Origin of the sequence: Mycobacterium sp. MS1601, from assembly GCF_001984215.1 — a bacterium.
GTDB lineage: Bacteria > Actinomycetota > Actinomycetes > Mycobacteriales > Mycobacteriaceae > Mycobacterium.
Genome location: NZ_CP019420.1, coordinates 6,266,942 through 6,324,612 on the forward strand (window position 1 = coordinate 6,266,942; position 57,671 = coordinate 6,324,612).

The following is a 57,671-nucleotide window of genomic DNA, read 5'->3' on the forward strand; positions in this document are numbered from 1 at the left end:
ATCCTGATCGCCTCCGAGCACGCCCGCTTCGCCGACACCCACGCCCGTGTCGGCCTGCTGCCCACTTGGGGCCTGTCGGTGCGGCTGCCCCAGAAGGTGGGCGTGGGTTTGGCCCGCCGGATGAGCCTCACCGGCGACTACCTCTGCGCGGACGACGCCCTGCGCGCCGGCTTGGTCACCGAAGTGGTGCCCCACGACCAGCTGCTGCCGGCAGCGCGTGCCGTAGCTGCCTCGATCGTCGGCAACAACCAGCAGGCGGTGCGCGCACTGCTGGACTCCTACCACCGCATCGACGGCGTGCAGACCAACGCGGCACTGTGGGTGGAGGCCGAGTCAGCACGAGCCTGGATGCGGTCGGCCACCGGCGATGACATCGCCGCCAGCCGCGCATCGGTGATGGAACGCGGCCGCAGCCAGATGAGCTGACTTCCCCCGCCGCGTCGACCCCGGTGGCACCACCAGACGTAGGCGTCAGGTGGTGCCGGCCACCAGCCAGCGCCCGGAGACCGTCCGCCAGCCGACGAACACCAGTCGCAACACCATGAACAAGCTCAGGCCCGACCAGATACCGAACAGTCCCCAACCGTAGATCAGGGACAGCCAGATCAACGGCAGAAAACCGATCAGCGCGCTGGCCAGCGTCGCGTTGCGCATGAACTTCGCGTCACCGGCGCCCAGCAGCACTCCGTCCAACGCGAAAACGATTCCCGCCACCGGCAGTTGAGCCACAAGAAACCACCACGGCACTTCCACGGCCGCCAACACCGCGGCGTCATCGGTGAACAGCTTGGGCAACACTGTCGCGCCGAGCGCGAACGCCGCCGCCAGGGTGGCCGCTGCCGCGGTGGAGAACACCGTCACACGCCTGGCCACCGTCTTCGCGTGCGGCAGATGCCCCCCGCCGAGAGCGGCACCCACCAGTGACTGCGCTGCAATGGCCAGCGAATCAAGCACCAGCGCAAGAAAACTCCACAACTGCAGCACCACCTGGTGGGCGGCCACCGAGGCCGCACCGAACCGCGCGGCGACTGCGGCGGCAGAGACGAAGCAGGCCTGGAACGCCAGGCTGCGGATCAGCAGATCACGTCCCATGGCCAACTGCGCGGGCAGCACCGCGACGTCCAGCCGCAGCGATACCCGCTCCACCACCAGCGCCCGGCAGAACAGCAGGGCAGCCAGCCACTGGCCCACCAGGTTGGCCACCGCCGACCCCTCGAGCTCCAGCCGCGGCAGTCCGAACCAGCCGTAGACCAGCAACGGGCACAGGATCGCCGACGCCACAAATCCGGTGATCACGTACCGCAGCGGGCGGACGGTGTCCTGCACACCGCGCATCCAGCCGTTGCCGGCCAGCGAGATCAAGATCGCAGGCGCGCCGAGTATGGCGATCCGCAGCCACGGCAGCGCGGTGTCCGCGATGCCGTCGCTTCCCGCGATCGCCGTGACGATCGGCACCGCCGCAGCCTCGACCACGGCGATGATCAGTAGACCCAGGCCGACCGCCAGCCAGGTGGCCTGCACACCCTCGCGGACGGCAGCGCCGCGATCACCCGCACCGTAGAAGCGGGCGGAGCGCGCCGTGGTTCCGTAGGACAGGAAGGTGCCTTGAGAGGCAACCAGGCCGAGGATCAGGCCGCCGATGGCCAAACCGGCCAGCGACAGCGCCCCGAGGCGGCCCACCACGGCGATGTCGAACAACAGGTAGAGCGGCTCGGCGGCCAGCACCCCGAGCGCGGGCAACGCCAGACCCGCAATGGTGCGACTGGTCGGCGGAGGCGGCTCAGCCAAGGGCGGTGCGCAGTTCGGCGATCACCTTGTCCGCGGAGCCCGACGCCGAGTAGCCCGCAGCCTGCTTGTGCCCGCCGCCGCCGAAACCGATGGCCACCGGGGTGAGGTCAAAAGTCTTGGCGCGCATGGACACCGACCAGTGCTGCGGTTCGATCTCCTTGAACACCGCCGCCACCTCGGCCTGCTGGGTGGTGCGGACGATGTCGACGATGCTCTCGATCTCCTCGGGCCGGGCCGCGGCCCACTCACTGTGCTCGACCACGGTGAAGACCAGGCCACGTCCACCGATCGCCTCGGATACCAGCTGCGCCGATGACAGCACTCGCGACAGCATGGACAGCCAGGCGAACGGGTGGCTGTCCAGCAGGGTGCGGCTGATCCCGGCGTTGTCGACACCGAGTTCCACCAGGCGGGCGGCGAGCCGGTGCGCGCGGGCGCTGGCCCACCGAAAGGACCCGGTATCGGTGGTCAGACCGGCGTACAGACAATGTGCCACCTGGGCGTCGATGGGCCGGGCCCAGGCGTCCAGGATGTCGGCCACCAGCACGGTGGTGGAGTCCGCCGCCGGGTCGACGAAGTTGACCGTGCCGAAGAGCTGGTTGGAGGCATGGTGATCGATCACCAGAACGGGGACGTCGGAATCCGCCAGTACGGCCTGCAACGCGCCGAGGCGGTTCGGGCTGGGGATGTCGACGGTGACCACCAGATCAGGGTGCGGATCCACATCGTCCGGGCTGACCAGCAGATGACCGCCAGGCAGCGTGGCCAGCGAGTCCGGCAGTGTCGCGGGAGCGGCAAAGCTCACCCGGACGTACCTGCCGAGATCGTCGAGAACCTGAGCCAACGCCAGCCCTGCGCCGATGGTGTCGGCATCGGGGAAGACGTGGCACACGATGAGCACCGAATGCGCGTGGGACAGCACCTCGACGGCGCCGCCGGCGTCCACGCGCCGACCAACCAGATCCTGCTCAGTCTTCGGGTCGATTGCGGTCACCGGCGTCCTCGGGATCCTTCTCTAGGTCCGTCTCCAGTCCCCCGCCGTTGTCCTCCGCCCCACTGACACGGTACGGGTCGGGATCCCCGGCCGGCGTCGCACCCTCCCGAACCCTCGCCAGGTCAGCGTCCGCTGCCCGCGCGCGGGCCAGCAGCTCCTCCATGTGCGCAGCCGTCTCGGGCACGGTGTCCAACACGAACGACAACGTCGGCGTGTACCGGACACCGGTTCCAGCACCGACTTTTGTGCGCAGGACACCCTTGGCGCGATCGAGTGCCGCAGCCGCACCCGCCACGTCGGGATCGTCGTCGAGGCTCTGACCGCGCACCGTGTAGTACACGGTGGCGTCGTGTAGATCTCCGGTGACCTTCGTGTCCGTGACAGTCACGAAGGCCAACCGGGGATCCTTGATCTCGTACTCGATCGCCGAGGCGACGATGGTGGAGATGCGCTTGGCCAGGCGCCGTGCGCGTGCTGGATCAGCCACTACGTGCGGGCTTTCTCGACCAGCTCGTACGCCTCGATGACGTCACCTTCCTTGATGTCGGAGTAGGTCAACGTCAGACCGCACTCGTAGCCTTCGCGCACCTCGGTCGCGTCGTCCTTCTCCCGCTTCAGCGACGAGATGGTGACCGTCTCCGCAACCACGGCGTTGTCGCGGAGCAACCGCGCCTTGGCGTTGCGGCGCATGATGCCCGACTGAACGAGGCAGCCGGCGATGTTGCCGACCTTGGACGACCGGAAGATCGCCCGGATCTCGGCGCGGCCGAGTTCCTTCTCCTCGTAGACCGGTTTGAGCATGCCCTTGAGGGCGGCCTGGATCTCGTCGATGGCCTGGTAGATCACGGAGTAGTACCGGATCTCCACACCTTCGCGGTTGGCCAGCTCGGTGGCCTTGCCTTCGGCACGGACATTGAAGCCGATGATGATCGCGTCCGAGGCCGACGCCAGGTTGACGTTGGTCTCGGTGACACCACCGACACCACGGTCGATGACGCGCAGTTCCACCTCGTCGTCGATCTCGATACCCAGCAGGGCCTCCTCCAGCGCCTCGACGGTGCCGGAGTTGTCGCCCTTGAGGATCAGGTTCAGCTGTGAAGTCTCCTTCAATGCCGAATCCAGGTCCTCCAGGCTGATCCGCTTGCGGGTACGCGCGGCCAGCGCGTTGCGCTTGCGCGCGCTGCGGCGATCGGCGATCTGACGGGCAATCCGGTCTTCGTCGACGACAAGCAGGTTGTCGCCGGCACCCGGCACCGACGTGAAGCCGATGACCTGCACCGGACGCGACGGCAGCGCCTCCTCGACGTCTTCGCCGTGCTCGTCGACCATGCGCCGGACACGCCCGTAGGCGTCGCCTGCCACGATCGAATCGCCCACCCGCAGCGTGCCGCGCTGGATGAGCACGGTGGCCACGGGACCACGACCACGGTCCAGGTGCGCTTCGATGGCCACACCCTGGGCCTCCATGTCCGGATTGGCCCGCAGGTCCAACGCGGCATCGGCGGTCAGTAGCACAGCCTCGAGGAGAGCATCGATGTTGGTGCCCTGCTTGGCGGAGATGTCGACGAACATGGTGTCGCCGCCGAAGTCCTCAGCCACCAGGTTGTACTCGGTGAGCTGACCGCGGATCTTGGCCGGGTCGGCACCTTCCTTGTCGATCTTGTTGACCGCCACCACGATCGGCACATCGGCTGCCTGCGCGTGGTTGATGGCCTCCACCGTCTGCGGCATCACACCGTCGTCGGCCGCCACCACCAGGATCGCGATGTCGGTGGCCTTCGCACCACGGGCACGCATGGCGGTGAACGCCTCGTGACCGGGGGTGTCGATGAAGGTGATCGGCCGCTTGTTGCCGTCGTGCTCGACCTCGACCTGGTAAGCGCCGATGTGCTGGGTGATGCCACCGGCCTCGCCCTCACGCACGGTGGCGTTACGGATGGTGTCCAACAGGCGGGTCTTGCCGTGGTCGACGTGACCCATGACGGTGACGACCGGCGGGCGGAACTCGAGATCTTCCTCGCCGCCCTCATCCTCGCCGTAGGTGAGATCGAAGGACTGCAGCAGCTCGCGGTCCTCGTCCTCCGGGGACACGACCTGCACCACGTAGTTCATCTCGCTGCCGAGCAGCTCGAGGGTCGAATCGTCCACCGACTGCGTGGCCGTCACCATCTCACCGAGGTTGAACAACGCCTGCACCAGCGAGGCCGGGTTGGCATTGATCTTGTCGGCGAAGTCCACCAGCGATGCACCGCGGGCCAGCCGGATGGTCTCGCCGTTGCCGTGCGGCAACCGCACCCCACCGACGACCGGGGCCTGCATGTTCTCGTATTCGGCCCTTTTCGCGCGCTTCGACTTGCGACCGCGACGAGGGGCGCCACCGGGACGACCGAAGGCACCTGCGGCACCGCCGCGCTGGCCGGGACGACCACCGCCGCCACCACCGCCACCGGGACGACCGCGGAAGCCACCTGCGGCTCCTGCGCCACCACCGGCACCTGCGCCGGCACCGGCGCCTCCGCCGCGGTAGTTACCGCCGCCGCCACCGCCACCGGGACGACCGCCGCCACCGGCACCACCGGGACGCGGACCGCCACCAGGGCGGGGTCCGGGGCGCGGGCCGCGGGCACCGGGTGCACCGGTCGCGGGCCGAGGCGGCATGTTGCCAGGCGTGGCACGCGTACCACCGCCGGGACGCGGGCCACCGGGGCCGGCACCGGGACGAGGCTGCGGCCGCGGCGCCGGACGATCCACCGGCTGCTGGGACGAGAAGGGGTTGTTACCGACACGCGGCGGGCGGGGGGCGCCCGGCTTGGGGCCACCCTGCGGCTGCGGCCGAGGTCCTGGCGTCGGCGCAGGTCCTGGACGTGCACCGGGTGTCGGAGCGGGGCCGGGTCGGGCGGCGGGAGCCGCGGGACGGGCACTGGCCGCCGGAGTCTGCGGTTGCGGAGCCGACGGACGAGCGGGCGGAGCCGCCGGTGCGGGTGCCGGTGCTGCCGGCGGGCCGGCGGAGCTGCTGCAACCACCGGGGCGGGCGCCGCAGGCTTGGGTGCACCGGGCTTGGGGCCGGGCACGGGCGAGCCGGGGGTTGCGCCACCGCTCGGGGCACCACCTGAAGGACGGCCGTTGGTCGCCGCCGGTCGGGGTGCACTGCTGCGTTCGGGCTTGCCGCCACCGAACGATTCACGAAGACGCCGTGCGACGGGTGCTTCCACCGTCGACGACGCTGATTTGACGAACTCGCCCTGTTCGCTCAGTCGGGCGAGCACCTGCTTACTGGTGACACCGAGTTCCTTGGCCAACTCGTGCACGCGGGCCTTACCTGCCACTACATCTCCTGTCTGGAGGCGACAGCGGTGGGTGGCGCCGCGCCTCGGGTTTAGCTATGACGCATGGTCATCGGGACTTCACGGTGTGCTCATGTTCTTCGCTGCCTGTTCTCTTGCCTTCGGTTACTCCGCTGTGTGCCGGGCACTGAGGTGCTCGGTCACCGCGGAGGTGTCCTGCGGACCGGTGATGCGCAACGCTCGAGCGAATGCTCGCCGCCGAATCGCTGCATCAACACAATCCGGTCTGGGGTGCAGCCACGCACCCCGCCCCGGAAGGTTACCGGTGGTGTCAACGATCACTGCGGTCACATCTGTTCCCGCATCGTTCTTGCTGAACCCCGCCACCACTCGAAGCAGTTCGACGGCCAACTCTCGCTTCCGACATCCGACACACGTGCGCACCGGGCTGTGCTTTCCCGTCAACCGGGATTCCGGTGCCTTTCGAGTGTCGGCGGCAGAGGTTTCGCGCTGGACCACGGCTCAGTCTACCGTCACGCCCCGCTCCCTCTAAATCAGCCGGACGCGCCGGGCGGATCAGCGGTGATGTGGCGCGTCGTGGGATCGCCGGGGCGGCGGTTGACTGTCTCCCGGCTCATCCGGGTTGGGTGCGGCATCACTGCGGATGTCAATCCGCCAGCCCGTCAGCCGGGCCGCCAACCGGGCATTCTGCCCTTCTTTGCCGATGGCCAGCGACAGCTGGAAATCGGGCACCACCACACGTGCGGCGCGGGCGCCGGCGTCGATGACCGTCACCGACACCACCTTCGCCGGCGACAGCGCGTTGGCGACAAACCGCGCGGGGTCCTCGTCGAAGTCGATGATGTCGATCTTCTCGCCCGACAGTTCACTCATCACGTTGCGCACCCGCTGGCCCATCGGGCCGATGCAGGCACCCTTGGCGTTGAGGCCCGGCAGCCGGGAGGCCACGGCGATCTTGGAGCGGTGGCCTGCCTCACGGGCCACCGCCACGATTTCGACCGAACCGTCGGCGATCTCGGGCACCTCGAGCGAGAACAGCTTGCGCACCAGGTTCGGGTGGGTGCGCGAGAGCCGGATCTGGGGTTCTCGCACACCTCGGGTCACTCCGAGCACAAAACAACGCAACCTGTCGCCGTGCTCGTAGCGCTCACCTGGTACCTGTTCGGAGGCCGGGATGACACCTTCGGAGAACTTGGTCTCGCTGCCCATCCGCAGCACCACTTCCCCGCGCGCGTTCGCCCGGGCATCTCGCTGGATGACTCCTGCCACGATGTCGCCTTCACGGGCGGAGAACTCGCCGTAGATCTTCTCGTTCTCGGCGTCGCGGAAGCGCTGCAACATGACCTGCCGCGCCGTGGTCGCCGCAACCCGTCCGAACCCCTCCGGGGTGTCGTCCCACTCGCTGATCACCTGACCATCGCCGTCGTGCTCGCGGGCCATCACCTTGACCTCGCCGGTCTTGCGGTCGATCTCGATGGTGGCGTCCGCGGAGTGCCCCTCGGTGTGTCGATAGGCAGTCAGCAACGCTGATTTGATGGTCTCGAGGAGCTCGCCGGCGGGGATTCCGCGGTCGACCTCGATGGCGTGCAGCGCGGCCATGTCGATGTTCATGCTCCGGCCTCCGTTCCGGCCTGGCCGACCAGATCCAGCTCTCGCTGGCTGGGCGGCGAAAAATCTACTTGCACAACAGCTTTGGTGATGTCACCGAGCTGCACCTCACGAACCGACCATCTGATCGCCCCCTTGCCGCCGGCCGGTACCACCAGCCGGAGAAGACCGGAGTCCACGCCTGCGATCCGTCCGGTGACCTGCTCACCGTCACCGAGGCGCAGTTCCACCCGGCGCCCGTGCGCCCGGCGAAAGTGCTTCTCGGTACTCAGCGGCCGGTCGACTCCCGGCGAACTCACTTCCAGCACGTAGGGACTGGACGCCTCGGTCAGGGTGTCCAATAGCTGTGAGGCGGTGCGCGACAGCTCGGCGACGGCATCGAGATCCAGCGGGGTGTCACCGTCGGCGACGACGACGATCCGGGCCGGGTTCGAGGACGTGTCCACACGAACGTCCTCGATCTCGTAACCGGCACGCATGAATTCACCACCGAGCAGCTCGATCACCTGGGGCGGTGAAGGCAGTCCCCTGGACCGCTCTGTCACGGCGAGCTCCTCATCTTGAGTTGTCCGGTCAGTTCGTCAAGCACCAGTCCGGCAGCAGATGCCGCCGAGCCAGCCATCCACGATACGCCAGGACACCGGTGAACAATCCCAAACGGCCGGGCACGAGCGCGTGCGGCACCGGATGGCAGGATGGTGCGGTGCCCGTCGTGCCACCACGAGTCACCGGACCGCTCCGCAGGCGGGAGGTGCTGGTCGGTGCGCTGGGACTGACAGCGCTGACGCTGACGAGTTGCAGCGCGCCCCCACCCCCCGACGTCGACGAGCTGCGGGCCCAACTGGCCCTGGCCACCTCCGACAGCGAACTGGCCCGAGCGGCGGCAGTGGCGGCTCCCAGGGCCGCCCAGCCGGCCCTGGTGCAGATCGCCGGCGAACGCGCGCGGCATGCCCAGGCATTGGCCGACGAGATCTCCCGCACGCTGGGCACGGTGGTGCCTCCCACCCTGACGTCAACATCGACATCGACGACCACCACCTCGGGAACCCCGCAACCACCCAGCCCGGCCCCCGGCGTCGACGACGTGGCGGCGGCCCTGCGCAGCTCAGCCGGCAGTGCCGCGGACTACGCCGCCAGGGAGTCGGGGTATCGGGCCGGGTTGCTGGGCTCCATCGCCGCGGCGTGCACCGCGGCCTACACCGTGGCCCTGCCGAGGACGTCGACATGACCTCCACCGAACCCACACCCACCGAGACGGCTCGCCCGTCGGACCCGGCGGCCGCCGCCCTGTACGACGCGCTGGCAGCCGAGCACGCGACGATCTACGGGTACGGGATCGTCTCGGCGCATTCCACACCGGACGACAACTGGCTGGTCTCCGAGGCCATCGCCGGGCATCGCGAACAGCGCGAGGCACTGTTGTCGATGCTGGCTGCGCAATCTGTCGAGCCACCGCCGGCCGCGCCGGGTTATCAGCTGCCCATGGTGGTCAACGACCCATCACAAGCCGCCGAGCTGGCCCTGCAGATGGAGAACGACGTCGCCACGGCCTGGCGGGCCGTTCTCGAGCAGTCCAGCAACGAAGCGGACCGAACCTACGCGGTGGGAGCGCTGACCCAGAGCGCCATTCTGGCCGCCCGGTGGCAGAAGATCCTCGGCGAGTGGCCGATCACCACGGCCTTCCCGGGCGGACCCGAGTAGCCAGCGGCTCCCCCTCCCCGGCTACGACACCGCCGCCACGATGTCCACGGCCGCCGAATCGACCGCAATCTCACTGGTCTCACCGCTGAACCTGTTGCGCAGCTCCACCACACCGTTGGCCCAGCCGCGACCGACGACCACCACCCATGGCATGCCGAGCAGCTCGGCGTCCTTGAACTTCACCCCCGGCGAGGCCGTCCTGTCGTCGAGCAGCACGTCGAGGCCGAGCCGGTCCAGCGCCGTGGCCAGTTCGGTGGCCCCGGCACGCGCCTCGGCGTCCTTGTTGGCGATCACCAGGTGTACATCGAAGGGTGATACCGATGCCGGCCACCGCAGCCCGAGGCTGTCGTGCTGCTGCTCGGCGATGACGGCCACCAGCCGGGACACGCCGATGCCGTAGGACCCCATGGTGAGCCGCACCGGCTTGCCGTCCTCGCCGAGGACGTCGACGGTGAAGGCGTCGGTGTACTTGCGACCGAGCTGGAAGATGTGTCCGATCTCGATACCGCGCGCCGACACCAGCGGGCCCGCACCGTCAGGCGACGGGTCGCCGTCGCGGATCTCGGCGGCTTCGATGGTGCCGTCGGCGGTGAAGTCGCGGCCTGCCACCAGGCCCACGACGTGTCTGTTGGGCGCGTCGGCTCCGGTGATCCATGCCGTACCGTCGACCACGCGCGGGTCAACCAGGTAGCGAACCCCGTTGTCCAGCAACGCCTTCGGACCCACATACCCCTTCACCAGGAACGGGTTCTTCGCGAAATCGGCGTCGCCGAGCATGACGTATTCGGCCGGGTCCAGCGCCGCCCCGAGACGTTTTTCGTCAACCTCGCGGTCACCGGGTACGCCGACGGCCAGCAGTTCCCACTCACCACCGGGCTCACGGGTCTTGAGCAGCACGTTCTTCAGCGTGTCCGCCGCGGTCACCGGCCTGTCGAACTGCGGCAGGCCGGCACTGTTGGCCCAGTCGACCAGAGTGGCGATGGTGGGAGTGTCCGGGGTTTCGTAGACCTTCGCCTCGGGCTGTCCGTCAATGGGCAGCGGCTCGGGCACCTTGGTGATCACGGCTTCGACGTTGGCGGCGTAGCCGGACTCCAGACACCGCACGAAGGTGTCCTCACCGACTTCACTCTCGGCCAGAAACTCCTCGGAGGCACTGCCACCCATGGCGCCGGAGACCGCCGAGACGATCACGTACTCCAGTCCCAGCCTGGCGAAGATCTTCTGATAGGCCTCACGGTGAGCGTGGTAGGCATTCTTGAGTCCGTCGTCGTCGACGTCGAAGGAGTAGGAGTCCTTCATCAGGAACTCACGGCCACGCAGGATGCCCGCGCGCGGACGCGCTTCGTCGCGGTACTTGTTCTGGATCTGGTAGAGGATGACCGGGAAGTCTTTGTACGAGCTGTACTCCCCCTTCACCGTCAGCGCGAACATCTCTTCGTGCGTCGGCGCCAGCAGGTAGTCGTTGCGCCGACGATCCTGAAGTCGGAAGAGGTTGGGGCCGTACTCGGTCCAGCGGTTGGTGTTCTCGTAGGGCGTACGCGGCAGCAGGGCGGGAAACAGGATCTCCTGGCCGCCGATGTGGGCCATCTCGTCACGGACGATCGCCTCGATCTTGCGCAGCACCCGTAGGCCCAGCGGCAACCAGCTGTACAGACCGGGCCCCACAGGGCGTACGTAACCGGCGCGGATGAGCAGCTTGTGGCTGGGGACCTCGGCATCGGCCGGGTCGTCACGGAGGGTTCGGAGAAACAGCTCCGACATGCGGGTGATCACAGCGGGCCAGCCTAGCCGGAGTCGATCCCGACGAGCTCGAGGTGCTGCGGTACTGCCGAGGCGGGTCAGAACGCGCTGATGCGCACCGTGCGGGCCACACGGACACCGACCGTGGGTTTTATCCACAGCAGTTGTGCACAGGTGGGGATGAATTACATCCGTGTGGTTTTCCCCGCCAGAGTCATGCCATGCACCTCAGCAGGGGTGCACAAGGGCTGTGCTGAATCGCGTGTACCCACGACAAAACGCACCCAAACCACTCGAGACACTTCTCTTCCCGACGATTCCGCCCGACTTGGCGACTGGCGTTGCCGCGAGATATCCCGGCGACGGGCTGCCCGGCTCAGAGCTCGCCGGCGTCCAATGCGTCCTTGACTTCTTGCGCATGCGCCACCTGCTTGGCGGTGTAGCCGATGAACAACGCGGCGGCGCCCACCAGGACCGCCACGGCAGCCACCCACAACAGGCCGTAGGTGTATCCGGCATCCAGAGCGTTGAGCTGCGCCTCGTTCATGTCCTTGACCGGGCCGGTGGTACCGCCCAGGTAGAGCGTGCGCGAGGTGATGACGGCCTGGATGATCGCGAGCACCACGGGGCCACCGAGGTTCTGCAGCATCAGCGCGATGGCGGAGACGGGACCGATCTGGTCGAAACCGACACCGGCGATGGCCGACACGGTCAACGGGACGACGATCATGCCGATGCCGAAGCCGCCCACCGTGATGGGGATGACGAGATTGGGGAAGTACGGGATGTCGCCGTGCAAGGTGCTGCCGTAGAGCATGGCGGCCAGCACCAGGACGCCACCACCGATGACGAGGACCCGCGGCGGGAACTTCGACACCAGAACCGAGGACAGGCCGAGGCCGATACCCAGGGCGATCACGAACGGGATGAAGCCGATACCGGCCCTCAGGGCGCTGTAGCCCATGATGTCCTGCACGTACAGCCCGATCAGCACGGTCAGCGTGAACATGACGCCGCCGGCGAGGAACACTGCATAGAAGGTGGCCACCCGGTTGCGATCCCGGAACAGGGCGAAGGGCACAACGGGGTTCTCGGCGGTGCGCTCGACGATGACGAACGCCACGAAAGCCACCAGGGCCACGGCACCCGCGGCGAGTGTCATCGGCGTCAGCCAGCCGTTCTCCGGACCCTGGGTGAAACCGAACACCGCCGCCGTGCACCCCAGGGTGGCCAGCAACGCGCCTGCGGCGTCGAGCTTCATCCGCTCCTTGTTGGTCTCGCGAAGCGTGGTGTAGGCCAGGAACAGCATCAGCAGGCCAATCGGCACGTTCACCAGGAACGCCAGGCGCCAGGAGACCTCGGTGAGTGCGCCACCGACAACGAGGCCCATCACCGAACCCACGCCGGTCATGGCGGCGAACACCGCGGTGGCGGCGTTACGGGCCGGGCCCTTGGGGAACGTGGTGGCCACCAGTGCCAGGCCGGTGGGCGAGGCGATGGCCGCGCCGACGCCTTGCAGCAGGCGCGCGACCACCAGAGTGCCTTCACTCCAAGCGATTCCACACAACACCGAGGCGATGGTGAACAGCGCGACACCCACGATGAAGGTGCGCTTGCGGCCGATGGTGTCACCAAGGCGGCCGCCGAGCAGCATCAGGCCGCCGAACGTCAGGACGTATGCGGTGATGACCCAGCTGCGGCCTGCGTCAGACAGACCGAGTTCGTCCTGGATCTGCGGCAGCGCGACGATGGCGATGGTGCTGTCCATGGTGGCCAGCAACTGCATGCCGCCGATCGCGATGACCGCGTAGATGAAACGCCGCGACGGCAACCAACTGGGGAACTTGCCCGTACGCTGCGACTTCTCCACCTTCACCGGCAGCGCGCGGTCCGAGCCGGCAGCACGTGCTTCCGCGTGTGCCCGTTCGGCGTCGTTGAGTGCCGTCATACCGAGCTACCCTACAGTAATCTTAAGAGTTGTTTAAAGCTCGGATTGGTCACGGAACCGCCGAGACGGGCACCGTGTGGCCTAGTCCGCGGACGCTCCCACGTTCACGACATCGCCGATCACGATGATCGCCGGCGGCCGGATACCGTCGGCGCGGATCACCTCGGCCGCATCGGCCAAGGTTGCCCGGACCACCCGCTCGGCGGATGTGGTGCCGTGCTGGACAACCAGTACCGGGGTCTGCGGCGACCGGCCCCCGTCGCGCAGGGCGCGAGCGAACAGTTCGATCCGTTCCACCGCCATGAGCAGCACGATCGTGCCTTTCATGGCGGCCAGAGCCGACCAGTTGACCAGCGATTCGGGGTGGTCGGGAGGTAGGTGACCACTCACCACCACGAACTCGTGGTTGACCGCGCGGTGGGTGACAGGCACCCCGGCTGCGGCCGGCACAGCGATTGCGCTGGTGATTCCGGGCACCACGGTGACCGGGATCCCGGCCTCGGTGCACGCCAGAACTTCCTCGTAACCGCGCGCGAAGACGAACGGATCGCCACCCTTGAGCCGGACGACGAACTGTCCGGACCGCGCCCGGTTTATGAGAACGTCATTAATCGCTTCTTGGGCCATCGCGCGGCCGTAGGGAATCTTGGCGGCGTCGATCACCTCGACATGCGGCGGCAGCTCCGCCAGCAACTGCGCGGGTGCCAACCGGTCGGCCACCACCACGTCGGCCCGTGCCAGCAACCGCCGGCCCCGCACCGTGATGAGCTCGGGGTCACCCGGGCCTCCACCCACCAGAGCCACGCTGCCCCGCAGGTCGTTGGCGGTCTCGGCCAACTCCTCCCTGGTCGAGATCGAGCCCGCCTGCAGCGCCTCGAGGATCGCCGTGCGGATGCCGGCCGAACGGCGGTGCTCTCCACCCGCCAACACGCCCACCGACAGTCCGGCGTAATCCAGGGTGGCAGGTGTCACCGCCGAACCCTCGACGGCGACGTCGGCGCGCACGCAGAAAATGCGCCTGGCATCGGCCTCGTCGACAATCGCGGCGTTGGTGTGCGGTTCGTCGGTGGCGGCGATGGCATACCAGGCGCCCTCGAGATCACCGTCGCGGTAGTCACGCAGCTCCAGGGTGATGCCTGCCATCGCCTCGACGGCCGGGGTGGCGGCGCGGGTGATGACGTGCACATCGGCACCAGAGTCGACGAGCAGGCCGAGGCGGCGCTGGGCCACTGATCCCCCACCGACCACCACGACCTTCTTGCCGGTCAGGCGGACTCCGACGAGGTAGGCGTTCTCGGTCACCCGGCGAGCTTAGTGGGTACGCAGTGTGCGACGAAGCGACGCACGGACTGCGGGGCGGCGGCGGGGTGGGTGTGCACGTAGGAGGCGTGCACGCGGGCGTGTACGGCGCCGTCGCGCCGGCTGGAACCGTCGGGCATCCGGTAGGCCCAGGCCTGCGGGTAGCTGGAGTTGAATTCGACTGTGGTGCGGTGGAATTCGTGGCCGGCAATTCTGGAACCCGCGGTGTGTAGCGACGAGTCGGTGAGTGCCACCGCCTCGCGGTAGCCGAGGGTGAGACGCGCAGTGAAGCGGGCCGAGCCGTCCAGCACGCCGCACATCGGGTGTCCGTCGAGATCGCCCATCAGGTAGGTCAGCCCGGCGCACTCGGCGTGTACCGGCGCCCGCTGCGACAGCACGCGGATCTGTTCGCGCAGCACGGTGTTCCCCGACAGTTCGACCAGGTACTGCTCGGGAAAGCCGCCAGGCAGCACCACCGCGGCGGTGTTGTCGGGCAACGTGTCTTCCAACGGGTCGAAGGTCACCACCTGCGCGCCCGCTGCGGTGAGCAGTTCGCGGTGCTCGGCGTAGCTGAAGCTGAAGGCGCGCCCCGCCGCCACTGCCACCACCGCAGACCCGGGCACGGGTTCCCCCACGACCTCCGGCGACCAGGCGTACACGGGGGCGGTGGCGGCGGCCGCGATCTGCTCCACCGCCTGCAGATCCACATACCGGGCTATCAGCGTGGTCATCGCCTCGACGGCAAGGCCGGCGGCTCTCCCGTGTTCCACCGCGGTGATCAGGCCGAGGTGCCGCGACGGAACCTGAAGGTCATCGTGGCGCGGGATGGCGCCCAGCACCGGTAGTCCCACCGTGTCGCAGGCCGCTCGCAGAATCTGCTCGTGGCGCGCCGATCCGACCCGGTTGAAGATGACCCCGGCCAATCGGGTGCCGCTGTCGTACGTCGAAAAACCGTGCAGCAGTGCCGCGATGCTCTGGCTCTGGCCACGGGCGTCGACCACCAGCACCACGGGCACCCTCAGCAGAGCGGCCACATGCGCGGTGGATCCGGGCGCGGGCACCTGCGCTCCGTCGGTGATGCGTCCATCGAACAGCCCCATCACGCCTTCGATGACTGCGATGTCCGCGCCGGCTCGGCCGTGCGCATAAAGCGAGTCGACGAGTCCCTCACCCACCAACACGGGGTCCAGGTTGCGGCCCGGACGTCCTGTGGCCAAGGCGTGGTAGCCGGGGTCGATGAAGTCGGGCCCCACCTTGAACGGCGCCACCGAACGTCCGGCGGCCCGCAGGGCACCCATCAAACCTGTTGCCACCGTGGTCTTTCCGCTGCCCGAGGTGGGCGCGGCGATGACGACGGCGGGGGCTAGCACGGGCTCACCATGCCCACCCCTCACCATGCCCCCTCACCATTCGATGCCCTTCTGGCCCTTGCGTCCCGCGTCCATCGGGTGTTTGACCTTGGTCATCTCCGTCACCAGGTCGGCGGCCTCGACCAGCGCCGGCGGTGCGTCACGGCCGGTGATCACCACGTGCTGCATGCCGGGGCGCCGCGCCAGGGTGTCGATCACCTCCCCGGTGTCCACCCAACCCCACTTGAGCGGGTAGGTGAACTCGTCGAGTACGTAGAAATCGTGTTGCCCTGAGGCCAACCTGCGGGCGATCTCGGCCCAGCCGTCGGCGGCCGCGGCGGCGTGATCGGCCTCCTCACCGTGTTTGCGGGTCCAGGACCAGCCCGCACCCATCTTGTGCCATTCGACCGCGGCGCCGATGCCATGCTGCTGGTGCAGTTCGCCGAGCTGCCGGAAGGCCGCTTCCTCGCCGACCTTCCACTTGGCGCTCTTGACGAACTGGAACACCGCGACGCTCAGTCCGGAGTTCCATGCGCGCAAGGCCATTCCGAAGGCGGCGGTGGATTTCCCCTTGCCGGGTCCGGTGTGCACGGCGAGCACCGGGGTGTTGCGGCGCGCTCGGGTGGTCAGCCCGTCCTGGGGTACAACTGCGGGAACTCCCTGCGGCATGGCGTGTTTCCTTCCACTCAGGCCACGCTGCGCACGGCCTGGGTGAGGTTCTCGGCGCGCAGCTGTTCCAGGCGAAGCACCGGAGCGTCCAGCTGGACGGCCAGCGTGGCAGCCAATCCGAGCTTGATATAGGAGGTCTCGCAGTCGATCACCACTGCCGCGGCACCCTCGGCGACCAAGCGGGCGGCGGCGGCTCTGGTGCGGCCCAGTGGGTCCGGCCCACCGGTGGCGCGGCCGTCGGTCAACACCACCACCAGAGGTCTGCGCGCGCGGTCGCGCACCCTTTCCCGGGTCACCAGATCACGGGCTGCCAGCAGGCCCTCGGCCAGCGGGGTCTTGCCACCGGTGTCGAACCGGGCCAGCCGCCGCGACGCGATGTAGGCCGACGACGTGGGAGGTAGCAGCACACTGGCCGAACGCTGGCGGAAAGTGATGACGGCGACCTTGTCGCGGCGCTGGTAGGCGTCGCGCAGCAGCGACAGTGCCGCGCCGCTGACCGCCGACATCCGGTCGCGGGCGGCCATCGACCCCGAAGCGTCGACCAGGAAAATCACCAGATTGCCTTCACGGCCTTCGCGTATCGCGGTGCGCAGGTCCTCGACATCCGGGCGCAGCGGACCCGGCCGGTGTGCGGCGGCCAGCACGGTGGCGAACAAGTGCACACCGTGGCCGTCGTCGGAGTCCGCCGTGGCGGCGCCCACCACGGCGCCGGTCCGGTTGCGCGCCCGTGACCGTCGCCCCGGTGCTCCTTCCCCGACACCGGGCACCCGCAGCGCCTTGGTTCGGAACGGCTGCACAGGCGGTGCACTCGGTTTGGACGCAGCGCCCGCGGACGACGAATCACGCTGCTGCTGCGAGTTTTCCGACGGGCGCGCCCCGCCGCCGCCGGACGGATCAGGGTCGGGCTCGGGTTCGGGCTCGGTGGAATCGGACTGCGCCAGAGCTTCGTCCAGCACACCCGGGTCCAGGCCGGGGTCGTCGAACGGATCGCGGCGACGCCGATGCGGTAACGCCAGCTCGGCGGCCACCCTGATGTCGTCCTGTTCGACTGCCTCGGCGCCGCGCCACGCGGCATGTGCCACCGCGGTGCGCGCCACCACGAGATCGGCCCGCATCCCGTCCACGTCGAAGGCCGCACACAGGGCGGCGATACTGCGTAAAGAGTTGTCACTCAACGTCACAGCGGGCACCCGCGACCGCGCGTCGGCGACGCGGCGGGCCACCTCGGCGTCAGCGTCGGCGTAGCGGGCGGCGAAGGCGTCCGGGTCGGCTTCGTAATCCATCCTGGCCCGGATCACCGCGACACGGACGTCGACGTCGCGGGAGGCCCGCACGTCGACGGTGAGCCCGAACCGGTCCAGCAATTGGGGGCGCAACTCCCCCTCTTCGGGGTTCATGGTGCCTATCAAGACGAATCTGGCGTCGTGCGAGTGGGATACGCCGTCACGTTCGATGTGCACTCGCCCCATCGCGGCGGCGTCCAGCAGCACGTCGACCAGGTGGTCGTGCAGCAGGTTCACTTCGTCGACGTAGAGCACCCCACGGTGGGCGCGGGCCAGCAGCCCGGGCGAGAAGGCGTGTTCCCCGTCGTGGAGCACCTTCTGCAGGTCCAACGAGCCCACCACGCGGTCCTCGGTGGCGCCGATGGGCAGTTCCACGAGCCGGCCGTCGTCCACCGCGGTCAGAATGTTCGACAAGGCCCGCACGGCAGTCGATTTGGCGGTGCCTTTCTCGCCGCGGATCAACACCCCACCGATATCGGGGCGCACTGCGCACAGCACGAGAGCCAACCGCAGCTGATCGTGCCCGACGATCGCGCTGAACGGATACGTCACGCCTGATCCTCGGTGCGACTTCCCTGTCGCAGCATCGGCACGTGCGGAATCCCGTCGTCGAGGTACTCGTCGCCGTCACGGACGAAACCGTGGGCCGAGTACATCTCCACCAGGTAGGTCTGCGCGTCGATCCGGCAGCTGTAGTCGCCGACCTCGGCGATCGCTGCCTGCAACAGCCGGGTGGTGTGGCCTTGCCCGCGAGCGGACTGTTTGGTGCACACCCGGCCGATCCGGAAAGACTTCGCTCCCCCGGTGTGCTCCTCCATCAGCCGCAGGGTGGCGATCACCTCACCGTCGGGCAGGTCCAGCCAGAAGTGCCGGGTCTCCGGCAGCAGGTCACGGCCGTCGAGTTCCGGGTAGGCACAGGCCTGTTCGACGACGAACACCTCTACCCGCAGCTTCAGCAGCTCATACAGCGTCGCCGCGCTGAGGTCCTGGGCCCATTTCCTGCGCAGAGCTACCGTCACACCACTCCTGCAGGCTCGGGATCATCGGACTCGGAGGCGGACACCGAGGTGTCGGGACCGGCGGCCAGGGCAGCCGCTCCCGCGTCGGCACCGGCTTCCAGGCCCAGCACCTTGGTGCCCCAGTCCCAGACCTCGGCGAACAGCTCGGGCTCGTGCGAGAGTTCGGTGCCCAGCGACGGGATCATCTCCTTGAGCCTGGGCTGCCAGGCCTGATAACGATCACCGAAGCAGCGCTTCATCACGTCCAGCATGGCCGGGACAGCGGTGGATGCGCCGGGCGAGGCGCCCAACAGGCCCGCGATGCTTCCGTCAGCGGCCGCCAGCACGGTGGTGCCGAATTCGAGGGTGCCGCCCTTGCCCTTGGCCGGCTTGATGACCTGCACACGTTGTCCGGCGATGGTGAGCTCCCAGTCGGAATCGAGTGCACTGGGCGCAAAGACCCGCAGCGCGTCGACACGGTCGCCCTCGGACAGCATCAGCTGACCGATGAGGTACTTCACCAGGCTCATCTGCGACAGGCCGACACCGAGCATCGAGGCCAGGTTGTCCGGCTTGACCGACAGCGGCAGATCGGTGACCTTGCCCTGCTTGAGGAACTTCGGCGACCAGCCGGCGAACGGCCCGAACAGCAGCCAGGGCTTGCCGTTGATGATGCGGGTGTCCAGGTGCGGGGCCGACATGGGCGGGGCACCCAACGGCGGGAAGCCGTAGACCTTGGCCCGGTGGCCGCTGGTGACGGCCGGATTGGAGGCGCGCAGGAACTGCCCACCCACCGGGAAGCCACCGTAGCCCTTGGCCTCCTTGATGCCCGACTTCTGCAGCAGGTGCAGTGCATCACCGCCTGCGCCGACGAAGACGAACTTGGTGTTCAGTGTGCGCTTGGCGCCGGTGCGGCGGTTGACCACCTTGACAGTCCAGCTGCCGTCGGACTGCTGGGAGACGTCACGCACCTCGTGACCGAACATCGCGGTGGTGCCGCTGCGCACCCCGAACCCGATGAGTTGCTTTGCCAGCGATCCGAAGTCGATGTCGGTGCCGTCGGTGGTCCAATTAAGCGCCACCGGCTCGGCGAAGTTGCGCTTGGCCGCCATGAACGGCAGCCGGCGGGCGAACTCGTCGGCGTCGTTGATGAATTCGGTGGTGGCGAACAGCGGGTTGGACGCCAGTGCATCGCGTCGCTTGCGCAGGTACTCCACCCGGTCGGCACCCTCGACGAAGCTGACGTGCGGCACCGGGTTCAAGAAGTTGCGGACGTCGGGCAGGATGCCCTTCTCGACGGCGTGGGCCCAGAACTGCCGGGACACCTGGAACTGCTCGTTGACGGCGACGGCCTTGGTGATGTCGATGGTGCCGTCCGACTTCTCCGGGGTGTAGTTGAGCTCACACAGTGCGGAGTGCCCGGTGCCCGCGTTGTTCCACGGGTCGCTGCTCTCGGCCGCCGCGCCGTCGAGTCGCTCGATCAAGGTGATCGACCAGTTGGGCTCGACGATGCGCAGCAGGGCGCCCAGGGTGGCGCTCATGATTCCGGCGCCGACCAGCACGACGTCCGTCTTGGTGATGTTCGCGTCTGACACCCGTTCGTCCTTCGAGTCGAGCCTGGCTTCTGTTGTGGTGCCAGGTTAGCCCGCGTCGAATTGTGACGGGGCACGCAGTCCGTCGATGAGAATCCGCAGCAGCCGGTCCCGCTGCCGGTCATCGCGGTCAGGTTGTTCGCCGACCCAGGCGATGGCCGCCGCCATGTCCAGGACGTCGCCGATTGCCGCATCGGCGCGCAGCTGCCCCGCCGCCACGGCCTCGGCAATCAGCATTTCCCCCGCTTCGCCGGCGGCCCTGCAGGCCTCCTTGCCGGGGTCGTCGTCCTGGGGCGGCGCCACCAAACTGCGGGCCAACCCATCAAAGAGGCCGGCCTCGGCGATGTAGGCGGTCAGCCAGTGCCCCAGCGCTGTCACCGGGTCCGCGGTACCCGAGAGCTTGCGGGCCAGCACTGCGAGATCCCGTAATCCTGTCTCGATGACCGCCAGCACCAGCTGGTCTCTGGTGGGGAAATGGCGGTACAGGGTTCCCGGTCCCACTCCGGCGGCACGGGCGATGTCGTCGAGTGACGCCGACACACCGGACTTCTGGAACGCCTCGGTGGCGGCATCGAGAATCCGGCGTCGGTTTCGCGCGGCATCAGCCCGCACAGGCCCCTCCTGTCGACAAGCGGAGACTGTCTCCATATATTGAGCGGAGACACTCTCCGAATAGTATCTACCGTGCCAAGGAGCATCACCGTGCGCGTCACTCCCATGTCCCTGCCCAACTCTTCCGACACCCTCACCACGGTGATCAGCTCGGTCATTGCCGCCGACGCCGCGGGGCTCAGTCGAGCCTGGCTGCCCCAGCTGCCGCCGGTACCGGGGCTGGCCCCCTGGGACGCGCTCACGGCGTTGGCACTGGCCGGGCAACAGGCCCGCCGCATCGATCTGGGCACCAGCGTCAATGTCACCTATCACCAGCACCCGTTCACATTGGCCCGCCAGGCGCTGACCACCAACGCCGCCGTCGACGGCCGGCTGACCCTCGGTGTCGGGACCGGGCACCAGCCGATGGTCGAAGCGCTGGGTCATTCCTTCGAGCGACCCGCCCGGTACATGCGGGAATTCCTGGAGATCCTGATCCCCGCCATGGCCGGCGCCGAGCTGGACTACCACGGCAGCCACCTCACGGCCGTGGGGCGCGTGGAACTGGCCGCGCCGGCGCCCCAGGTGGTCATCGCCGCACTGGGCCCGCGCATGCTCGACCTCGCCGCCGAACTGACCGACGGCACGGTCACCACCTGGACGGGCCCCAGAACGCTGGAACAGCACATCATTCCGCGGATCACCAACCGCGCAGCACAGCTTGGCCGGCCCGCACCACAGGTCATCGCCTCGTTGCCGGTGCTCGTCACCCAGGACGTCGACGCCGCGCGACAGTCACTGTCCGAGGCCTTCGGCTACACCGCGGAGATGCCGTCCTACCGAGGCGTACTGGACCGCGAGGGTGTCGCCGGTGTTGGCGACATCGCCGTCGCCGGCGACGAAGAGCAGGTGGTGCAACAGTTGCGCCGGCTCGCCGACATCGGCGTCACCGAGTTCGTCGGATTCCTCTTCGGCGACCCTGAGACGGTGCACCGCACCCGCGCGTTGCTCGCCGGTCTGCAACGGGAGCGTGCGCCGCTACAGTGAACGCGTGACGGCATGGGATCCCGACATCCTGCCCGGATTCGTCCAGACCACGGTCGAACTGGGTGCCGACCCACACGGTGAAGGCGATCTGGTGGCCACCCTGGTGCGCCCGGAGCACGTCAGCCCGACCAGGCACGCCGTTCTGGCGGTACACGGCTACACCGACTACTTCTTCAACACCGAATTGGCCGATCGGTTCGCCGACCACGGTGTCGCCTTCTATGCCCTCGATCTGCACAAGTGCGGCCGGTCGTGGCGGGAAGGCCAGACCCCGCACTTCACCACCGATCTGACCCGATACGACGCCGAGCTGGAACGCGCACTGACGATCATCCGCCAGGAAACCGACGATGCCACCACGTGCGTGTACGGCCACTCCGCCGGCGGGTTGATCGTCACACTGTGGCTGGACCGGGTGCGCCGCCGTGACGCCACCGCCGCACTGGGTATCGGCGGACTGGTGCTCAACAGCCCGTTCTTCGACCTGCGCGGTCCGGCGATCCTGCGCAGTCCACCCACTGGCGCCGCCCTGAGGGGACTGGCCCGACTGCGCAAGCTCCAGGTGGTGCGCAAACCCACCCCCGGCGGGTACGGCACGTCGCTGCACCGCGACTACTCCGGTGAATTCGACTACGACTTGGCACTCAAACCGGTGGGCGGGTTCCCGGTCACCTTCGGCTGGATCAACGCGGTCCGCCGCGGCCACGCCCGGCTGCACCGCGGCCTTGACGTGGGCGTGCCAAATCTGATCCTGCGCTCGGACCACAGTGTGACCGAGACCAACGATCCGCGTGCGCTGCAGACCGGTGACGCGGTGCTCGACGTCTCCCAGATCGCGCGCTGGGCCGGCTGTGTCGGCGGCACGCACACCACAGTGGCACCCGTCGTCGACGCCAAACACGATGTCTTCCTGTCACTTTCAGCTCCGCGTGCTGCTGCCTACCGCGAGCTGCACCGCTGGCTGGACCTCTACCTCAACACCTCCTCCGTCAGCTGAACAGGACTGCGCACATGGAACATTTCGACCTGGCGATCATCGGCACCGGCTCGGGAAACAGCATCCTCGACGAACGGTATGACGGCAAGAAGGTGGCGATCTGCGAGCAGGGCACCTTCGGCGGTACCTGCCTCAACGTCGGCTGCATTCCCACCAAGATGTTCGTCTATGCAGCGGAAGTTGCTGCCACCATTCGCGATTCGGCCCGGTTCGGCATCGACGCCAGCATCGAGAAGGTGCGCTGGAGCGATATCGTCTCACGGGTCTTCGGGCGCATCGACCCGATCGCGATGGGCGGTGAACGCTACCGGCGCTCCTCACCGAACGTCACCGTGTTCGACAGCCACACCCGTTTCGGACCCACCCGTGACGACGGCCGCCATGTGCTGCGCACCGAAGCGGGTGACGAGTTCACCGCCGATCAGGTGGTGATTGCCGCGGGTGCGCGCGCGTCGGTCCCCGAGGCCATCGCAGGATGCGGGGTGCAGTACTACACCAGCGACACCATCATGCGGATCTCCGAGTTGCCCGAGCACCTGATCATCGTCGGCGGCGGTTTTGTCGCCGCCGAGTTCGCGCACGTGTTCTCGGCACTGGGTACCCGCGTGACGATGGTGATCCGCGGATCAGCGCTGCTGACCCACTGCGACGACACGATCTGCGAGCGGTTCACCGATGTGGCCGGCAAGAAATGGGACATCCACAGCCGCCGCAACGTCGTCGGTTCCCGGCCGTGCGAGTCCGGGGTGGAGCTGGAACTCGACGACGGCTCGCTCCTGGCCGGCGACGCGCTCCTGGTGGCGACTGGCCGAATCCCCAACGGCGACTTGCTGTCTGCGGACTCGGCCGGCGTCGAGCTGGACGATGACGGCCTGATCAAGGTCGACGAATACCAGCGCACCACCGCCCGCGGGATCTTCGCCCTCGGCGACGTGAGCTCGCCGTATCAGCTCAAGCACGTCGCCAACCACGAAGCCCGGGTGGTGCGCCACAACCTGCTGACCGACTGGGACGACACCGAGACCCTGGTGGCGTCCGACCACCGTTTTGTGCCGTCCGCGGTGTTCACCGATCCGCAGATCGCGATGGTGGGGCTCACCGAGAACCAGGCCAGAGCTGCCGGGTACCGCGCCATCACCAAGGTGCAGGACTACGGCGACGTCGCCTATGGCTGGGCGATGGAGGACACCACCGGTATCGCCAAGATCGTTGTCGACCAGGACACCGGGAGCATCCTGGGTGCGCACATCATGGGGCATCAGGCGTCGTCGCTGATCCAGCCGTTGATCCAGGCCATGAGCTTCGGACTCGGTGGCCAGGAGATGGCCCGCGGGCAGTACTGGATCCATCCGGCGTTGCCCGAGGTGATCGAGAACGCGTTGCTGGCTCTGTGCGGCGAGCCGTCCTGGCCTCCGCCCAAGCGGCATTAGGGTCTGCCCATGAACGCCGATCGTTTGCCCGACGAGCAGGCCGGCTTGATCGTCGAGGTCTTCCGCATGCTCGCCGACACCACCCGCATCCAGATCCTGTGGGCGCTGACGCACGGGGAACGCTCGGTCAATGACCTGGCCGAGCACGTCGACAAACCCGCGCCGTCGGTGTCCCAGCACCTGGCGAAGCTGCGGATGGCTCGCCTGGTCCGCACCCGCAGGGAGGGCACCCAGGTGATCTACCGCCTGGAGAACGACCACGTGCGCCAGCTGGTGGTGGACGCCGTCCACAACGCCGAACACGCGGGCCCCGGCATCCCGGGCCACCACCGCCACGACAAGCAGGTGCACCCGCTGCCGGGCGAAACCGCCTAGCTCAGCCGGCCGCAGCGTGCGGTGGTCGGCACGGGCACACTGCAGCGATAGCCGAGGCAACCGGTAGACGCACGGCGTGTGCTCTACATGTTGACGGTAGTAAGGGCGCTGCGGCGGGTCATCTGTGTGCTGACGGCCAGCGCGATGAGGATCAGGACGAGTGCGGCCCACGGAGTGGTGAGGATGCCGGCGTTTTCGACAAGCACGCCACCGATCCAGGAGGCGAGTGCGATGCCTGCGTTGAAGGCCGCGATATTGAGTCCGCTGGCAGCTTTTTCGGCTCCTGCACCCCGGTCACTGGCCAAGCTGACTGAGTGGGTTTGCACGGGGGGAGAAATCAGGAATGCGAAGACGCCCCAGATGAATATGGAGATCGCGATACCGAGCGCGCTGTGTGCGGTGAGGTAAACCAGGACGAAGCTCACCGCGAGGCCACCGAGGGCTATGCGAATCACCAATGTGGTGCCGATGCGGTCCGACAGTGCTCCTCCAACGAGATTGCCGATGACGGTGGCAATGCCGAAGAGAAACAAAATCGCGGTGACTCCGCCCGAGGTATAGCCGGCGTGCTCACTCAGGAGCGGCTCTAGGAAGGTGAACACCGCGAAGGTGGCGCCGAACCCGAGTCCGGTGACCACATAGGTGGACACCAGGTGCTTGTCTACCAATAGTGCGAGCTGTTCGGAGATACCGATGGTTTCGCCGGCGCGGGTGGACGGAACCATGGCGGCGATAGCGAGGGCGGCGAAGGCTCCGAGGGCGGCGACGATGGCGAAGGCAATGCGCCATCCAAGTGCGTTGCCGATGATGGTCCCGATCGGCACGCCGACAACCATGGCCACTGTGAGGCCGAGGAACATCAGCGAGATGGCACGGCCGGATTTGTCTTTGGGAACCATGGCGACGGCAGCCGGGGCGCCAAGCGCGAAGACAGTGCCGTGGGCGGCGCCGGCGATCAGACGTCCGGCAACCAGAGCGGGAAAGTTGGCGGCGACGGCCACCAGCAGATTGCCAACGCTGAAAAGCGTCATGAGCGCGACGAGTACCCAACGGGAGTCGTAGCGACTGAGCTGCGAGGTGAGCAGTGGCGACAGCACGGTGATCGCGAGGGCATAGAGCGTCACCAGCAAACCCGCGGTGCCGAGCGAGACATGGATGTCTGCGGCGATGGTGGGCAGCAGGCCGACGAGCACGAACTCGCTGATACCGATGGCGAAGGCGGCGAGGGTGAGGGAGGTCAGGCGGATCACGGCGGTCTCCTCATAAAGTGACGTCGCTGGCGCATCACCTGGTGAGCCAGCGACGTGGCGAGCTGTTTGGCGGGTCAGAAGACTCTGGCGCCGACGCGGGCGAGTTCCTCGTCGGCGTCCACACTGGCGCCGGCCACGCCGAGACCGCCGATAATCTGGTCGCCATCGCGTAGGACGACGCCACCACCGAAACTGATGAGCCCCCCGTTGGTGTGTTCGATCGAGTAGATCGGTCCGCCGGGTTGTGCGTCAGGACCGAGGTCGATGCTGTCGATACCGAACAACGCCGCGGTGCGGGCCTTCTTTTGGGAAACCTCGACCGGCCCGGTGACCGACCCATGCATGCGGCGGAAGGCCTGCAGTACCCCGGAGGCGTCCACCACTGTGATTGCTACGGCAAATCCCCGATCGATTGCCTCGCGGGCCACGGCCTCAACGGCGTGTGCTGCACGCGTCTCAAACGTCATCGTTCCTCCATAGTGAATACTTTTCACGTTGTTATGCCATCTGTTCATCTATACAGAACACTGTGGCCCGGATATTTCAAATTGTCAAACGATGAGAAAGAATCTGTACTATGATTCCACAATATGGAATCGACAAAGGATGCCCTGTGATCCAATCCGTCGAAAGAGCGTTCAACCTGATCGAGCGTGTCGCCGCAAGCCGGGATGGAGCACGGCTCAGCGAGCTCGCCGATGGCGCCGGACTCAATCGCAGTACCGCGCACAACTTGTTGGCGTCGCTGGAGGAGCTCGGCTACATCACCCAGGACGACAAGGGGGCTCCGTACCGGCTGAGCGGCAAACTGGGCCGGCTTCTGCGCCCGAGCGTGGAAGCCGAGCATGCATTGCGGCGCCGCGTCCGCCCGGTCTTGGAAGCAGTTGGGGCGGCCACTGGCGAGACCGCTTACCTGGCATTTGTGGCGGGCGAGGAGTACTTATGCGCCGACGCTGTTCAATCCGACCAACCCTTGCATCTGACAGTCGTCCCCGGTGAACGTGAACCGTTGATCGGCACAGCAATCGGTCACGCACTTCTTGCCGCCGATCCAGATCTGACCCGAGTGGTGCGCGAGCTCTACCCCGACATGTGGCTCCGGCACGCTGAGCCGATCGCCGATGCCGCACGGGACGGGTTTGCGCTCGACCTCGACACTTTCCATCCCGGCGTGTCATGCGTGGCCCTCGCCGTCGCCCCCAATGCGGCGATCGGCGTTGCCGGCCCTACCAGCCGCCTCCCCAAAACACGCCTGGTGACCATCGCCGGGCAGATCCGCAACGAACTGACCGCGCATTGACCATGGCCCGATGGAACGGCAGGACAGCACTGGCGTGGTGCCGGGGAGGACCGAATTCGCTCCGCTACTGGGCGTGACCACGTGGCAGCGCAGGGGCGCGACACCGCAATCAGCGCGCCGGAACCACGAAACCCCAGGGCAATTCGAGGCGGTGGGCGGCCAGCAGCGCGGCATCTCCCAAGACCGAGCGGATGTCGCCGTCGGCCACCACCCTGCCGTGGTCGATGACGACGGCACGCTCACAGAGCTGCGCGGCGTAGGGCAGGTCGTGAGTGACCAACAGCATCGTGGCGGTCTGCTTCTGCAGCGTCTCCGCCAGCTCGCGGCGGGCCACCGGATCCAGGTTGGCCGACGGTTCGTCGAGCACCAGGATCTCGGGCTCACACGCCAATACCGCGGCCAGCGCGGCGCGGCGGCGCTGCCCACCGGACAGATGCGCCGGACTGCGATCAGCCAGCTCCACCAGGTCCACAGCCTCGAGTGCGCTGCGCACCCGCTTCGCCAGCTCCTCGCCCGCCACCCCGAAGTTGGCCGGACCGAAGGCGACGTCCTGGGCCAGCGTGGGCATGAACAGCTGGTCGTCAGGATCCTGGAACACCAGTCCGACGCGTCGGCGGATATCCCGAACAGTATTACGCGACAACGCAATACCCGAGATCTCCACCGCTCCGGAGGTGGCGGTGAGAACACCGTTGAGATGCAACATCAAAGTGGTCTTGCCCGCACCGTTGGGGCCGAGCAGGGCCACCCGCTCCCCCGGCTGCACGGTCAGGTCCACTCCGTCCAGCGCGATGTGCCCGTCGGGATAGACGTAGCGCAGGCCGCTCACCCGAACCGCGGGCGTCATCGCAGCACCCACGCGCTCGCGGCCACTGCGATCCCGGCCACGGCCGGGATCAGGGCGGCCGTCCACTGCCCAGTGGTGGCCTTCGGCACCGCCGCCACTCCGGCCAGTTCCGGCATGTGCCCGTCGAAGCCGCGTGACAGCATGGCGACGTACACCCGCTCACCACGCTCGTAGGACCGCAGGAACAGCGCGCCCACACCCTTGGCGATGGCACCCACCTGATGCAGTGCCCGCGGCGAGTCACCGCGGGACAGGCGGGCCATTCGCATGCGACTCACCTCGGCCGACAACAGGTCGACGTAGCGGATCATCAGCACCAGCACAGAGGTCATCATGGCGGGTACCCCGAGGCGGCTCAGCGCCAGGGGCAACTGCGACGGTGTGGTGGTGGCGGCCACGGTCAGCGACGCCGCCACACCCAGGGTGCCTTTGATGACAATCCCCCACGCCGCCCACAGCCCGGCCACCGACAACTGCAGACCAGCCACCTGCACCCGCTGCCCGCCTTCGGCGAACGGCAACAGCACCGCCAGCACGACGAACGGCGCTTCGATCAGCATCCGCGGCAGGATCCAGCGCAGCGGAATCCTGCCCACCGCCCACACCGCAAGCAGCATCACGGCGAAAAGAGCGTAGGGCCAGAGCATTTCACGGGGGGTGGCGACCACTGCGAGCACGAACACCACCAGGGCCGCGACCTTGACCTCGGCGGGCAGCCGGTGCAGCGGCCCGTGATCGTGCCGGTACAGCGGGTGCGCGTGGCCCGCGCCCACCCCCTCAGCCCTTCGACTTGCGGCTGCGCGCAATCAACCAGAACGCCCCGCCCGCGACGGCGAGGGTGACCACCACACCGATGACTCCGGCAATACCGCCGGTGTTCTCGGCCCCACCGACGGCGTAGTCCGCCAGAGGCGAGTCCGCCATGGTGTGGTCGGTGGCCGACTGTGCGATGCAGCTACCGGTGAGGTGTTCACCATCGGTGGTTTCCACCACCTGGCAGCCCTGCAGCGTCGCCGAGTCGAGGCCGTCGGGGTGTGAGCTGGCGAAGTAGGACACCACACCGGCGATCAGCAGCGTCACGACCGCGAAGGCGATCCAGAAGCCACGGCCCTGTTTCTGTTGGGTGATGCTCATGCGGCAACCTTCTCTTCGACGCGCGCCGACCGCAGCAGATACACCAGGTCCGGCCTGGCCCGGACCACTGCCATGACCGTGAGAGCGGTGATGACACCTTCACCGATGCCGATCAGGACGTGGGTGCCGAACATGTAGGCCGCCACGGTTGCAAGCGAGGCCTGCGCAGCCCCGCCGATCGAGTATTCGAGGACAAAACCCATTGCCGCGCAGACGGTTCCGATGACCGCGGACACGAATGCGATGCCGCCGATCACCGGCACCGATCCGGCGTGACGGCGCTTGGCCAACGAGTACAGCAGTGCGGCCGTGCCGTATCCGGCGGCCACCCCGATCACCGACATGTTGACGATGTTGGTGCCCAGAGCCGTCACCCCACCGTCGGCGAACAACAGTGCCTGCACCACCAGCACGATCGCGATACACAGCGCACCGGTGAACGGGCCGACCAGGATCGCGGCGAGTGCGCCGCCGAGCAGGTGACCGCTGACGCCGGGCAGGATCGGGAAGTTCACCATCTGCACGGCGAAGACGAAAGCGGCAACCAGACCGGCCAGCGGCACGGTGCGTTCGTCCAGCTCGGCGCGGGCGCGCCACGCACACAGCGCGAGAGCGGCGATCGCGATCACGATGAAGACCATGGACACGGGAGCGTTGACGATTCCGTCGCTCATGTGCATGGCCTGATAGGTGATGGTCACCGACCGAGCCTAAGGCCGATCGGGAAAACCTGTCTAGTTGTTCATATGAACAGCGCGTGACCTGTCCGGTCGGGCAGGTCAGCCGTGCGCGGCACCTATCCAGTGCAACAGGTCGTGCACGGTGTGGTCCTCCAGCTTGTAACTCGCCTGCCTGCCCACCCGGGTGGAGGTCACCCAACCCTGCTGACGCAGGATCCGCAGGGCCTGGGACACCGCATTCTCCGAACGTCCGAGCGCCGCCGCCAGATCACCGACGCAGATCCCGGGGGCTCGGTGCAACGCCAGCAGGATCTCCAACCGGTTCGGGTCGGACAACAGATCAAAGCGCAGAGTCCACCCCGAGATGTCGACATCGGTCAGCGCGGACGATGCCCGGTGCATCGGCGTCTGGTCTCCGGAGGTGGTCACGCAGACGAATTTAGTCCAAGAAACCGTGTAACAGGGCAGCTGAGCCCGCGACATGCGCACGCATCGCCTCGGCGGCCCGGTCACCGTCGCCGGCCAGGATAGCGATCACGACGGCTTCGTGCTGTTCGTTGGAGTGGCTGATGTTGCGCGCCAACAACGGAATCTGGTCCAGCAGGGCGTTGATACGCATCCGGTTGTCCGCCACCAACGGCACCAGCGACGGTGATCCGGCCGCTGCCGCGATCGCCAGATGCAACCGCGAGTCCAGTCGCCGGTAGTCCTCGAGCGGGGCGTCACGGACGTCGGTCAGCCGCCCCCACAGCTCTTCTCGCTCGGTCGCCGTCAGCGTCCGGGTAGCAGCCATTCGGGCAGCACCGGATTCCAGGATCTCGCGCAGCCTCAGCGCGTCGTCGATCTCCTCGCGCGCCACCCGGGGCCGTTCGTCGGGTAGCGCGGGAATCTGGTCGGCCAGGAACGTGCCGCCGTAGCGGCCGCGGCGAGCCACCAGGTAGCCGGCCTCGGCCAGGGATCTGATGGCTTCCCGCAGGGTGTCGCGACTGACGCCCAGCCGGACGGCCAGTTCACGTTCCGGCGGCAGCGACTCCCCCGGCGCCAGCACGCCCAGGCGGATGGTCTGCAACAACCGCGCCACGGTGTCCTCGAACGCGTTCCCTGGCCGCACAGGACGCAACAGTGCTTCCGTTGCGTCCTGGGGGTCCGGGTCGGCGCTCATGACGGCCTGTCAGCGTCGTGGCTCAGAGTGGGGTGACGTAGTGGCCGCTGATACCGCCGTCCACCAGGAAGGTGGACGCGGTGATGAAGGAGGCGTCGTCGGACGCCAGGAACGCCACGGCTGCGGCCAGCTCCTCGGGCTCGGCGAACCGGCCCACCGGCACGTGCACCAGGCGGCGGGCCGCGCGCTCAGGGTCCTTGGCAAACAGTTCCTGTAGCAGTGGGGTGTTCACCGGGCCGGGGCACAGGGCGTTGACGCGGATGCCCTGTCGCGCGTACTGCACACCGAGTTCGCGCGACATTGCCAGCACGCCGCCCTTGGAAGCGGTGTAGGAGATCTGCGAGGTGGCCGATCCCATCACGGCGACGAAGGACGCGGTGTTGACGATCGACCCCTTCTGCGCCGGAACCATGTGCCGCAGTGCGGCTTTGCAACAGAAGAACACCGACTTGAGGTTGATGTCCTGCACGCGGTCCCAGGCATCGATACCGGTGGCCTCGATCAGGTCGTCCTCCGGCGGACTGATACCGGCGTTGTTGAACGCGATGTCCACCGACCCGTAGGTGTCGGCAGCGGTGTCGAACAGAGCATCCACCTGCGCTTGGTCGGAGACATCGACACCGACGAAGGTGCCACCCAGATCGTCGGCGACGGTCTTTCCGGCCTTGGGGTCGATGTCACCGATGACGATGGTGGCCCCTTCGGCCTTCATCCGCTTGGCGGTGGCCAGGCCGATTCCGCTGGCGCCGCCGGTGATGACGGCAACCTTGCCCGCCAGCCGCTGGGTCAGATCCATCAGTTCTCTCCGATCGCGATGAAGACGTTCTTGGTTTCGGTGAAGTGCAGCGGTGCATCGGGGCCCAGCTCGCGCCCGAGCCCGGACTGCTTGAAGCCGCCGAATGGCGTGTTGTAGCGCACCGAGGAGTGCGAGTTGACGCTGAGATTGCCCGCCTCGACCGCCCGGGACACCCGCAGCGCCCGCGACAGGTTGTCGGTCCAGATGGACCCGGACAGCCCGTATTCGGTGTCGTTGGCCAGCGCGATGGCGTCGGCTTCGTCCTCGAACGGCAGCACGGTCACCACCGGCCCGAAGATCTCTTCGGTGACCGTGCGGTCGGTGCGCGCCGGGGTGAGCACCGTCGGCGGGAACCAGTACCCCGGGCCGGACGGGGCACTTCCACGGAAGGCGACAGGTGCGTCATCGGGGACGTAGCCGGCCACCGACTGCCAGTGCTTCTTGGACACCAGGGGTCCCATCTCGGTCTCGCGCGCGGTGGGATCACCGACGACCACACCCTTGACCGCCGGTTCGAGCAATTCCATGAATCGGTCGAACACACTGCGCTGCACCAGGATCCGGCTGCGCGCACAGCAATCCTGGCCGGCGTTGTCGAACACACCGTAGGGTGCGGTGGCGGCGGCGCGCTCCAGGTCGCAGTCGTCGAAGACGATGTTGGCGCTCTTGCCACCCAGCTCCAGGGTGACCCGCTTGACCTGCGTGGCGGCCTTGGCCATCACCTGGGTGCCCACCTGGGTGGAACCGGTGAAGACGAGCTTGCGCACACCCGGGTGGGTCACGAAGCGCTCACCGATCACCGAGCCCTTGCCGGGCAGCACCTGGAACAGATCGGCGGGCAACCCGGCCTCCACGGCGAGTTCGCCGAGGCGGATGGTGGTCAGCGGTGTCCATTCGGCGGGTTTGATCAACACCGCGTTGCCGGCAGCCAGGGCGGGAGCAAAACCCCAGGACGCGATGGGCATCGGAAAATTCCACGGGGTGATGATCCCGACAACGCCGATCGGTTCGTTGAAGGTGATGTCCAGCCCGCCCGCGACGGGAATCTGCTTGCCGGACAGCCGCTCCGGACTGGCCGAGTAGAACTGCAGCACGTCGCGCACCGCGCCGGCCTCCCACTCGGCGGCGCCGATGGGGTGCCCGGCGTTGGCGACCTCCAGGGCGGCCAGCTCACCGATGTGGGCGTCGACGGCGGCAGCGAAGGCACGCAGACCGGCGGCCCGCTCGGCGGGTGCGGCGGCCGCCCACGCCTTCTGCGCAACCTGTGCCCGCGCCACCGCCTCGTCTACCGCATCGGCATCGAGTTGTTCGACGTCGCGCAGCACCTCCTCGGTGGCCGGGTTGATCAGCGTGCTCATGACACCCTCTCTGTCGAGTACTCCCTGGCTGCCGTCACCACACCGGCGAACAGCCGCAGATCGTCCAGCCGCTCCTCGGGGTGCCATTGCACCGCCACCACCCAGGCGTCCGGGTAGTGCGCCGGGTCCACCTCCACGGCTTCGATCACACCGTCGGCGCTGTCCTTGGCGCTGACGATCAGACCGGGAGCCAGCGAGTTGATGGCCTGGTGGTGATAACACTGGGCGTCGGTGGACTCCCCGATCAACGCCGCGGTTCTGGTGCCGGGCACGGTGCGCACCGCCGATGTGGTGAACACCGCGTTGCCGGCCTGGTGGCGGGTGTGCCCCAGCACGTCGGGGAGGTGCTGGTGCAGGGTGCCGCCGAGGGCCACGTTGAGCACCTGGGCGCCCCGGCAGATCCCGAGCACCGGCATGTTGCGCGCCAAAGCGCCTCGCAGCAGCGCGAATTCCCAGGCGTCACGCTCGAGCGCAGGCTGGTCGGTGCGTGGATGGGCATCGTGGCCGTAGGCAGCTGGGTCGACGTCGCGGCCGCCGGTGATGATCAGCCCGTCGAGCCCGTCGAGCACCCGCTGCGCCACCGCGTCGTCCACCGGCTGCGGCGGCAGCAGCGCCGCGATACCGCCGGCCCGGGTGACCCCTTCGAGGTAGATGGCGGGCAGGAAGCTGGCCAGGACATCCCAAACACCGGTTTGGGCCTGCTGGAGATAGGTGGTCAGACCCAATACGGGTTTACATACGTTCAAAACCACGCACCCGCTCCCAGTCGGTGACCGCCGAGTTGTAGGCCTTCAGCTCCACCCGAGCGTTGTTGAGGTAATGGGCCACCACCTCGTCACCGAACGCCTCACGGGCCACCGCCGAATTCTCGAACAACTCGGCCGCCTCTGCCAGGGTGGTCGGAAGGCGTTGCGCACCACCGGTGTAGGCGTTGCCCGCGGTGGGCTCTTCCAGTTCCAGGCCGGCGTCGATACCATGCAGGCCGCCGGCGATCAGCGCGGCCGTCGCGAGGTACTGGTTGACGTCCCCACCGGGCGCCCGGCATTCCATTCGCATGCCGTGCCCGTGTCCGACCACCCGCAGCGCACAGGTGCGGTTGTCCAACCCCCACGCGATGGCGGTGGGCGCGAAGCTGCCGTCGACAAATCGCTTGTAGGAGTTGATGTTCGGCGCGTAGAAAAGTGTGAGTTCCCGCAGCGTGGCCAACTGTCCTGCGATGAAGCTGCGAAACATGGCCGACATCCCCAGCGGGTCGGCGTCGTCGGCGAACACCGCCGACCCGTCCGTGCCTCTCAGCGAGATGTGGATGTGGCAACTGTTGCCCTCGCGCTCGTCGAATTTCGCCATGAACGTCAGGCTCTTGCCATGCTGGTCGGCGATCTCCTTGGCACCGTTTTTGTAGATGGTGTGGTTGTCGCAGGTGACCAGCGCTTCGTCATACCGGAAGGCGATCTCCTGCTGGCCGAGGTTGCATTCGCCTTTGACACCCTCGCAGTACAGACCGGCGCCCTGCATGCCCAGGCGGATGTCGCGCAGCAACGGCTCCATCCGGGTGGACGCCAGCATCGCGTAGTCCACGTTGTAGTCCGTCGCGGGGGTCAAACCCCGGTAGCCGGACTTCCAAGCCGCGCGATAGCTGTCGTCGAACACCATGAATTCCAGCTCGGTACCCACGAACGCGGCCAGTCCGCGCTCGGCCAGCCGGTCCAGTTGGGTGCGCAGAATGCTCCGCGGCGCGGCCACCACGGGTGCTCCCCCGTGCCAGGAGAGGTCGGCCATCACCAGAGCCGACCCCGGCAGCCAGGGCAGCCGCCGCAATGTCGAGAAGTCCGGCGTCATGACCATGTCGCCGTAGCCGGCCTCCCAGCTGGACATGGCGTAACCGTCGACGGTGTTCATGTCGACGTCGACGGCCAGGAGGTAGTTGCAGCATTCGGCGCCGTGGATGGCGGTGTCCTCGACGAACAGTCGCGCGGACACCCGTTTGCCGGTCAGCCGGCCCTGCATGTCGGTGAACGCGACGATCACGGTGTCGATCTCGCCGGCGGCCACCAGTTCTTCGAGCTGCAGCGCCGACAGCTTTCCTCGGTTCACACTCACCTGCGCTCCCTCGTCGACTTGTCTGCAGTCACGTTCTGTGGGGTCAAAGTCAACCATTGGATAACGATCACCGCCCCATTCACCCCGAACTTTTACCGATTTGTGGCGCCCAAAGGTAGGACGCCAGACCAATAGCGTTCTATTGTGCACTACAAGTGAGACCCGGGTCACACTGCTATTCCGTCGGGGTGAGGAGGTCGCTTCCGGCGTCCGTGGGCCGGTCCGGTCCACACATCTCAATCTTCACGAAGGAGGGCACGGTGCCCGAAGGACACGAACATCTCAGCGATGACGAGAAGCATCTCGCGAAACTGGGCTACACCCAGGAGCTGTCCCGCTCCTGGTCCGGCTTCTCCAATTTCGCCATCTCGTTCTCCATCATCTCCATCCTGGCCGGTTGCTTCACGTCCTTCGGGCTGGGTTGGAACAATGGCGGACCCGCGGCCATCGCGTGGGGTTGGCCCATCGTGTCGGTCTTCATCCTGATGATCGGCCTGTGCATGTCGGAATTGGTGTCGGCGTTTCCCACCTCCGGCGGAATCTATTGGTGGGCAGCCAAACTGGGCGGTCCAAAGGCCGGGTTCTATACCGGCTGGCTGAACCTGATCGGCCTCATCGCCATCTTGGCCTCGGTCGCCTACGGCAGTGCGACATTCCTGGACCTGACGCTGGGCACCTTCAGCGAAGGCTGGTTGGCCGGCTACAGCCTGACCCGCACGTTCATCCTGTTCGTCGTCATCCTGGCGGCGGTGGCCGTCATCAACATCTTCTCGTCGCACCTACTGGCGGTGATCAACAACATCTCGGTGTGGTGGCACGTCGCGGGTGCCGCAGCGGTCATCTTGATCCTGATCCTGGTGCCTGAGCAGCACGCCAGCTTTTCCGACGTGTTCGCCCAGACCATCAACAACTCCGGCATCTTCGGCGGCGAGAAGAACATCGGCTGGCTGCTGTTCGTGCTGCCGATCGCGGCGATCCTGACGCAGTACACGATCACCGGCTACGACGCGTCCGCCCACCTGTCGGAAGAGACCCACAGCGCCGCCGACGCGGCGGCCAAGGGCATCTGGCGGTCGATCTTCTACTCGGCCATCGGCGGCTGGATCCTGTTGCTGGCCTTCCTGTTCGCCGTGCAGGATGCCGACGAGGTGTCGGCCAGCGGCGGTGCGGTGGTCACCATCTTCACCCAGGCGATGGACACCCCGTGGGTGGGCGTCGTGCTGCTGATCTCCACCGCCGGCCAACTGTTCTGCACCACCGCCTGCCAGACCAGCGCTTCCCGCATGCTGTTCGCGTTCAGCCGCGATCGCGCCGTGCCCGGACACCAGCTGTGGTCGAAGGTGAATCACGCCCGGGTGCCTGCCAATGCCGTGATCGTCACCGCGATCCTGGCGGCCGTGATCACCCTGCCGGCACTGGTGGAGGTGGACATCAACGGCGCGCCGGTGCCGGTCGCGTTCTTCGCGGTGGTCTCCATCGGCGTGGTGGGGCTCTACCTGTGCTTCGCCGTGCCGATCTATCTGCGCTGGCGAATGGGCGATGCCTTCGAGGTCGGGAGCTGGAATCTACGCGGCCACCATCGCTGGCTGGCGCCCATAGCGCTCATCGAGATTGTCGTGACATCCATCATCGCGATGTTCCCGACGTCGCTGGGCGGCATGCCGTGGGACCCCAGCTTCGAATGGAAGTTCGTCAACTACACCCCGCTGTTGGTGGGCGGAGTGCTGGTGCTGCTCTTCATCTACTGGCACGTCTCGGTGAAGCACTGGTTCACCGGTCCGATCAAGCAGGTGGACAGTTCAGGAGACACCCTCGAAGGCGTTTCCTGACCCTCGGTTCCCCGACCCCCGCGCTCCTCGAGTTCCCCGACCGAGGAGCGCGGGCCTGACGGGTCGACGAGGCGGCGACGGAGGAGACGGCGAGAGAGGGCCCGGCAGCGGCAGATCCTGTGTGACGAGGATCTCCGGGTGGTTTGGTGCGGTGACGGACGGGTTAATACCGAATCAGTCGCCTGGCACTGCCGTGCGGCATGCAACTGAATCCGATGAGTCGCCGATACGGAGTAGGGTCGAACGAGTGTGTGGAGCCACCGGCGAGGTACGCCTCGACGGAAGAACCCCAGATGTCAGTGCCGTCGCCGCGATGGCCGAGGTCATGGTGCCGCGAGGCCCGGACTCGGCAGGAGTGTGGTCGCAAGGCAGGGTGGCCCTCGGGCACCGGCGCCTGAAGATCATCGACCTCTCCGAGGCCGGCGCCCAGCCCATGGTCGACGCCGAACTCGGTCTGTCGGTTGCATGGAACGGCTGTATCTACAACTACGAGGAGCTGCGTCACGAGCTGATCGGGCACGGCTACCGCTTCTTCTCGCACAGCGACACCGAGGTTCTGATCAAGGGCTACCACCACTGGGGTGACCGCTTCGTCGACCACCTCAAGGGCATGTTCGCGTTCGCGATCGTCGAACGTGACAGCGGCCGGGTGCTGTTGGGTCGCGACCGCCTCGGCATCAAACCGCTGTATCTCACCGAGGATGCCAACCGAATTCGGTTCGCGTCGTCGTTGCCCGCGCTGCTGGCCGGTGGAGGGGTGGACACCCGCATCGACCCGGTCGCACTGAACCACTACCTGAGCTTTCACTCGGTGGTACCGCCTCCGCTGACCATTCTGCGTGGGGTGCGCAAGCTGCCGCCCGCCACGCTGTTGGCCATCGAACCGGACGGCCGCCGTGTCGCCACCACCTACTGGTCCCCGACTTCTCCCGGTCCGCCGAGCGCGCCGACTGGACCGAGAACGACTGGGAGGACGCCGTTCTGGAGTCCCTGCGACTGGCCGTGAAGCGCCGCCTCGTCGCCGATGTGCCGGTGGGCTGCCTGTTGTCCGGCGGGGTGGACTCCAGCCTGATCGTCGGTCTGCTCGCCGAAGCGGGCCAGACCGGACTGAAGACCTTCTCGATCGGCTTCGAATCCGTCAACGGTGTGGCAGGTGACGAATTCAAGTACTCAGACATCATCGCCGACCGCTTCGGCACCGACCACCACCAGATCCGCATCGACACCGCCCGGATGCTGCCGGCCCTCGACGACACCATCGGCGCCATGAGTGAACCCATGGTCAGCCATGACTGCGTGGCGTTCTTTCTGCTGAGCCAGGAGGTCGCCAAACACGTCAAGGTGGTGCAATCCGGTCAGGGCGCCGACGAGGTGTTCGCCGGCTACCACTGGTACCCACCGATGGGTGAACCTGCCGCGGCCTCGTTGGACGGGTCGGTGGCCGCCTACCGGTCGGCGTTCTTCGATCGGGACACCGCGGCCGTGAACGACCTCATCACTGCGGCCTTCGCCACCGACGGCGATCCCAGCGGCCTGTTCGTCACCGAACACTTCGGTGCCGCCGGCGCCGAGACCGGAGTGGACCGCGCTCTGCGCCTCGACACCACGGTGATGCTGGTCGATGACCCGGTCAAGCGGGTGGACAACATGACCATGGCCTGGGGTCTGGAGGGCCGGGTGCCGTTCCTGGATCACGAGTTGGTCGAGCTGGCAGCCACCTGCCCGCCCTGGCTCAAGACCGCCCACGAAGGCAAGGGTGTGCTGAAACAGGCTGCGCGCAAGGTCATTCCGTCTGAGGTGATCGATCGCCCCAAAGGCTACTTCCCGGTTCCGGCACTCACCCATCTCGAGGGGCCCTACCTGGACATGGTCCGCGACGCGCTGTTCACCCCGGCGGCCAAGGAACGTGGCCTGTTTCGCCCCGAGTCCGTACAGCGCCTGCTGGAGGATCCCAACTCCCAGCTCACCCCGCTGCGCGGCAACGAGTTGTGGCAGATCGCGCTGCTGGAACTGTGGTTGCAGAAGCACGGCATCAGCGGGCCGGCGGCATGAGCATGACCTTGAGCCAGTCCGACTCTGATCATCCCGAGGCCACCGAAGCGATCACGATGAGCCTGCACGAGGCTTCACCGCAGCATCTCGTCGATGCCATGGCAGAGAACGTCGAACTGGAACTGGGTTGGGGCAGGCTGATTTTCGGGCAGACCTACGCCGACCCTGCTGAGCTGGCCGAGGCATTGCGCCGCGAGGGACCCGGCCGGCGCGACATCTGTATCTACGCCCGCGAGTCGCATGTGTTGGTCGCGATGGCACCGCACGAACTGTTCATCGACCCCAGTCACACCTACCGGCTGCGCTTCACCGGCGAGAGTGTGGCCCCGTCGGCCTCGCCGGTCGCAATCACGGTGCGGCCGTTGCGCAGCGTCGCCGACGCCGATGCGATGAACCGGGTCTACGTACGCTGCGGCATGGTGCCCGCACCCACCGACGTCATCTGGGACAACCACGAAAACGCCCACGCCATCGAATACCTGGTCGCGGTACGCGATGACGACGACACGGTGATCGGAACGGTTACCGGCGTCGATCACGAACGCCTGTTCTCCGATCCGGAGCAGGGCTCCAGTCTGTGGACCCTGGCCGTCGACCCCGCAGCCAGTGTGCCCGGTGTCGGCGAAACGCTGACCAGGGCACTGGCGGCCATCTTTGCCGAGCGCGGCCGGGCCTACATGGATCTGTCGGTGGCTCACGACAACGGTGCGGCCATCGGACTGTACGAGAAGCTCGGTTTCCAGCGGGTCCCGGTGCTCGCGATCAAACGCAAGAACGCGATCAACGAACCGTTGTTCACACCGGTGTCCGAGACCGTCGACGACCTGAACCCGTACGCGCGCATCATCGCCGACGAGGCCACCCGTCGCGGTATCCACGTCGAGGTACTCGACGCCGAGACCGGCGAGGTCCGGCTGTCCCACGGTGGCCGCAGCGTGGTGACGCGGGAGTCGTTGTCGGAGTACACCTCCGCGGTAGCGATGAGCCGCTGCGACGACAAGCGACTGACCCGGCGCATCGTCAGCGAGGCCGGCGTGGTGGTGCCCCGCGGCCGGCTCGCGACCTTCGATGCCGGCGACCACGAGTTCTTCGCCGAAGTGGGCGACGTGGTGGTCAAGCCCACCCGTGGTGAGCAGGGCAAGGGCATCACCGTCGGCGTCTCGGGCGACGAGGAGTTGGACAACGCCCTGGCCCGGGCCCGCGAGCAGCATCCCGAGGTGTTGATCGAGCAGCGCGCCAACGGCGACGACCTTCGACTGGTGGTCATCGACGGCAAGGTGGTGGCCGCTGCCTTACGCAAACCTGCCGAGATCATCGGCACCGGCACCCACACCATCGAGCAGTTGATCGAGGCGCAGAGTCGCCGACGCGCAGCGGCCACCGGCGGCGAATCGGTGATTCCCGTCGACGAGGTCACCAGGGCCACCGTGGCCGAGGCCGGATGGTCGTTCGAGGACGTGCTGCCCGAAGGACAACGGCTCCGGGTGCGCCGCACCGCAAACCTGCACCAGGGCGGCACAATCCACGACGTGACCGCCGAGGTGAACCCGGAACTGTGCCGGGTGGCTGTCGCCGCCGCCGAGGCGATCGGCATTCCGGTGACCGGTATCGATCTGCTGGTGCCTGACGTCACTGGCGAGGAGTACGTGTTCGTCGAGGCCAATGAGCGTCCGGGGCTGGCCAATCACGAACCCCAACCCACCGCAGCGGCGTTCATCGACTTCTTGTTCCCGGGACAGCCGGGGCTGCCGCAGGCGTGGACCCCCGAGCACGCGCCGGAGTGACAACCATTCGGTGAGTGGTAGCTGACCGCTGATCGGACGATGCTACGGTTACGCTCGCGACAATTCAGCGACGAAGCAGGGCCGGTTCGTCCCTCCCACCATCACGGCGTGAATTGCCGCCGTGACATCAAGGAGGTCGATCCGGGTGGCGGGTCCAAAACGCAAGCGGAGCCACAAGGTCAGGCGCATCGCCAAGACCGGCGCAATCACTGCCGTCGCCACCGGCTTGTTGTGCAGCACGGGGCCCGGCACCGCGGCAGCCGGCACCGCGACCATCCCGGTTGGTGACTACGGCAGTGTCGAACTGCCAGTCTCGACGTTTGCCACGGGCTGGCCGTTCTGGTTCGCCGACACGCTGGGGATCATGCCCGAATTGCCCGACGAGATCGGCCGACTGGGCTATCTGTCGTCGTGGAACAGCCGTGACTTCTACAACGCCATCACCGGCATCTCCACCGACGCCGTGATCGACTTGGATTCCACCTTCCACGGAGTGCACATCAGCGACCGCGTCGACGTGATGGCCCGAGCGGCGTTGGTGGCCTCGTTCGGCTCGTCGTCCTATGCGGCGATGGCCGCCTACCGATCGTTGGCAGATGCAGTGCTGGGTGCACCCCTGCCCGGTGACTACACCCCGATCGAGTCGGCGCCGGGCCGAGATGACATCCCGTTCAAGAACATCGCGGCCGGGGACCTGACCGCCGCGATGTACCAGGATCCCGCGCTGCCGAACACCCTGGCTCTGGTGCTGGCGTTGATCCGAGACCCCGGCACGCCGAACGGAGGCCTGGCAGCTCGGTTCTCGGGGCTGCCCTCACTGCTGGGGATCCACACCGTGACCCCCGATGTGTCGATGATCGTGCCCGACGGTTTCGATCTCTCCGATCCCTACAGCGTCGAGATGCGCCAGACCCAAAGCCGGGTCTGCGTCCCCATCCTTGGTTGCAGCACCGTCACGTACGACGTCCCGGCCGCGGTGTCCAATTGGGATGGCGGCAAGATGCTGCTCCCGCTGAAGTTCACCTTGAACTGGGAGTACGACACGGTGAGTGATTTCCCGGCCACCCTGAACCCGGTATCGCTGGCCAACAGTCTGATGGCCGGACTGCTACCCAGCTATATCGTCCGCGGTCTGGACACCGCAGCGTTGGCCGAGCAGCTCGCCGACCAACTCGGGATCAGCACCGACGCCATCGTGGATGCGCTCACCGGCGCAGATCCCGACTCTCCGGAAGTCACCGCGGCCATCAACAACTACCTCACCGTGCGTGCCTCCAGCCTGCCGTTGCTGGAACCGCTGCGGCTACCGTTCGACCTGATCAACACGGTGTTGGGCACCAACCTGCGCAACCCTGTCGCCGACGCCCTGGAACCGGCACTGAAGATCCTGGTCAACATCGGCTACACCGACGTGGTGACACCTGCCGATATCGCCGCCAACCCCCAGTTGTCCGTGTACGGCGAGTACGGCCGCACCTTGGACACGATGGGCGAGCACATCCAGTTCATGTCGACGTCGCCGCTGACCGTGGACGAGTACCTGCGCGTCCCCGGAGATGTGTTGACCGCCCTGCTGACCGGGATCAAGAACGTCCTCGTCGGCGCTACCTCCGCCTCCGACGGTGTAGTGCCGTCGACTCCAACCGAACCGGAGCCGGACACAGAGAACACCACCAGGGCGAAGAACGTCATCACAGCGGCGCCGTACGAGCAGACCCAGCCGGCCGACAGGTCCGTCGACTCGACGGAGCAGCCCGCCACCACCGAATCGACGGCCGACGAGTCCGAGTCGCTCGGCAGCGACGAGTCGGATGACGTGTCGAGCACCACCAAAACCAGGCCGTCCAGCCGCACGTCGGCAAGGCTGGCACTGGATGGGCTTTCCGTGCGAGACAGCCACACCGATCGTCAGGACCCGTCGGACGACAACTCGTCGTGTCCACCGGATTCTGCCGATGCGGGCGAAGAGAACGACACCAAGGTCTCAGGAGAATCGGGAGACTCGGGGGACGCCGACAAATCGGAGACGAAGGTCACGACCGCCGCAGAGTGACCGTCAGCGGTTCACCAGGTGCTGGTGCGCAGCACGATCTCGGCGGCCAACTGAGCGGTGGCCTCCTGTGCGTTGCGCCGCGCCAGCATCTCGACCACCCGGAAGTCGCCGTAGACGTACCGCTGGCTGGCGTGCACCACCGCCCGCGACGGAGACGTACTGACCAGTGCGGTGGTGTTCATCTCGACGGCCGGGCAGTCGGCCAGACGCACCGTGCCCGATGGGTCCGGCACCCGGGGATGCCCACGGTCCACCACCACCAGCCCGGTGAACCGGTCCAGCCGCGACGCCGCGAGCTCCCAGGCCAACTCCGCGCCGGCACGGTCGCCGACCAGCACGGCCCAGCGCACCCCGATGACGTCGAGCACGCCGAGCACCGATTTGGGTGTCAGCCGCGGGTCGGAGCCCAACACCACCGTGCGCAGATTGGCGGTGTGCAGCCGTGCGCAGACCCCGTCGTAGGCCGCCGTGGCCAATTTCGCGGCGGCCAACATCACCACCACGGGACCTTTCTCCGGACCGGCGATGTCAACCGGAATGGGAAAGCCCTCGACGGTCGGAATCATCGTCGCAGGCATTGCGCCACGCTACAGGCAGCGCCGCGTGCCCGGGCAGTTTCGGCACGTTCGAATTCATTCGTTGAGCAGATCACCCCGCGGCGATCCGCTCCGACTGTTTGGCCATGACATCGAGAAATGTCTGCGGCAGAGTGGCTTTGGCGCTGATGCCAGGGTTTTCCACCGGCAGGCTCAGACCTATCATCGCCATGGGTCCGATGTTGGCAAAGGTCATGTACACACTGCTCTCGACGCCGCTGAGGTTCATGGTCTGCTGGTAGACCAGCGCGTCGTCGGCGGCGGGAAGTGCCTCGTCCAGCTTGGTGGTGACCATCGGGATCCCCGGTGAGGACGGGTCGAAGAAGGTCTGGAAGGTCTCGCAGCGTGCCGCCGTCTGCGCCAGTTCGTCGAGATTCAGATGCCAGGACAGCACCGTGACGACGATCCGCGCGCCGTCATAGCCGGCGCTGAATTGTTCGGCACTGCCAGGGCCGCGCTGCGCTGATGCGGCGATCACATTGGTCAAGCCGTCGCTGCAGCCGGGGGGTTTGGACAGCATCGCGGGAGGTCCGCCCGCACCGTCGGGCTGGCCGGGTTCGAAATCGATGCGGTGGTACTCGACGCCGTCCGGAAAATCGGCGGGCCCCAGAACCACTTTTTCCAACGTGGCGCCGGGCCATGTGGCGGTACCGGCGATCACGGAACTGCACGCCGAGACGGCCATCGCCACCAGGGCGCTTGCGGAGACCGCGCATATGCGGCGAATCACCGCTCCAGGCTACCGGCCGGCGTCGGGGCCACGACCGGCCATCAGCTCCAGCTGGGCTCCACTCACGCCGAAGGCAGCGTCAGGATGTCCGCGCCGTCGTCGGTGACCACCAGGGTGTGTTCGAACTGTGCGGTCCAGCGCTTGTCCCTGGTGGCCACGGTCCAGCCGTCGTCCCAGATCTCGTAGTCGAGGCCGCCCAGGTTGATCATCGGCTCGATGGTGAACGTCATGCCGGGTTCCAGCACGGTGTCGACGGACGGCTGGTCGTAGTGCAGCACCACCAGTCCGTTGTGGAACGTCTCGCCGATGCCGTGGCCGGTGAAATCGCGAACGACGTTGTAGCCGAATCGGTTTGCGTAGGCTTCGATCACCCGGCCCACCACAGAGAGCTGACGGCCGGGTTTGACCGCCTTGATGGCCCGCATGGTGGCTTCGTGGGTGCGTTCGACCAGCAGCCGGTGTTCCTCGGCCACGTTGCCGGCCAGGAAGGTGGCGTTCGTGTCACCGTGCACGCCGTCGATGTAGGCGGTGACGTCGATGTTGACGATGTCGCCGTCCTCGATCACCGTCGAGTCCGGGATACCGTGGCAGATGATCTCGTTCAGCGAAGTGCAGCAGGACTTCGGAAAGCCCTTGTAGCCCAGCGTCGACGGGTACGCGCCGTGGTCGACCATGTACTCGTGCGCGATGCGGTCCAGCCGGTCGGTGGTGACTCCGGGGGCCACCGCTTTGCCGGCTTCGGCCAGCGCGTCGGCGGCGATGCGTCCGGCCACCCGCATCTTCTCGATCACCTCGGGCGCCTGCACCCAGGGCTCGCTGCCCTCTTTGGCGGTCGGCTTCCAAGCGTATTCGGGCCGGGGAATCGACTTGGGCACCGGCAGCGTGGGCGACACCTCACCGGAGCGGAGCGCGGAACGAACTGACATGACGCCAGGGTAGCTGGGCGAACGCCGAGAGAGCCGTCACGCCCGCCGTTTGCGGTTCCAGCCCCGGCGCGGCCCCCGGATGTCGACGCCTCCGCACACCACCTTGCCGGTGAGAATGACGTGTGGATTGCCCTCGGCGGGAGCATCTTTGCGATGGTCGCGAGCACTGCCCATGATCACCTCGATGTCATCGATGGAGGCGCTGGCGCCGTCGGGCAGCCGCAGATCCAGGCCGCCGACCCGCAGGTCCAGTTCGATCACCACGATGGGCCCGCCGAACTTGGCACGGGTGAGGTCCAGATCCACCGAACCCATCCGGCGCACCAGGGCCAGCCGGGTGGGTACCGTCCACTGCCCGTGGCGCTTCAGCGAGCCCATGACACCGCGCAGCTCCACCCGGTCGGCAGCCGAGGTGACGATGGCGCCGGGACCGGGCAGATCGTCGACCAGGATGTCGAGCTCGGCTCGCATCCGTGCCGACGACACCTGTACCGAACGCTCCTCGAACTCGTCTATGTCGATCAGACCCAGCGCGACGGCATTGTGCAGCCTACGCAGCGTGCCATTGCGATCGGCGTCGGAAACGCGCATCGCAGCGGTGTGGTCGTCGACGGTCATGGTGCTACCCAAGGTACCGCGTCAGGTCAGGTAATCACCGGGCAAGCTGTCCAGCATCTGCCTGGTCATCCGCACTGCGTACTCCGAGCTCCCGCCCCCGACGATCAGCGAGGCAAACGCCATGTCTCCGCGGTAGCCGGCGAACCAGGAGTGCGAGCCGCCGGCGAACTCGGCCTCGCCGGTCTTGCCGTAGACCACTCCGGCGTCGGCCAGATCCTTGGCGGTGCCATTGGTGATCACCAGCCGCATCATCGAGCGCAGGCCGTCGAGCAGTTCGGGACTGATCGGCCTGGCCTCACCGGTCACCTTGGTCTCGTGGCCGACGATCAGATGTGGCACCGGCGTCTTGCCCGATGCGACGGTAGCGGCCACCAGCGCCATACCGAACGGGCTGGCCAGCACCTTGCCCTGGCCGAAGCCGTCCTCGATGCGCTCGGTCAGGTTCACCGTCGGCGGCACCGAGCCGGTGAACGTGGTCAAGCCGTCGATCTCGTAATCCTGGCCCAGCCCGTACTGAGCGGCGGCCACGGTCAGGCCGTCGCGCGGCATCCGGCTGGCCAGTTCGGCGAACGTGGTGTTGCAGGAGCTGGCGAAGGCCCGCGACATCGGCACCACACCCAGGTCGAAGCCGCCGTAGTTGGGCACGATGCGATGCCCGATCTCGGCGGTGCCGGGGCAGCCGAGCAGGGTGTTGGGTGTGGCCATGGCGCGGTCCATCGCCGCGCCCGCGGTGATGATCTTGAACGTCGACCCGGGCGGGTACTGCCCGGTGGCGGCCACCGGCCCGTCGGCGTCGGCCGCGGCGTTCTGCGCCACCGCCAGGATCTCCCCCGTCGACGGCCGGAGCACCACCAGCATCGCCTTCATGCCCTGTCCGTCGACGGCGTTTTGCGCGGCATTCTGCACCGCGCGGTCCAGGGTGATGGAGATCGACGGCGCGGGTGCCGGCGGTTCTTCCTTGAAGACGTCGACGTCCACGCCGTTCTGGTTCATGCTGACCACCCGCCAGCCGGCGTCGCCGTCGAGTTCGTCGATCACGGCCTTCTTCACCTCGGTGACGATCGCCGGCGCGAAGCGTGGATCGGTGGGCAGCAGGTCGGCCTGGGGAGTGATCACCACCCCCGGCAACTTCTCGATGGCGGGCGCTATCCGGTCGTTGTCGGCCTTGTTCAAGGTGATCAGGCTCAGCGCCCCGGTGGTGGAGCTGGCTTCCTCGGCGAGCCGCTGCGGGTCGAGTGTCGGAATGAAGGGCCTCAGTGCGTCGGTGACGAAGCGCGAGGTGTTCATCAGGTCGCGGCCGGCCTTGGCGGCGTCGAGTTGGTAGTGGTACAGGTTGCCCGGCACCAGGACGTCACTGCCGCCGAGCTCGTTGACCGAGGCGCGCCGCGGCGGGTCCGAGCGCAGTTGCAGCGTTTGATTCTCCCCAGCTTCGGGTGCAGACCCGTTGCGGCCCAACGGACTTCCCACTGCCCTTCGTCGCGGACCATGTTCAGCTGGCCGTCGTAGGACCACGTGCGCCCCTTCGGCAGGTGCCAGGTGTAGCGGTAGTTGACGCTGCCGATGTCTTGCGTGTACTTGGTGCCGGTGACCTGGGCGTCGAGATGTTGGGCCTGCAGCCCGCCCCAGGCCGCGTTGAGTGCGGCGCGGGCCTCGTCGGGCTTGTCGGTGAACTGTGAGGCGCCGGTGGTGTCGCCGGTGGCCAGGGCGGCGAAGAACTGCTCCGCGGCGGGTGCGGGTCCGTCCGGCCGTGGTGTGCAGGCGGTGAGTCCGACGGCGAATCCCGCGACGACCACCGTTGCCGTTACGCGTGTTACTAGTGATCCGTTTGTGACCATTGAGGCTGATGTTAGAGCTGCGACAGCACGCTGTTGGTTAGGCACACCGAGAGCGTCGGAAGCCCGCGTTGTTTTCTGCGCCACGGCTGCGCTGAGGCGCTTTTCGCCGCCCTACGGCAGAAATCAAGCGGTTCAGTCGAGCAGCACGGTGGCGAACGTACCCACCTCTGTGAACCCCACCCGCGCATAGGCGGACCGGGCCACGGCGTTGTAGTCGTTGACGTACAGGCTGGCCACCCGGCCGCCGGCCACCACCGCGGCCGCCAATGCCGCCGTGCCCGTCGCACCCAGTCCCTGGCCACGTCGCTCGGGATGCACCCAGACGCCCTGGATCTGACCCACCGACGGCGACTGTGAGCCGACCTCGGCCTTGAACACCACTTGACCGTGCTCGAAGCGAGCCCAGGCCCGGCCCGCAGCGATCAGCCCGGCCACTCGACGCCGATAGCCGCGCCCGCCGTCGCCGAGTCTCGGGTCGATGCCCACCTCACCGATGAACATGTCGATGGCCGCCACCAGATAGGAATCCAGCTCGTCGATGCGCACGCGGCGCACCGCGGGGTCCACCGGGCACATCGGGGGTGTCGCCAGCGCCAGCAATGGTTGTTGATCACGCACGTCGCGCGCTGGGCCCCAGGCACTTTCGAGCCGCTTCCACATCGGCAGCACCAGCTCGGCCCGGCCCACCAGCGACGAACAACGGCGCGCGGTGCTCATGGCTTTGTCGGCGAAGGCGTGCAGATCCGGGGCCGACCCGCGCAGCGGGATCAGGTTGGCGCCGGCGTAACACAGCGACTCCTCGGCACGTCTGCGCGTCCACAGCTCACCACCGATGGCATTGGGGTCGATCCCGTGGTCGGCGACGCGGGCCGCCACCATGCACGAACCCACCGGATCGTCGTCGAAAACCCGATGTGCGGCGGCCGCGTCGCGCACCACAGACACCCGCCGCTCGTCGACCAGACGAAACAGAGGTGGAGCCGACATCAGGACTCTTTCTCACGACCGCGGCTCCCGGTTAGCCGCATACCGCTCCTAGCTTACGGTCACCACCGGCGGTCCGCTGGCACTTGCGTCTTCACCGCGCTCCTCGGCGATTCGCAACGCCTCTTCGATCAGGGTCTCGACGATCTGCGCCTCCGGCACCGTCTTGATGACTTCACCGCGAACGAAGATCTGGCCCTTGCCATTTCCGGACGCAACGCCCAGATCGGCCTCGCGGGCCTCACCCGGTCCGTTCACCACACACCCCATCACGGCCACCCGCAGCGGCACGTTCATCCCCTCGAGACCGGCGGTGACCTCGTTGGCCAGGGTGTAGACGTCGACCTGCGCGCGACCGCAGGACGGGCAGGACACGATCTCCAGCCCGCGCGGACGCAGGTTCAGCGACTCCAGGATCTGGTTGCCGACCTTGATCTCCTCGACCGGCGGCGCCGACAGGGACACGCGGATGGTGTCGCCGATGCCCTTGCTCAGCAGCGCACCGAACGCAACCGCCGACTTGATGGTGCCCTGGAAAGCCGGCCCGGCCTCGGTGACGCCGAGGTGCAGCGGGTAATCGCACTGCGCGGCCAACTGCTCGTAGGCAGCCACCATGATCACCGGGTCGTTGTGCTTGACGCTGATCTTGATGTCGCCGAAGCCGTGTTCTTCGAACAGCGAGGCCTCCCAGAGCGCGGACTCCACCAGAGCCTCCGGGGTGGCCTTGCCGTACTTCTTCAGCAGCCGCGGATCCAGCGAGCCGGCGTTGACGCCGATGCGGATCGGGATGCCCGCGTCACCGGCCGCCTTGGCGACCTCCTTGACCCGGCCGTCGAACTCTTTGATGTTGCCGGGGTTCACCCGGACCGCGGCGCACCCGGCGTCGATGGCGGCGAAGATGTACTTGGGCTGGAAGTGGATGTCGGCGATCACCGGGATGTTCGCCTTTTTGGCGATCGCGGGCAGCGCGTCGGCGTCTTCCTGGCGCGGGCAGGCGACGCGCACGATGTCGCAGCCGGAGGCCGTCAGTTCGGCGATCTGCTGCAGCGTGGAGTTGATGTCGTGGGTCTTGGTGGTGCACATCGACTGCACGGCGATCGGATGCTCACTGCCGACGCCGACACCGCCCACCATCAGCTGGCGCGTCTTGCGCCTCGGGGAGAGCGTGGGCGCCGGGGCTGCCGGCATACCCAGGCCGATCATGGTCATCAGATTTCTCCTATTGGAACAGCCTGATCGGGTTGACCAGATCTGCAGTCACGGTCAGCAGCATGTAGCCGACCACCACCACCAACACTACGTAGGTGGCGGGCATCAGCTTGAGGTAGTTGACGGGGGCGGCGGCCACCCTGCCGCGCGCCGCTCGGAGCATATTGCGGATCTTCTCGTAGACCGCAATCGCGATGTGGCCGCCGTCGAACGGCAGCAGCGGCACCAGGTTCACCGCGCCGAGCACGAAGTTCAGCTGGGCCAGGAAGAACCAGAACGCCACCCACAGTCCGGCGTCGACGGTGTCGCCACCGATGATGGAGGCGCCGACCACGCTGATGGGCGTCTCGGGGTCGCGTTCGCCGCCGCCGATGGCGTCCACCAGAGCGCCGATCTTGGTGGGGATGTTCGCCAGCGCCTTGCCGAGTTCGACCGCAAGATCGCCGGTGAAGGCGAAGGTGGCCGGGATCGCCGAGAGCGGGTTGTGGTGGGTGGGCCCGAACTGGGCGGCGGCGACGCCGATGGCGCCGACGTCGATGGTCTGCTCGGCGCCGTCGGCGCCGGTGGTGATGCGCTTGGTCTGGGTGACGTCGACGACGGTGGTGAACTGCCTGCCGTCGCGTTCCACGGTGAACGGCGTCGGCGCGTTGAGCTCGCGCACCGCGGTCACCATCTCGTCGAAGTTGGCGACCGGGGTGTCGCCCACCTTGACGATGGTGTCACCGGACTGGATGCCGGCCTGGGCAGCCGGCCCGGCGCCGGCGCATTCACCCAATTCACCGCGGGCGATTTCCGGTGCCACACAAGCCGTTTGGCCGACGATCGCAGTGGTGGGCGGGTGCAGGTTGGGCAGGCCCCAGACCACGGCGATGCCGTAGATCAGCACCAGGCCGATGATGAAGTTCATCGCCGGCCCGGCGAACAGGACCGCGACCCGCTTCCAGGTCTTCTGCCGGAACATCGCGTACTTGCGATCCTCGGGAGACAGTTCCTCCACCGAGGTCATCCCGGCGATGTCGCAGAAGCCGCCCAGCGGGATGGCCTTGATGCCGTATTCGGTCTCACCCAGGCGGTTGGGCCGCCACGTCGACCAGAGCGTCGGCCCGAATCCGACGAAGTACCGGCGCACCTTCATGCCGGTGGCGCGGGCCACCCACATGTGGCCGCACTCGTGCAGCGCCACCGAGACCAGGATGGCCAGGGCGAACAGCACGATTCCCAGAGCGAACATCATTTTGTGGTGAGGACCTTCCGTGAAACCGCTCGATCGATCTGCGTCCGAGCGCGCTGTCGAGCCCAGCGTTCAGCGTCGAGTACATCGTCCACGGTAGCCGGTTGCGCTGCCCATTGATCGGCGGCGTGCAACACGTCACCCACCGTTGCCACGATGGTCGGGAACGAGATCCGGCCCGCCAGGAACGCCGCAGCGGCCTCTTCATTGGCGGCGTTGTAGACCGCGGTCATGCACCCGCCCGCGGTTCCGGCGCGCCGGGCCAGGTCCACCGCGGGGAACACAGCACTGTCCAGGGGCTCGAACTCCCAGGTGGAGGCGGTGCTCCAGTCGCAGGCGCCGGCCGCTCCCGGCACCCGGGCCGGCCAGCCCAGGGCCAGCGCGATCGGCAGTTTCATGTCCGGCGGCGACGCCTGGGCCAGGGTGGACCCGTCGCAGAAGGTCACCATGGAGTGCACGATCGACTGCGGGTGCACCACCACCTCGATCTTGTCGTAAGGGATGCCGAACAGCAGGTGAGTCTCGATGAGCTCGAGCCCCTTGTTCACCAGCGACGCCGAGTTCAGGGTGTTCATCGGCCCCATCGACCAGGTGGGATGAGCACCGGCCTGCTCAGGGGTGACGGCCTCGAGGTCCTCGGCGCGCCAGCCGCGGAACGGTCCGCCGGAGGCGGTCAACACCAGGCTGGCCACCTCCTCGGGGGCGCCGCCACGCAGGCACTGGGCCAGGGCCGAGTGCTCGGAGTCGACGGGCACGATCTGACCTGGCGCGGCCGCCTCGAGTACCAGCGGACCACCTGCCACCAGCGATTCCTTGTTGGCCAGGGCAAGCCGGGCGCCACTGTGCAGGGCCGCCAACGTGGGCCGCAGCCCGAGCGCTCCCACCAAAGCGTTGAGCACGACGTCGGCGGGGGTGTCCTCGACGATCCGGGTGGCGGCCTCGGGTCCCGAGTACCGGACCGATACGCCCAGGTCGCTGACGCGCTGGGCGCCGGCGGGATCGGCCACCGCGATGTTGGTGACGCCGGTCTGCTGCGCCTGCTGGGCCAGCAAGTCGGGATTGCCGCCGTAGGCCGCGAGGCCGACGACCTCGAAGCGGTCCGGGTTGGCCGCGATGACGTCGAGCGCCTGGGTGCCGATGGATCCGGTGCTGCCGAGGATCAGAACCCGGACGCGATTGGTGACCACCGCCCCATTGTGCCGCGCCTGTGCACGCGCGTACGAGCGCTGCGCCAGAAGCGCCGAAATTCTGACGCAACCGTGACAAAGCCCCACCGCCGGTCATCTAGGTCCCGGAGTGCTCCGAATCGTGGATGCAGACGCCGCACGGGGCCCGTCCGTGATCACCGCAAGGCAGACAAGGAAGTCACCAGCAACATGTATGCGATCCAGCACAGAATCCTCGCCGCAGGCTTCGCCGCCACCGCGGCGTTCGCCATGTCGGCGTGTTCGGGCGAACAGGCGGAGAGCAATGTCTCCTCGGCGTCCAGCGCGGCGTCGTCGGCAGCGGAGTCCGCGACAGGCCAGACCAGCACCATGGCGGCGCCCACCTCCAGCGCCAGTGCCGATCCCGCCGCCAATCTGGTGGGCGCGGGCTGCGCGGCGTATGCCGAACAGGTCCCCGACGGGCCGGGATCGGTGACGGGCATGGCCCAGGATCCGGTGACCGTGGCCGCATCGAACAACCCGATGCTCACGACCCTGACTCAGGCACTCTCAGGTCAGCTCAACCCGAACGTGAACCTGGTCGACACGCTCAATGGAGGCGAGTTCACCGTGTTCGCTCCCACCGACGACGCGTTCGCCAAGATCGACGCGGCCACACTCGAGCAACTCAAGACCGATTCGGATCTGCTGACATCGATCCTGACCTACCATGTGGTTCCGGGACAGGCGAGCCCGGCGCAGGTCGTCGGCGAGCACACGACCGTGCAGGGCGAGCCGGTGTCGGTCACCGGGGAAGGCGATGACCTGTTGGTCAACGACGCCGGACTGGTGTGCGGGGGCGTACAAACCGCCAACGCGACCGTCTACATGATTGATACTGTGTTGATGCCGCCAGCATCCTGACGGCCCAAAGACCGGCAAGGCAGCCCGACCCCCCGACCGGGCTGCCTTGCCTCTTTCGTGCCTACGGCGCGCAAATTGCTATGTGCGACAACCCATCCGGGCTCAGACCGGATCCGACTAACAGTTATGACGACGCTCGCGCTGATCGGATTCGTCGGAGGACTGATCACCGGAGTCTCGCCGTGCATCCTGCCTGTGCTGCCGGTGATCTTCCTCAGCGGCGCACACAGCGAGCGCACCCGGCATCAGAAGCTGCGGCCGTATCTGGTCGTCTTCGGCTTGGTCGTGAGCTTCAGTCTCGTAACGCTCGCGGGGTCAGCCCTGCTGTCGCTGCTACGTCTGCCGCAGGACAGTCTTCGATGGCTCGCGCTGATGGCACTGGCGGCCATCGGGTTGGGACTCATTTTCCCGAAAATCGAAGAGCTACTGGAGAAACCGTTCACAAAACTGCCTCAGAAGCAGATCGCGACACGCAGCAGCGGGTTCGGGCTGGGGATCACCCTCGGCGTCCTGTACGTGCCGTGCGCAGGTCCAGTGCTGGCCGCCATCGTGATCGCCGGCGCCACCGGCTCGATCGGTCCCGAAACACTGGTACTCACATTCGCGTTCGCCGTGGGTGCCGCCATTCCACTCTTGGTGTTCGCTTTGGCAGGCCAGCGGATAACACAACGGATGAGTGCGTTTCGCACCCGCCAACGCCGGATTCGGGTTGCTGCCGGACTGGTCACCATAGCACTGGCCGTGGCGTTGGTCTTCAATCTTCCTGCAGTGCTGCAACGTTCGATTCCGGACTACACCACTGCGCTACAGGACCGGGTCAGCGGCGAACAACTTGACCTCGGCGGGCTGATCAACGATCAGAACGCGCAGTTGTCGAACTGCACCAATGGCGCCGACGAACTCGAGGACTGCGGACCCGCCCCCGACATCACGGGCATCACATCGTGGTTCAACACCCCCGACAACACTTCTGTAGATCTGCGCGCACTGCGCGGCAAAGTGGTGCTGGTCGATTTCTGGGCATACTCCTGCATCAACTGCCAGCGGGCCGCCCCACATCTCGTGGACTGGTACAAATCCTACGGCGACAAGGGTTTTGAGATCATCGGCGTGCACACCCCGGAATACGCGTTCGAGAAGGTGGAATCGAACGTGATGCACGGCGCCGACGATCTGGGAATTACCTACCCGGTGGCGCTGGACAACTCGTACTCGACGTGGACCAACTACCGCAACCGCTACTGGCCCGCGAAGTACCTGATCGATGCGACCGGTACGGTGCGACACATCAAGTTGGGCGAAGGCGACTATTCCACCACCGAGAATCTGATCCGAGAGCTGCTCCGCCAGGCCAACCCCAGCGTGGACCTACCGGAAGTCAGTGAAAAGAAGGACACCACACCACAATCCGGACTCACGCCCGAGACATATCTCAGCGTCGGCAAGGTGGTGAACTACGGTGGGCTGGGCACCTACGACCAGGGCAGCGCGGAGTTTGCGGTGCCACCAGATCTCCCCCGCGACACTTTTGCCCTCGCCGGCCCGTGGGCGCTGGACTATCAGGGTGCCACCGCGGTCAGTTCGGATTCCGGTATTTCACTGAACTTTCATGCCGAAGATGTCTACATCGTCGTCGGAGGAACCGGCTCCCTCACTGTCACCAAAGATGGCCGACGTGTCACCACCGACATCTCGGGACCACCCACGGCATATCGCATCGTCGACGAACCCGCGGTCGCGACCGGACATCTCGACGTTCGCGTCGACGAGGGGTTGCAAGTATTTTCGTTCACTTACGGTTGACACCCATCCAGCTGTGAAGCTGCTTCGAATGACCTGTGTCAGAGCACTTCAACGACGAACACCACACGAGGAGTCGACGCGCGATGAAGACACAGACGAAGGCCGCCACCGCAATCGCCGCTGCAGCCATGGGCTTGACACTGGCCGGCGCCCCTGCCGCGGTTGGCGAACCCATGGGTCCGATGGGCCCGGGATGCGCGGCGTATGCCGAACAGAATCCGACGGGTCCGGCGTCGGTGACGGGCATGTCCCAGGATCCGGTCACAGTGGCCGCGTCGAACAACCCGATGCTCACCACGCTCACCTCGGCGGTATCCGGTCAGCTCAATCCGGACGTCAACCTCGTCGACACCCTCAACGGTGGTGAGTTCACGGTGTTCGCCCCCACTGACGACGCGTTCGCCAAGATCGATCCCACCACCATCGAGACGTTGAAAACCGACGCTGCGATGTTGACGAACATCCTTACCTACCATGTGGTTCCGGGTCGGGTCAGCCCCGAGCAGGTGGCCGGCACACACACCACCGTGCAGGGAGCGCCGGTGACTGTGGCCGGACCGGCAGACCAACTCGTGGTCAATGACGCCTCGGTGCTCTGTGGTGGCGTCCAGACGGCAAATGCCACCGTGTACCTGGTCGACACCGTGCTGATGCCGCCCGCCACCTTCAATCGCTGAGCGGCGGCGGGAAGTGCTCGATCCAGTGTCGGGCAATGTCCACCCGCCGCGTGATCCACACCTTGTCATGGGATTGCACGTGGTCCAGGAAGCGCTCCAGGGAGGCGACGCGGGCGGGCCGGCCCACCAGCCTGCAGTGCAGACCGACCGACAGCATCTTGGGTGCACCCGCGGCGCCTTCGGCGTACAGCACGTCGAAGGCGTCGCGCAGGTACGCGAAGAACTCGTCACCGGACGGGAATCCGCTGGTGGACACGAACTTCATGTCGTTGGTGTCCAACGTGTAGGGCACCACCAGGTGGTCGTGACCGTCCACCCTGGTCCAGTACGGAAGGTCGTCGGAGTAGGAGTCGGAGTCGTAGAGGAACCCGCCGTGCTCGACCACCAGTTGCCGGGTCTGGGGTGAGTCGCGCCCGGTGTACCAACCCAGCGGCGGCGCACCGGTCAGTTCAGTGATCAACGCCACCGCCTCGGCCATGTGCTCGCGCTCCACATGCGGATCGATCAGCTGGTAGCTCAGCCACCGCAGGCCGTGGCAGGCGATCTCGTCACCCCGCTCCTGGAAGGCCTTGACTGCTTCAGGATTGCGGGCCAGGGCCATGGCGACACCAAAGATGGTCAGCGGGAGGCCGCGGCGCTCGAACACCCGCAGCACTCGCCACAAACCGGCGCGGGAGCCGTACTCGTACAACGACTCCAGGCTCATGTGTCGGTTGGGAAAAGGCTGGGCACCAATGACTTCCGAGAGAAATGTCTCCGAACGGGTGTCGCCGTCGAGCACGTTGTTCTCAGCACCCTCCTCATAGTTGAGGACGAACTGAACGGCGATGTTGGCGCCGCCTGGCCAGTTCGGGTGCGGCGGATTGGGACCGTAGCCCACCATGTCACGCGGATAGTCGTGCAGCGTCATGCCGGCCATTCTGTCAGCGTCAGAGAGCTGTCACCGAACGAGAAGTTTCCTTCCGCCCGAAACAGGGCAGCATCACTGGCATGACTCGGGTGCTGTGGTTTCGTCGCGACCTTCGGCTGGGAGATCTCCCCGCGCTGCTCGACGCTGGAGCCGACGACGCCGAGGTGCTGGCCTGCTACGTGCTGGACCCCCGTCTGACGGCCTCCTCGGGGCCGCGGCGGTTGCAGTTCCTCTACGACTCGCTGCGCGAATTGCGCGACGCTCTCGACGGCAGGTTGCTGGTCACCCGGGGACGTCCCGACTCCCGCATCCCCGCGGTGGTCAAGGCCGTCGGCGCCACCTCGGTGCACGTGTCCGAGGAATTCACCCCGTTCGGCCGGGCGCGTGACGAGCAGGTGGCCAAAGCACTGGGCGAGGTACCGCTGGAGAGGTCCGGCTCGGCTTACCTGGTCTCCCCCGGTCGTGTCACCAAGGACGATGGCTCCCCCTACAAGGTGTTCACCCCGTACTTCCGCCGCTGGCGCGAGCACGGCTGGCGCGCGCCGGCCAAGACCGGGCCAAAGTCGGCGCGCTGGATCGACCCCGCCGACGTGTCCGGGGCGGGCACGAACATCGAGATCCCCGACCCGGGTACCCAGCTGCCCTATCCGGCCGGCGAGAAGGCCGCCAGGCGGCGCTGGAAGCGGTTCGTCGAGCAGAACCTCGATGGCTACTCCGGTGACCGCGACCGGCCCGACCTGGACACCACCAGCCGGATGTCGGCCTACCTGCACTTCGGCAACATCCATCCCCGCACCCTGGCTGCCGACCTGGGCAAGGCCGAAGGTCCGTCGGCGTACCTGCGGGAACTGGCGTTTCGCGACTTCTACGCCAGTGTGCTCGCCGAATGGCCCCGCAGCGCGTGGTGGAACTTCAACAGCGACTTCGACGCCATCGAGGTCGACGACGACGACGAACTGTTCACCGCGTGGAAGGAAGGCCGCACCGGGTTTCCCATCGTCGATGCCGGGATGCGGCAGCTGCG

At 67.1% G+C, this 57,671-nt stretch carries 50 protein-coding genes and 4 pseudogenes (2 of these 54 running past the window's edge); 16 read left to right on the top strand and 38 right to left on the bottom strand.

Annotated features, from left to right (window positions below; translation table 11 throughout):
* A protein-coding gene (locus tag BVC93_RS29975) for an enoyl-CoA hydratase (RefSeq protein ID WP_083740575.1) crosses the window boundary here: on the top strand, positions 1-426 show its 3' portion. The gene continues 327 nt to the left of window position 1, outside the view; the window shows 426 of its 753 coding nt (coding positions 328-753); the start codon falls outside the window, past its left edge; the stop codon is at positions 424-426.
* A gap of 45 nt (positions 427-471) precedes the next feature.
* Here BVC93_RS29975 and BVC93_RS29980 read toward each other — a convergent pair whose 3' ends face one another.
* The 7 genes and pseudogenes from BVC93_RS29980 to rimP form a co-directional block, all read right to left on the bottom strand.
* Entirely contained in the window at positions 472-1,788 is a 1,317-nt protein-coding gene (locus BVC93_RS29980) for an MATE family efflux transporter (RefSeq protein WP_083740576.1), read from the bottom strand.
* Complete coding sequence (locus BVC93_RS29985; RefSeq protein ID WP_083740577.1) at positions 1,781-2,782, bottom strand: DHH family phosphoesterase; 1,002 nt, start codon at positions 2,780-2,782, stop codon at positions 1,781-1,783. Before BVC93_RS29985 ends, BVC93_RS29980 begins: the two co-directional genes overlap by 8 nt.
* Positions 2,757-3,269, bottom strand: a complete 513-nt coding sequence (gene rbfA / locus BVC93_RS29990; RefSeq protein WP_083740578.1) for a 30S ribosome-binding factor RbfA — start codon at positions 3,267-3,269, stop codon at positions 2,757-2,759. Before rbfA ends, BVC93_RS29985 begins: the two co-directional genes overlap by 26 nt.
* Positions 3,269-6,108: pseudogene (gene infB, locus BVC93_RS29995) on the bottom strand (translation initiation factor IF-2). The gene rbfA and the pseudogene infB overlap by 1 nt, the downstream one beginning before the upstream one ends.
* A 123-nt stretch (positions 6,109-6,231) precedes the next feature.
* Positions 6,232-6,585, bottom strand: a complete 354-nt coding sequence (locus BVC93_RS30000; protein WP_083740579.1) for a YlxR family protein — start codon at positions 6,583-6,585, stop codon at positions 6,232-6,234.
* Positions 6,586-6,642: 57 nt separating this feature from the next.
* Positions 6,643-7,698 (bottom strand): transcription termination factor NusA, encoded by a 1,056-nt coding sequence (gene nusA / locus BVC93_RS30005; protein ID WP_083740580.1) that lies wholly within the window; start codon positions 7,696-7,698, stop codon positions 6,643-6,645.
* Positions 7,695-8,174, bottom strand: coding sequence for a ribosome maturation factor RimP (gene rimP / locus BVC93_RS30010; protein ID WP_236950523.1), 480 nt, complete (start codon positions 8,172-8,174; stop codon positions 7,695-7,697). The genes nusA and rimP overlap by 4 nt, the downstream gene beginning before the upstream one ends.
* Before the next feature lie 224 nt (positions 8,175-8,398).
* Here rimP and BVC93_RS30015 point away from each other — a divergent pair, with 224 nt between their 5' ends.
* Both BVC93_RS30015 and BVC93_RS30020 read left to right on the top strand, forming a co-directional pair.
* The gene (locus tag BVC93_RS30015) at positions 8,399-8,923 is read left to right on the top strand and encodes a hypothetical protein (RefSeq protein ID WP_083741468.1); all 525 of its coding nucleotides are present in this window, start codon (positions 8,399-8,401) and stop codon (positions 8,921-8,923) included.
* Positions 8,920-9,396, top strand: a complete 477-nt coding sequence (locus BVC93_RS30020; protein WP_083740582.1) for a ferritin-like domain-containing protein — start codon at positions 8,920-8,922, stop codon at positions 9,394-9,396. The genes BVC93_RS30015 and BVC93_RS30020 overlap by 4 nt, the downstream gene beginning before the upstream one ends.
* A 21-nt stretch (positions 9,397-9,417) precedes the next feature.
* On the opposite strand, the gene BVC93_RS30025 is transcribed toward BVC93_RS30020, so the two are convergent.
* The 9 genes and pseudogenes from BVC93_RS30025 to BVC93_RS30065 all read right to left on the bottom strand — a co-directional run bounded on the left by BVC93_RS30025 (position 9,418) and on the right by BVC93_RS30065 (position 20,886).
* Entirely contained in the window at positions 9,418-11,169 is a 1,752-nt protein-coding gene (locus BVC93_RS30025; RefSeq protein WP_083740583.1) for a proline--tRNA ligase, read from the bottom strand.
* Between the two features lie 343 nt (positions 11,170-11,512).
* Positions 11,513-13,084 (bottom strand): MFS transporter, encoded by a 1,572-nt coding sequence (locus tag BVC93_RS30030; protein ID WP_083740584.1) that lies wholly within the window; start codon positions 13,082-13,084, stop codon positions 11,513-11,515.
* A gap of 49 nt (positions 13,085-13,133) precedes the next feature.
* Positions 13,134-14,386 (bottom strand): annotated as a pseudogene (cobA, locus tag BVC93_RS30035) (uroporphyrinogen-III C-methyltransferase).
* Positions 14,383-15,780, bottom strand: coding sequence for a cobyrinate a,c-diamide synthase (locus BVC93_RS30040; RefSeq protein WP_442928998.1), 1,398 nt, complete (start codon positions 15,778-15,780; stop codon positions 14,383-14,385). Before BVC93_RS30040 ends, cobA begins: the two are co-directional and overlap by 4 nt.
* Before the next feature lie 6 nt (positions 15,781-15,786).
* Positions 15,787-16,401 (bottom strand): cob(I)yrinic acid a,c-diamide adenosyltransferase, encoded by a 615-nt coding sequence (gene cobO / locus BVC93_RS30045; protein ID WP_083740586.1) that lies wholly within the window; start codon positions 16,399-16,401, stop codon positions 15,787-15,789.
* A gap of 17 nt (positions 16,402-16,418) precedes the next feature.
* Complete coding sequence (locus BVC93_RS30050) at positions 16,419-18,236, bottom strand: magnesium chelatase subunit D family protein (RefSeq protein WP_083740587.1); 1,818 nt, start codon at positions 18,234-18,236, stop codon at positions 16,419-16,421.
* Positions 18,233-18,703 carry a GNAT family N-acetyltransferase gene (locus tag BVC93_RS30055; protein WP_083740588.1) on the bottom strand — a complete coding sequence of 157 codons (471 nt, stop codon included), beginning with the start codon at positions 18,701-18,703 and terminating at the stop codon, positions 18,233-18,235. The genes BVC93_RS30050 and BVC93_RS30055 overlap by 4 nt, the downstream gene beginning before the upstream one ends.
* Positions 18,700-20,277: a malate dehydrogenase (quinone) gene (mqo, locus tag BVC93_RS30060; protein ID WP_083740589.1), complete on the bottom strand. Its 1,578-nt coding sequence runs from the start codon at positions 20,275-20,277 to the stop codon at positions 18,700-18,702. The genes BVC93_RS30055 and mqo overlap by 4 nt, the downstream gene beginning before the upstream one ends.
* Before the next feature lie 45 nt (positions 20,278-20,322).
* The gene (locus BVC93_RS30065) at positions 20,323-20,886 is read right to left on the bottom strand and encodes a TetR/AcrR family transcriptional regulator (RefSeq protein ID WP_192860138.1); all 564 of its coding nucleotides are present in this window, start codon (positions 20,884-20,886) and stop codon (positions 20,323-20,325) included.
* Positions 20,887-20,976: 90 nt separating this feature from the next.
* On the opposite strand from BVC93_RS30065, the gene BVC93_RS30070 reads away from it, so the two are divergent.
* From BVC93_RS30070 to BVC93_RS30085, 4 genes are read left to right on the top strand one after another with little or no spacing between them, the layout of a single operon-like run.
* Entirely contained in the window at positions 20,977-21,912 is a 936-nt protein-coding gene (locus BVC93_RS30070; RefSeq protein ID WP_083740591.1) for a TIGR03564 family F420-dependent LLM class oxidoreductase, read from the top strand.
* A 4-nt stretch (positions 21,913-21,916) separates the two neighbouring features.
* Entirely contained in the window at positions 21,917-22,909 is a 993-nt protein-coding gene (locus BVC93_RS30075) for an alpha/beta hydrolase (RefSeq protein ID WP_083741470.1), read from the top strand.
* Positions 22,910-22,923: 14 nt separating this feature from the next.
* A complete protein-coding gene (gene mtr, locus BVC93_RS30080) occupies positions 22,924-24,339 on the top strand; it encodes a mycothione reductase (RefSeq protein WP_083740592.1) in 1,416 nt (471 codons plus the stop codon).
* A 9-nt stretch (positions 24,340-24,348) separates the two neighbouring features.
* Positions 24,349-24,714, top strand: a complete 366-nt coding sequence (locus tag BVC93_RS30085) for an ArsR/SmtB family transcription factor (RefSeq protein ID WP_083740593.1) — start codon at positions 24,349-24,351, stop codon at positions 24,712-24,714.
* An 83-nt stretch (positions 24,715-24,797) separates the two neighbouring features.
* Here BVC93_RS30085 and BVC93_RS30090 read toward each other — a convergent pair whose 3' ends face one another.
* Both BVC93_RS30090 and BVC93_RS30095 read right to left on the bottom strand, forming a co-directional pair.
* Positions 24,798-25,964, bottom strand: coding sequence for an MFS transporter (locus BVC93_RS30090; protein ID WP_192860139.1), 1,167 nt, complete (start codon positions 25,962-25,964; stop codon positions 24,798-24,800).
* A 74-nt stretch (positions 25,965-26,038) separates the two neighbouring features.
* Entirely contained in the window at positions 26,039-26,431 is a 393-nt protein-coding gene (locus BVC93_RS30095; protein WP_083740595.1) for a GlcG/HbpS family heme-binding protein, read from the bottom strand.
* A gap of 146 nt (positions 26,432-26,577) precedes the next feature.
* Between BVC93_RS30095 and BVC93_RS30100 the strand changes: the two genes are divergently transcribed.
* Complete coding sequence (locus BVC93_RS30100) at positions 26,578-27,264, top strand: IclR family transcriptional regulator (protein WP_192860140.1); 687 nt, start codon at positions 26,578-26,580, stop codon at positions 27,262-27,264.
* A 109-nt stretch (positions 27,265-27,373) separates the two neighbouring features.
* Here the strand turns inward: BVC93_RS30100 and BVC93_RS30105 are convergent, their stop codons facing one another.
* The 10 genes from BVC93_RS30105 to BVC93_RS30150 all read right to left on the bottom strand — a co-directional run bounded on the left by BVC93_RS30105 (position 27,374) and on the right by BVC93_RS30150 (position 35,341).
* Positions 27,374-28,111, bottom strand: a complete 738-nt coding sequence (locus tag BVC93_RS30105; RefSeq protein ID WP_083740597.1) for an energy-coupling factor ABC transporter ATP-binding protein — start codon at positions 28,109-28,111, stop codon at positions 27,374-27,376.
* The gene (cbiQ, locus tag BVC93_RS30110) at positions 28,108-28,884 is read right to left on the bottom strand and encodes a cobalt ECF transporter T component CbiQ (RefSeq protein WP_083740598.1); all 777 of its coding nucleotides are present in this window, start codon (positions 28,882-28,884) and stop codon (positions 28,108-28,110) included. The genes BVC93_RS30105 and cbiQ overlap by 4 nt, the downstream gene beginning before the upstream one ends.
* 4 nt (positions 28,885-28,888) lie before the next feature.
* Positions 28,889-29,245, bottom strand: coding sequence for a PDGLE domain-containing protein (locus BVC93_RS30115; protein ID WP_083740599.1), 357 nt, complete (start codon positions 29,243-29,245; stop codon positions 28,889-28,891).
* Positions 29,242-29,925 (bottom strand): energy-coupling factor ABC transporter permease, encoded by a 684-nt coding sequence (locus BVC93_RS30120; RefSeq protein WP_157517307.1) that lies wholly within the window; start codon positions 29,923-29,925, stop codon positions 29,242-29,244. The genes BVC93_RS30115 and BVC93_RS30120 overlap by 4 nt, the downstream gene beginning before the upstream one ends.
* Positions 29,926-30,024: 99 nt before the next feature.
* Positions 30,025-30,327: an ArsR/SmtB family transcription factor gene (locus BVC93_RS30125; RefSeq protein WP_442929116.1), complete on the bottom strand. Its 303-nt coding sequence runs from the start codon at positions 30,325-30,327 to the stop codon at positions 30,025-30,027.
* Between the two features lie 37 nt (positions 30,328-30,364).
* On the bottom strand, positions 30,365-31,087 hold the full coding sequence (locus tag BVC93_RS30130; protein ID WP_083740602.1) for a FadR/GntR family transcriptional regulator: 723 nt from the start codon (positions 31,085-31,087) through the stop codon (positions 30,365-30,367).
* A 22-nt stretch (positions 31,088-31,109) separates the two neighbouring features.
* Entirely contained in the window at positions 31,110-31,886 is a 777-nt protein-coding gene (locus BVC93_RS30135; protein WP_192860441.1) for a 3-oxoacyl-ACP reductase, read from the bottom strand.
* Entirely contained in the window at positions 31,883-33,241 is a 1,359-nt protein-coding gene (locus BVC93_RS30140; RefSeq protein ID WP_083740604.1) for an aldehyde dehydrogenase family protein, read from the bottom strand. The genes BVC93_RS30135 and BVC93_RS30140 overlap by 4 nt, the downstream gene beginning before the upstream one ends.
* The gene (locus BVC93_RS30145; protein WP_442928999.1) at positions 33,238-33,993 is read right to left on the bottom strand and encodes a gamma-glutamyl-gamma-aminobutyrate hydrolase family protein; all 756 of its coding nucleotides are present in this window, start codon (positions 33,991-33,993) and stop codon (positions 33,238-33,240) included. The genes BVC93_RS30140 and BVC93_RS30145 overlap by 4 nt, the downstream gene beginning before the upstream one ends.
* Positions 33,974-35,341, bottom strand: a complete 1,368-nt coding sequence (locus tag BVC93_RS30150; protein ID WP_083741472.1) for a glutamine synthetase family protein — start codon at positions 35,339-35,341, stop codon at positions 33,974-33,976. Before BVC93_RS30150 ends, BVC93_RS30145 begins: the two co-directional genes overlap by 20 nt.
* A gap of 260 nt (positions 35,342-35,601) precedes the next feature.
* Between BVC93_RS30150 and BVC93_RS30155 the strand changes: the two genes are divergently transcribed.
* The 4 genes and pseudogenes from BVC93_RS30155 (at position 35,602) to BVC93_RS30170 (ending at position 43,059) form a co-directional block, all read left to right on the top strand.
* Positions 35,602-37,170 (top strand): amino acid permease, encoded by a 1,569-nt coding sequence (locus BVC93_RS30155; RefSeq protein ID WP_083741473.1) that lies wholly within the window; start codon positions 35,602-35,604, stop codon positions 37,168-37,170.
* A gap of 247 nt (positions 37,171-37,417) precedes the next feature.
* Positions 37,418-39,222 (top strand): annotated as a pseudogene (locus tag BVC93_RS30160) (N-acetylglutaminylglutamine amidotransferase).
* A gap of 2 nt (positions 39,223-39,224) precedes the next feature.
* Positions 39,225-41,006, top strand: coding sequence for an N-acetylglutaminylglutamine synthetase (ngg, locus tag BVC93_RS30165; protein ID WP_083740605.1), 1,782 nt, complete (start codon positions 39,225-39,227; stop codon positions 41,004-41,006).
* 145 nt (positions 41,007-41,151) lie between these two features.
* Positions 41,152-43,059 carry a PE-PPE domain-containing protein gene (locus BVC93_RS30170; protein ID WP_083740606.1) on the top strand — a complete coding sequence of 636 codons (1,908 nt, stop codon included), beginning with the start codon at positions 41,152-41,154 and terminating at the stop codon, positions 43,057-43,059.
* Between the two features lie 11 nt (positions 43,060-43,070).
* Here BVC93_RS30170 and BVC93_RS30175 read toward each other — a convergent pair whose 3' ends face one another.
* The 9 genes and pseudogenes from BVC93_RS30175 to dxr form a co-directional block, all read right to left on the bottom strand.
* Complete coding sequence (locus BVC93_RS30175) at positions 43,071-43,637, bottom strand: alpha/beta hydrolase (protein ID WP_083740607.1); 567 nt, start codon at positions 43,635-43,637, stop codon at positions 43,071-43,073.
* Between the two features lie 70 nt (positions 43,638-43,707).
* Complete coding sequence (locus BVC93_RS30180) at positions 43,708-44,340, bottom strand: hypothetical protein (RefSeq protein ID WP_083741474.1); 633 nt, start codon at positions 44,338-44,340, stop codon at positions 43,708-43,710.
* 107 nt (positions 44,341-44,447) lie between these two features.
* Positions 44,448-45,311: a type I methionyl aminopeptidase gene (gene map, locus BVC93_RS30185; protein WP_083740608.1), complete on the bottom strand. Its 864-nt coding sequence runs from the start codon at positions 45,309-45,311 to the stop codon at positions 44,448-44,450.
* Positions 45,312-45,347: 36 nt separating this feature from the next.
* The gene (locus tag BVC93_RS30190; RefSeq protein WP_083740609.1) at positions 45,348-45,929 is read right to left on the bottom strand and encodes a DUF1707 SHOCT-like domain-containing protein; all 582 of its coding nucleotides are present in this window, start codon (positions 45,927-45,929) and stop codon (positions 45,348-45,350) included.
* A 21-nt stretch (positions 45,930-45,950) separates the two neighbouring features.
* Positions 45,951-47,764, bottom strand: a pseudogene (locus BVC93_RS30195) (penicillin-binding transpeptidase domain-containing protein).
* 132 nt (positions 47,765-47,896) lie between these two features.
* Positions 47,897-48,751 carry a GNAT family N-acetyltransferase gene (locus tag BVC93_RS30200; RefSeq protein WP_083740610.1) on the bottom strand — a complete coding sequence of 285 codons (855 nt, stop codon included), beginning with the start codon at positions 48,749-48,751 and terminating at the stop codon, positions 47,897-47,899.
* A 48-nt stretch (positions 48,752-48,799) separates the two neighbouring features.
* Entirely contained in the window at positions 48,800-49,957 is a 1,158-nt protein-coding gene (ispG, locus tag BVC93_RS30205; protein ID WP_083740611.1) for a flavodoxin-dependent (E)-4-hydroxy-3-methylbut-2-enyl-diphosphate synthase, read from the bottom strand.
* 10 nt (positions 49,958-49,967) lie between these two features.
* Complete coding sequence (locus BVC93_RS30210; protein ID WP_083740612.1) at positions 49,968-51,191, bottom strand: M50 family metallopeptidase; 1,224 nt, start codon at positions 51,189-51,191, stop codon at positions 49,968-49,970.
* Entirely contained in the window at positions 51,188-52,375 is a 1,188-nt protein-coding gene (dxr, locus tag BVC93_RS30215; RefSeq protein WP_083740613.1) for a 1-deoxy-D-xylulose-5-phosphate reductoisomerase, read from the bottom strand. The genes BVC93_RS30210 and dxr overlap by 4 nt, the downstream gene beginning before the upstream one ends.
* Positions 52,376-52,564: 189 nt before the next feature.
* On the opposite strand from dxr, the gene BVC93_RS30220 reads away from it, so the two are divergent.
* The 3 genes from BVC93_RS30220 to BVC93_RS30230 all read left to right on the top strand — a co-directional run bounded on the left by BVC93_RS30220 (position 52,565) and on the right by BVC93_RS30230 (position 55,737).
* Positions 52,565-53,257 (top strand): fasciclin domain-containing protein, encoded by a 693-nt coding sequence (locus BVC93_RS30220; protein WP_083740614.1) that lies wholly within the window; start codon positions 52,565-52,567, stop codon positions 53,255-53,257.
* A gap of 126 nt (positions 53,258-53,383) precedes the next feature.
* A complete protein-coding gene (locus BVC93_RS30225; RefSeq protein WP_083740615.1) occupies positions 53,384-55,060 on the top strand; it encodes a cytochrome c biogenesis protein CcdA in 1,677 nt (558 codons plus the stop codon).
* A gap of 128 nt (positions 55,061-55,188) precedes the next feature.
* Positions 55,189-55,737, top strand: a complete 549-nt coding sequence (locus BVC93_RS30230; protein ID WP_269466581.1) for a fasciclin domain-containing protein — start codon at positions 55,189-55,191, stop codon at positions 55,735-55,737.
* Here BVC93_RS30230 and puuE read toward each other — a convergent pair.
* The gene (puuE, locus tag BVC93_RS30235; protein WP_236950183.1) at positions 55,727-56,656 is read right to left on the bottom strand and encodes an allantoinase PuuE; all 930 of its coding nucleotides are present in this window, start codon (positions 56,654-56,656) and stop codon (positions 55,727-55,729) included. The two genes, BVC93_RS30230 and puuE, sit on opposite strands and share 11 nt — an antisense overlap.
* A gap of 71 nt (positions 56,657-56,727) precedes the next feature.
* Between puuE and BVC93_RS30240 the strand changes: the two genes are divergently transcribed.
* Positions 56,728-57,671: the 5' portion of a cryptochrome/photolyase family protein gene (locus BVC93_RS30240; RefSeq protein WP_083740617.1), read on the top strand. 349 nt of this gene lie beyond the right edge of the window; the window shows 944 of its 1,293 coding nt (coding positions 1-944); the start codon lies at positions 56,728-56,730; its stop codon lies off the right edge, out of view.

Excerpts from the sequence above, each read along its gene's own strand:
- puuE (WP_236950183.1), bottom strand. The coding sequence starts at position 56,656 with ATGGCCGGCATGACGCTGCACGACTATCCGCGTGACATGGTGGGCTAC.
- map (WP_083740608.1), bottom strand. The coding sequence starts at position 45,311 with ATGTCAGTTCGTTCCGCGCTCCGCTCCGGTGAGGTGTCGCCCACGCTG.
- BVC93_RS30030 (WP_083740584.1), bottom strand. The coding sequence starts at position 13,084 with ATGACGGCACTCAACGACGCCGAACGGGCACACGCGGAAGCACGTGCT.
- BVC93_RS30095 (WP_083740595.1), bottom strand. The coding sequence starts at position 26,431 with ATGACGTTTGAGACGCGTGCAGCACACGCCGTTGAGGCCGTGGCCCGC.
- BVC93_RS30190 (WP_083740609.1), bottom strand. The coding sequence starts at position 45,929 with ATGACCGTCGACGACCACACCGCTGCGATGCGCGTTTCCGACGCCGAT.
- BVC93_RS30140 (WP_083740604.1), bottom strand. The coding sequence starts at position 33,241 with ATGAGCACGCTGATCAACCCGGCCACCGAGGAGGTGCTGCGCGACGTC.
- BVC93_RS30040 (WP_442928998.1), bottom strand. The coding sequence starts at position 15,780 with ATGGTGAGGGGTGGGCATGGTGAGCCCGTGCTAGCCCCCGCCGTCGTC.
- BVC93_RS30220 (WP_083740614.1), top strand. The coding sequence starts at position 52,565 with ATGTATGCGATCCAGCACAGAATCCTCGCCGCAGGCTTCGCCGCCACC.
- mtr (WP_083740592.1), top strand. The coding sequence starts at position 22,924 with ATGGAACATTTCGACCTGGCGATCATCGGCACCGGCTCGGGAAACAGC.
- BVC93_RS30125 (WP_442929116.1), bottom strand. The coding sequence starts at position 30,327 with ATGCACCGGGCATCGTCCGCGCTGACCGATGTCGACATCTCGGGGTGG.
- nusA (WP_083740580.1), bottom strand. The coding sequence starts at position 7,698 with ATGAACATCGACATGGCCGCGCTGCACGCCATCGAGGTCGACCGCGGA.
- BVC93_RS30230 (WP_269466581.1), top strand. The coding sequence starts at position 55,189 with ATGGGCTTGACACTGGCCGGCGCCCCTGCCGCGGTTGGCGAACCCATG.
- BVC93_RS30105 (WP_083740597.1), bottom strand. The coding sequence starts at position 28,111 with ATGACGCCCGCGGTTCGGGTGAGCGGCCTGCGCTACGTCTATCCCGAC.
- cobO (WP_083740586.1), bottom strand. The coding sequence starts at position 16,401 with ATGCCGCAGGGAGTTCCCGCAGTTGTACCCCAGGACGGGCTGACCACC.
- BVC93_RS30115 (WP_083740599.1), bottom strand. The coding sequence starts at position 29,245 with ATGAGCATCACCCAACAGAAACAGGGCCGTGGCTTCTGGATCGCCTTC.
- BVC93_RS30085 (WP_083740593.1), top strand. The coding sequence starts at position 24,349 with ATGAACGCCGATCGTTTGCCCGACGAGCAGGCCGGCTTGATCGTCGAG.
- BVC93_RS30225 (WP_083740615.1), top strand. The coding sequence starts at position 53,384 with ATGACGACGCTCGCGCTGATCGGATTCGTCGGAGGACTGATCACCGGA.
- rimP (WP_236950523.1), bottom strand. The coding sequence starts at position 8,174 with ATGCGTGCCGGTTACGAGATCGAGGACGTTCGTGTGGACACGTCCTCG.
- ngg (WP_083740605.1), top strand. The coding sequence starts at position 39,225 with ATGACCTTGAGCCAGTCCGACTCTGATCATCCCGAGGCCACCGAAGCG.
- BVC93_RS30120 (WP_157517307.1), bottom strand. The coding sequence starts at position 29,925 with ATGCACATGAGCGACGGAATCGTCAACGCTCCCGTGTCCATGGTCTTC.
- ispG (WP_083740611.1), bottom strand. The coding sequence starts at position 49,957 with ATGACCATGATCGGCCTGGGTATGCCGGCAGCCCCGGCGCCCACGCTC.
- BVC93_RS30175 (WP_083740607.1), bottom strand. The coding sequence starts at position 43,637 with ATGCCTGCGACGATGATTCCGACCGTCGAGGGCTTTCCCATTCCGGTT.
- BVC93_RS30200 (WP_083740610.1), bottom strand. The coding sequence starts at position 48,751 with ATGTCGGCTCCACCTCTGTTTCGTCTGGTCGACGAGCGGCGGGTGTCT.
- BVC93_RS30130 (WP_083740602.1), bottom strand. The coding sequence starts at position 31,087 with ATGAGCGCCGACCCGGACCCCCAGGACGCAACGGAAGCACTGTTGCGT.
- BVC93_RS30210 (WP_083740612.1), bottom strand. The coding sequence starts at position 51,191 with ATGATGTTCGCTCTGGGAATCGTGCTGTTCGCCCTGGCCATCCTGGTC.
- BVC93_RS30180 (WP_083741474.1), bottom strand. The coding sequence starts at position 44,340 with ATGGCCGTCTCGGCGTGCAGTTCCGTGATCGCCGGTACCGCCACATGG.
- BVC93_RS30020 (WP_083740582.1), top strand. The coding sequence starts at position 8,920 with ATGACCTCCACCGAACCCACACCCACCGAGACGGCTCGCCCGTCGGAC.